This window comes from Deltaproteobacteria bacterium (assembly GCA_029860075.1).
Taxonomy (GTDB): domain Bacteria; phylum Desulfobacterota; class JADFVX01; order JADFVX01; family JADFVX01; genus JAOUBX01.
Genome location: JAOUBX010000019.1, coordinates 1 through 57,671 on the forward strand (window position 1 = coordinate 1; position 57,671 = coordinate 57,671).

52 protein-coding genes (1 of these 52 running past the window's edge) are annotated in these 57,671 nt (G+C 47.1%); all 52 read right to left on the bottom strand.

The genetic code is table 11. The annotated features are described in order from the left end of the window. The coding region (locus OEV42_07690; protein ID MDH3974146.1) for a hypothetical protein at positions 1–1,503 on the bottom strand (1,503 nt) is incomplete at its 3' end. Positions 1,504–1,528: 25 nt separating this feature from the next. Further along, on the bottom strand, positions 1,529–4,576 hold the full coding sequence (locus OEV42_07695) for a DUF1508 domain-containing protein (GenBank protein ID MDH3974147.1): 3,048 nt from the start codon (positions 4,574–4,576) through the stop codon (positions 1,529–1,531). Further along, on the bottom strand, positions 4,569–8,084 hold the full coding sequence (locus tag OEV42_07700) for a baseplate J/gp47 family protein (GenBank protein MDH3974148.1): 3,516 nt from the start codon (positions 8,082–8,084) through the stop codon (positions 4,569–4,571). Before OEV42_07700 ends, OEV42_07695 begins: the two co-directional genes overlap by 8 nt. Further along, entirely contained in the window at positions 8,081–8,494 is a 414-nt protein-coding gene (locus tag OEV42_07705) for a GPW/gp25 family protein (protein MDH3974149.1), read from the bottom strand. The genes OEV42_07700 and OEV42_07705 overlap by 4 nt, the downstream gene beginning before the upstream one ends. A gap of 5 nt (positions 8,495–8,499) precedes the next feature. Further along, on the bottom strand, positions 8,500–8,796 hold the full coding sequence (locus tag OEV42_07710) for a PAAR domain-containing protein (GenBank protein ID MDH3974150.1): 297 nt from the start codon (positions 8,794–8,796) through the stop codon (positions 8,500–8,502). A 54-nt stretch (positions 8,797–8,850) separates the two neighbouring features. Next, the gene (gene vgrG, locus OEV42_07715) at positions 8,851–10,599 is read right to left on the bottom strand and encodes a type VI secretion system tip protein VgrG (GenBank protein ID MDH3974151.1); all 1,749 of its coding nucleotides are present in this window, start codon (positions 10,597–10,599) and stop codon (positions 8,851–8,853) included. An 11-nt stretch (positions 10,600–10,610) separates the two neighbouring features. Then, a complete protein-coding gene (locus tag OEV42_07720; protein MDH3974152.1) occupies positions 10,611–11,285 on the bottom strand; it encodes a LysM peptidoglycan-binding domain-containing protein in 675 nt (224 codons plus the stop codon). 41 nt (positions 11,286–11,326) lie between these two features. Continuing rightward, complete coding sequence (locus OEV42_07725; protein ID MDH3974153.1) at positions 11,327–11,494, bottom strand: DUF5908 family protein; 168 nt, start codon at positions 11,492–11,494, stop codon at positions 11,327–11,329. Between the two features lie 15 nt (positions 11,495–11,509). Next, positions 11,510–11,959: a phage tail protein gene (locus OEV42_07730; GenBank protein ID MDH3974154.1), complete on the bottom strand. Its 450-nt coding sequence runs from the start codon at positions 11,957–11,959 to the stop codon at positions 11,510–11,512. Between the two features lie 4 nt (positions 11,960–11,963). After that, complete coding sequence (locus tag OEV42_07735) at positions 11,964–12,404, bottom strand: phage tail protein (protein MDH3974155.1); 441 nt, start codon at positions 12,402–12,404, stop codon at positions 11,964–11,966. Positions 12,405–12,458: 54 nt separating this feature from the next. After that, positions 12,459–14,429 (bottom strand): phage tail sheath subtilisin-like domain-containing protein, encoded by a 1,971-nt coding sequence (locus OEV42_07740; GenBank protein MDH3974156.1) that lies wholly within the window; start codon positions 14,427–14,429, stop codon positions 12,459–12,461. Positions 14,430–14,453: 24 nt separating this feature from the next. Next, positions 14,454–15,560, bottom strand: coding sequence for a hypothetical protein (locus OEV42_07745; GenBank protein MDH3974157.1), 1,107 nt, complete (start codon positions 15,558–15,560; stop codon positions 14,454–14,456). Between the two features lie 6 nt (positions 15,561–15,566). Further along, complete coding sequence (locus tag OEV42_07750) at positions 15,567–16,145, bottom strand: DUF4255 domain-containing protein (GenBank protein ID MDH3974158.1); 579 nt, start codon at positions 16,143–16,145, stop codon at positions 15,567–15,569. 3 nt (positions 16,146–16,148) lie between these two features. After that, complete coding sequence (locus OEV42_07755; GenBank protein MDH3974159.1) at positions 16,149–16,379, bottom strand: hypothetical protein; 231 nt, start codon at positions 16,377–16,379, stop codon at positions 16,149–16,151. Positions 16,380–16,770: 391 nt separating this feature from the next. Continuing rightward, complete coding sequence (locus tag OEV42_07760) at positions 16,771–18,909, bottom strand: DUF4157 domain-containing protein (protein ID MDH3974160.1); 2,139 nt, start codon at positions 18,907–18,909, stop codon at positions 16,771–16,773. Then, positions 18,910–19,197 (bottom strand): hypothetical protein, encoded by a 288-nt coding sequence (locus tag OEV42_07765; protein ID MDH3974161.1) that lies wholly within the window; start codon positions 19,195–19,197, stop codon positions 18,910–18,912. It abuts the gene before it with no gap. A 19-nt stretch (positions 19,198–19,216) separates the two neighbouring features. Next, the gene (locus OEV42_07770) at positions 19,217–19,339 is read right to left on the bottom strand and encodes a hypothetical protein (protein MDH3974162.1); all 123 of its coding nucleotides are present in this window, start codon (positions 19,337–19,339) and stop codon (positions 19,217–19,219) included. Between the two features lie 44 nt (positions 19,340–19,383). Then, positions 19,384–20,343 (bottom strand): DUF4157 domain-containing protein, encoded by a 960-nt coding sequence (locus tag OEV42_07775; protein ID MDH3974163.1) that lies wholly within the window; start codon positions 20,341–20,343, stop codon positions 19,384–19,386. Continuing rightward, a complete protein-coding gene (locus tag OEV42_07780) occupies positions 20,344–20,631 on the bottom strand; it encodes a hypothetical protein (protein MDH3974164.1) in 288 nt (95 codons plus the stop codon). A 272-nt stretch (positions 20,632–20,903) separates the two neighbouring features. Then, positions 20,904–22,280, bottom strand: a complete 1,377-nt coding sequence (locus tag OEV42_07785; GenBank protein ID MDH3974165.1) for a DUF4157 domain-containing protein — start codon at positions 22,278–22,280, stop codon at positions 20,904–20,906. Further along, on the bottom strand, positions 22,281–22,568 hold the full coding sequence (locus tag OEV42_07790; GenBank protein ID MDH3974166.1) for a hypothetical protein: 288 nt from the start codon (positions 22,566–22,568) through the stop codon (positions 22,281–22,283). After that, a complete protein-coding gene (locus OEV42_07795; GenBank protein ID MDH3974167.1) occupies positions 22,565–22,807 on the bottom strand; it encodes a hypothetical protein in 243 nt (80 codons plus the stop codon). Before OEV42_07795 ends, OEV42_07790 begins: the two co-directional genes overlap by 4 nt. Further along, a complete protein-coding gene (locus OEV42_07800; protein MDH3974168.1) occupies positions 22,800–23,474 on the bottom strand; it encodes a YkgJ family cysteine cluster protein in 675 nt (224 codons plus the stop codon). The genes OEV42_07795 and OEV42_07800 overlap by 8 nt, the downstream gene beginning before the upstream one ends. Position 23,475: 1 nt before the next feature. Further along, positions 23,476–24,069, bottom strand: coding sequence for a hypothetical protein (locus tag OEV42_07805; GenBank protein ID MDH3974169.1), 594 nt, complete (start codon positions 24,067–24,069; stop codon positions 23,476–23,478). Between the two features lie 79 nt (positions 24,070–24,148). Then, a complete protein-coding gene (locus OEV42_07810; GenBank protein ID MDH3974170.1) occupies positions 24,149–26,215 on the bottom strand; it encodes a DUF4157 domain-containing protein in 2,067 nt (688 codons plus the stop codon). Positions 26,216–26,247: 32 nt separating this feature from the next. After that, the gene (locus OEV42_07815; protein MDH3974171.1) at positions 26,248–26,451 is read right to left on the bottom strand and encodes a hypothetical protein; all 204 of its coding nucleotides are present in this window, start codon (positions 26,449–26,451) and stop codon (positions 26,248–26,250) included. Between the two features lie 313 nt (positions 26,452–26,764). Further along, positions 26,765–27,760 carry a hypothetical protein gene (locus OEV42_07820; GenBank protein ID MDH3974172.1) on the bottom strand — a complete coding sequence of 332 codons (996 nt, stop codon included), beginning with the start codon at positions 27,758–27,760 and terminating at the stop codon, positions 26,765–26,767. Between the two features lie 75 nt (positions 27,761–27,835). Continuing rightward, on the bottom strand, positions 27,836–29,722 hold the full coding sequence (locus OEV42_07825) for a DUF4157 domain-containing protein (protein ID MDH3974173.1): 1,887 nt from the start codon (positions 29,720–29,722) through the stop codon (positions 27,836–27,838). Continuing rightward, positions 29,723–29,992: a hypothetical protein gene (locus tag OEV42_07830; protein ID MDH3974174.1), complete on the bottom strand. Its 270-nt coding sequence runs from the start codon at positions 29,990–29,992 to the stop codon at positions 29,723–29,725. 31 nt (positions 29,993–30,023) lie between these two features. Further along, the gene (locus OEV42_07835) at positions 30,024–30,974 is read right to left on the bottom strand and encodes a hypothetical protein (GenBank protein ID MDH3974175.1); all 951 of its coding nucleotides are present in this window, start codon (positions 30,972–30,974) and stop codon (positions 30,024–30,026) included. A 64-nt stretch (positions 30,975–31,038) separates the two neighbouring features. Continuing rightward, positions 31,039–33,582 carry a hypothetical protein gene (locus OEV42_07840; protein MDH3974176.1) on the bottom strand — a complete coding sequence of 848 codons (2,544 nt, stop codon included), beginning with the start codon at positions 33,580–33,582 and terminating at the stop codon, positions 31,039–31,041. 64 nt (positions 33,583–33,646) lie between these two features. Next, positions 33,647–35,926 (bottom strand): hypothetical protein, encoded by a 2,280-nt coding sequence (locus OEV42_07845; GenBank protein MDH3974177.1) that lies wholly within the window; start codon positions 35,924–35,926, stop codon positions 33,647–33,649. A 15-nt stretch (positions 35,927–35,941) separates the two neighbouring features. After that, entirely contained in the window at positions 35,942–36,466 is a 525-nt protein-coding gene (locus OEV42_07850; protein MDH3974178.1) for a hypothetical protein, read from the bottom strand. Between the two features lie 26 nt (positions 36,467–36,492). Beyond that, a complete protein-coding gene (locus tag OEV42_07855) occupies positions 36,493–38,829 on the bottom strand; it encodes a phage tail protein (protein MDH3974179.1) in 2,337 nt (778 codons plus the stop codon). A 2-nt stretch (positions 38,830–38,831) separates the two neighbouring features. Continuing rightward, positions 38,832–40,421, bottom strand: coding sequence for a baseplate J/gp47 family protein (locus OEV42_07860; GenBank protein ID MDH3974180.1), 1,590 nt, complete (start codon positions 40,419–40,421; stop codon positions 38,832–38,834). A 9-nt stretch (positions 40,422–40,430) separates the two neighbouring features. After that, positions 40,431–40,796, bottom strand: a complete 366-nt coding sequence (locus OEV42_07865; protein MDH3974181.1) for a GPW/gp25 family protein — start codon at positions 40,794–40,796, stop codon at positions 40,431–40,433. Positions 40,797–40,830: 34 nt separating this feature from the next. Further along, positions 40,831–41,310 carry a hypothetical protein gene (locus OEV42_07870; protein MDH3974182.1) on the bottom strand — a complete coding sequence of 160 codons (480 nt, stop codon included), beginning with the start codon at positions 41,308–41,310 and terminating at the stop codon, positions 40,831–40,833. A 13-nt stretch (positions 41,311–41,323) separates the two neighbouring features. Then, a complete protein-coding gene (locus OEV42_07875; GenBank protein MDH3974183.1) occupies positions 41,324–41,980 on the bottom strand; it encodes a phage baseplate assembly protein V in 657 nt (218 codons plus the stop codon). A 6-nt stretch (positions 41,981–41,986) separates the two neighbouring features. Continuing rightward, on the bottom strand, positions 41,987–43,093 hold the full coding sequence (locus OEV42_07880) for a contractile injection system protein, VgrG/Pvc8 family (GenBank protein ID MDH3974184.1): 1,107 nt from the start codon (positions 43,091–43,093) through the stop codon (positions 41,987–41,989). A 3-nt stretch (positions 43,094–43,096) separates the two neighbouring features. Beyond that, on the bottom strand, positions 43,097–43,894 hold the full coding sequence (locus tag OEV42_07885) for a hypothetical protein (GenBank protein ID MDH3974185.1): 798 nt from the start codon (positions 43,892–43,894) through the stop codon (positions 43,097–43,099). 5 nt (positions 43,895–43,899) lie between these two features. After that, positions 43,900–44,691, bottom strand: a complete 792-nt coding sequence (locus tag OEV42_07890; GenBank protein ID MDH3974186.1) for a hypothetical protein — start codon at positions 44,689–44,691, stop codon at positions 43,900–43,902. Between the two features lie 370 nt (positions 44,692–45,061). Further along, positions 45,062–46,921 carry a DUF4157 domain-containing protein gene (locus tag OEV42_07895; protein MDH3974187.1) on the bottom strand — a complete coding sequence of 620 codons (1,860 nt, stop codon included), beginning with the start codon at positions 46,919–46,921 and terminating at the stop codon, positions 45,062–45,064. A gap of 95 nt (positions 46,922–47,016) precedes the next feature. Then, positions 47,017–49,242, bottom strand: coding sequence for an AAA family ATPase (locus OEV42_07900; protein ID MDH3974188.1), 2,226 nt, complete (start codon positions 49,240–49,242; stop codon positions 47,017–47,019). After that, positions 49,239–50,075 carry a DUF4255 domain-containing protein gene (locus OEV42_07905; protein ID MDH3974189.1) on the bottom strand — a complete coding sequence of 279 codons (837 nt, stop codon included), beginning with the start codon at positions 50,073–50,075 and terminating at the stop codon, positions 49,239–49,241. Before OEV42_07905 ends, OEV42_07900 begins: the two co-directional genes overlap by 4 nt. Positions 50,076–50,088: 13 nt before the next feature. Next, the gene (locus OEV42_07910) at positions 50,089–51,315 is read right to left on the bottom strand and encodes a hypothetical protein (GenBank protein ID MDH3974190.1); all 1,227 of its coding nucleotides are present in this window, start codon (positions 51,313–51,315) and stop codon (positions 50,089–50,091) included. Then, the gene (locus tag OEV42_07915) at positions 51,302–52,207 is read right to left on the bottom strand and encodes a hypothetical protein (GenBank protein ID MDH3974191.1); all 906 of its coding nucleotides are present in this window, start codon (positions 52,205–52,207) and stop codon (positions 51,302–51,304) included. The genes OEV42_07910 and OEV42_07915 overlap by 14 nt, the downstream gene beginning before the upstream one ends. Before the next feature lie 11 nt (positions 52,208–52,218). Then, positions 52,219–52,722, bottom strand: a complete 504-nt coding sequence (locus OEV42_07920) for a phage tail protein (GenBank protein MDH3974192.1) — start codon at positions 52,720–52,722, stop codon at positions 52,219–52,221. A 26-nt stretch (positions 52,723–52,748) separates the two neighbouring features. Next, positions 52,749–54,788 (bottom strand): phage tail sheath subtilisin-like domain-containing protein, encoded by a 2,040-nt coding sequence (locus tag OEV42_07925; GenBank protein ID MDH3974193.1) that lies wholly within the window; start codon positions 54,786–54,788, stop codon positions 52,749–52,751. Positions 54,789–54,829: 41 nt separating this feature from the next. Beyond that, on the bottom strand, positions 54,830–55,108 hold the full coding sequence (locus tag OEV42_07930; protein MDH3974194.1) for a hypothetical protein: 279 nt from the start codon (positions 55,106–55,108) through the stop codon (positions 54,830–54,832). Positions 55,109–55,177: 69 nt separating this feature from the next. Then, entirely contained in the window at positions 55,178–55,408 is a 231-nt protein-coding gene (locus OEV42_07935; GenBank protein MDH3974195.1) for a hypothetical protein, read from the bottom strand. A 276-nt stretch (positions 55,409–55,684) separates the two neighbouring features. Then, positions 55,685–56,746 (bottom strand): sigma-54 dependent transcriptional regulator, encoded by a 1,062-nt coding sequence (locus OEV42_07940; protein MDH3974196.1) that lies wholly within the window; start codon positions 56,744–56,746, stop codon positions 55,685–55,687. Positions 56,747–56,991: 245 nt separating this feature from the next. Then, positions 56,992–57,671: the 3' portion of a response regulator gene (locus tag OEV42_07945; protein MDH3974197.1), read on the bottom strand. The gene runs 88 nt beyond the window's last position; the window shows 680 of its 768 coding nt (coding positions 89–768); its start codon lies beyond the right edge, outside the window — the gene reads right to left on this strand; the stop codon is at positions 56,992–56,994.

Consider the following 57,671-nt stretch of genomic DNA (forward strand, 5'->3'; position numbering starts at 1 on the left):
CACACTTCTTAGCTCCAGATAGTCGGCCTGCAGATCATGCCACATGCAGATATGAGGCATACCGCTTGTAAATGCGTCATTGCCGAGAGTCAATACGATCACGTCAAAGGAAAGGTTCTTCGTCTTTATTATTTCATTAATTTTTCCCAAAGCCGCCCCGCAGTCCTGCCTGAGCGGCCCTTCTACCCTGTAGGAAGAATATCGGTCATGGTTAAAATCGAGCGGCCTGGCAATAAAGTTATCACGATCACTGTTATACTGGTCCTCGTTGTAGGACAGCTGATATGCCGACTTGCCCCTGAACCTTAAGTCCGGGTTCCAGAAAGCAGATAGCTCGGCCGTATTGCTGTAATAATAGGGAATGGACATGTCGCTTAATCTGCCGGAAGAGGTAGGCGTAACTCTGATATCTTCAACTGCCGCTTTTAAGGCAACGTCAAAACCCTCAGCTATGCCGAGGATGCGTTCAAAAAGCCATTTTGCTTTCAAAATCTTTTCGTCCCCTCCGGGAACAAGGGGCGCGGGAATAAAAACGTTCCGGTACTTTTCCTCCTCTGTCCCGCCGGCACAGGAAAGCCTGCCCAGCATAAGGTGCCTGGGGAATTCCGGCACGGCCGGAAGGCATTCACGCTTCAACTCATAGGCGGCGGCCCTGAATTCATTATAGGCCAGGACAAGGTCCTTGAGAAAATCATAGGCATACTGAACCCTATCGGAGCTGAAGTTTTTCTTCTTCAGATCATTGATAACCTTAAGATCGTAACAGTTAAGCCCTAATAAATCCGAATAAATGCCGTGGGCTTCAATAAGGGCGTCGGATATTTTCTTTTTATAATCGTTGACGATGGGGAGGTATCCTTTATTTGCCAAATCATCGTAACTGCCGATATCCTTCAGGTTTATTTCTGCGCTTAACCGTTTAATGGTAATCTCTTCAAGCTTTTCATCTCTGCTGATAATGCTTTCCAGCGCCATCTCATGGAGGTTGTCCTTATCGATCAATAAGGGGCGAACGGTAAAAACACGTCTCTTCCCCTTGTTATCGCAGGTATTCCCAACACAGGATTTGAGTTCCTCATCCCTGAATTCGAGGAAAAGCACAAGCGCCTTTCCTTTCACATCAAGGCCGGAAAGGGATTGTGCGCCTTCATAAGCCGTATCACCGGGGAGGATTTCAAGGAGGCTGATCTGCGTTTCATTTTTCAGCCAGGGGGCGTAGGCCGGATCTCCGGGGTCTTTGTATTCCCTGTATTTTGCATATATTGTGGTTTCAGGAACTTCGATAAGGTATCCGTCGGTCGTAAGACCGTAGCCATAGCTGACGGTAATCGTTTTAGTCGAACTCTTGTATTGCGCCTTAAGACCACATGCAGCGCCCACACCGAACAGCCTTATCCGGGTCAGCCTGTTTTCCTCATCAAGATAATTCCTGAGATTATTCAGGTGAGTGCTGGTAAGAATCTGGTTTGGCTCGAAATTCGGATAAAAGTTTGATCTTTCCATTTTAATCCCCTTTGTTTTAATCCCTTTACATTATTCCCAGCGAAGTGTAATCCAGAACAATCTGGGGATCTTCGCTGCTGCCGCCCTCTTTGCAATCGTGAAGTTTTGCCAGTGGATAAACATTTTTCAGATTGAAAAGTATCGCTATAAGCCCGTTTGCCGCCGCTGAAAGCTCGTTCTCCGCCGCCTCAGGGTCGGCAAGCTCATCCCCGTAAATATTCCGGATCTTGCTTAACCAGTTTGAATAGGCCTCTTCCAGTTCCTTCATCTGCTTCAGATCAATCCAGCATATTCGGGGAAAGATATGGGCAGGCGTCTCCATGCGGATCGTCTTTTCCACAAACCTTCTAAAGTTCAGGTCCCGGAATTTCTCGGACCATGAAGGGAGTAAAACTGAAATTCTGAAGGAGTAAGGGTCTTCACCATGGCGGCAGGAAGGCTCTTCATAGTGAGCAACTTCAACACCCGTGCATGACGTATAAAATCCGTATTTTTCAGCGAGCCTGACAAGGCTGGAGTCGGTAAGCTCTTCTGAGGTAATTGTGTCGCTGTAGGGCATAGAAGCCTTCATTCGGTCAATCTCTTCCAATATTTCTGTCCTGGTGACACAAAAGTTGCTGGTGCCGATGATCTCGTTATTATCGGCAAGGATATTGAAATAGAAGGTATTATCTTTTGCCTTGAGCACCTTGAAATCCTCATCGGCATCACAAACATTTTTCCTGACCGAAGCGATGCCCTTGATGCAGCTGTCCAGCCGCTTATATCCCTCGCTTTTCAAAACAATATTCCCGTCGGGGTCTCTCAGCCTGAACCGCCATTCAAACTTCCTGCCCGGCGCTTTCGGACTGTCTTTAAAGACCTCAAAGCGGTGCGCCGCCACTTCCGCCTTTACCTTCTTCTCCCGCTTTTCTGCGGCAACAGGCAAAAGCCTGTAATCCCTGTTTCTGGGCCTGAGCAGAATATGCTCTATAATGTGAAAGCCTTCGACATCGCACCACTGCCTGAAATATTCAACAACCCGGTTAAAATCATTATTTCTTTCATCAACCGTCGCATAGGCCTTGCTTTCAGCGATGACGTCATTGCAATGATTGATCAGTTTAAAACCGCTTTCATCGGACAGATCATAATGGTCCTTATTGTCGCCATAAGCGAGTATGTACTGGAGCATGCTCTCGGCATATTCCATGTAGGTATATTCTGCGGAAGCGGTGAGCAAAACATTGGCGGCATCGTCGGGATCGAACAATTTGATCATATATTTGGCCGGATCGTTATCCGATGCGACGATCTTTAAATGTTCAGAGGCAAAGGTCCGGCGTTCATAGTCGCCAAAACCGAGCAGCCTGTAGATGCGCTTTTTCATGCCCGCAACATTGTCCGTTTCCCACAGGGGGTCTGCATCGGTATAATCAAAGGCCTTTCCCCGCTCAGAACTTATACAGGGATAGTCTTTCAGGAAGTCGATCTTGTCGCCTATTAATTTTTCGTATGAACTTTTACCCATGAGGGAATAAAGCAGTTGGCCATATTCCTCGATATTTTCGCAAAACCGCCCCATCAGGTGATCGAGAAACCTGTTCCTCCGTTCTTCAAAAAGCGCCTTGTCTTCAACAAGCCCGTAGAGATTGTTTTTATAGTCATTGTAATCAATATAGAGCGCTTCAATGCCCTTAATGGAAGAGAGTTCCTGCGTGAAATAGGTCTGGCTCACACTCTCATCAATGGAAAAGAGGTCCTTTACATGGGCAAGCTGCGCCAAATAGTCGGCAAAAAGCTGCTCGAAAAAAAGGAGGTATGCCTTTAATTGCTTTGACTGGGCCTTCCGCTCCGCTGTAGCGGAATCAGGGAGACCGCTAATGCCGATACCGTAACAGAGAGGAAAATCATGTTGAACAGGGTAAAACCTTTCGAGATATTTAAACTCCCCTTCGGGCATGGCGATATCTTTCTCATGGCCTTTCAGTTTATATTTTTTCCCGGCCCCGCTGAGTTCTTTAAGTTTTTTATCAACTTGCCCGGCGTTTGCAATATAAGGCATGGCGTCTTTGTAAAAAATAAACTTTGATCTTTCGACTTCAAGTTTCGGCGCCCGGTCATGGCCACTCAACTGAAGGATCCAGTTTTGATTGATCTGCGCCGGTTCTCCATCGACATAGCTCGTTAATAAAATATTTTTTACGGCAACGACCCCCTCTATATCCATGATAAAATTGATAATATCCGATACGCGCAGTTCACGGCGAAGACCGGCCTTTTCCAGTTCACTGCCGTCAATAAAACCGTGTTCGAGGAGAGGTCCCTCAAAAATTTCATCAATAGTCTTTCCTTTGTTCAACAATTCTTCAATGGTGTAAAAATTGATCTGAGGTGAAAAATATTGCGACACCCCGTGGTATATTTCCGCCAGAACAGCCTCGATATCGGCGTCACGGGCAACTTCGATATCGGCGCACAGGGCAATCTCCTCATATTCCACCGGCCTTACAGGCGGTAAAAAATCTTCACAAAGATTCCTGCTTTTATGAATCTGCTTTTCTACGGCATGGACAATCCCCTTCCGTTCATGCTCAGTCACCTCTTCTTCAAATTCAAGGAGAACCGTATAAAGCCCTTTCAGTATCACCTCCTTATCACCTTCCGCCTCTTCGAAGGTAAGTATGCTCTCTTCGTAATTGATCCAGACCGGCATGGGGGAAGCTTCCGCTATTTCGATCCAGGCATTTTTAACGCCCCTCACATCAACAAGGACCTTTCTCAGATCGGTAACGGTGACGGGGCTGCAAGGCAATATTTGGGCAGCCGTAAAAAATGAATCCGCCGGCGCCATGGGATCGTCAGAGCGGGCCGTCAGAATATCCTTGATATCATAAGAAGTCCTGTAGCTCAGTTCCGTAATGGCGTAACAGAGCAGTTCGAGAATGGTGACGCCGGGGTCATGGCTGTTGTAATCGGTCCACAACTTTGCGGCGAGCTTTTCCAGGAGCTCTATGCCGGTTTTTCTAAGAAAAGCATGGTCTTCAGCGGGCAGAAGCTCTCTGAATTTTGCTATGGCGTAAGTTTCAGTCATTTAAACTCTCTATATCGATGTCATGCTCATTGGAGGAAACGAGAATTGTCCTTGAAGAGGTGGCCAGCGCTTCCTCCACACTGATCTTCGGCCCTTCTTCATTAACAAGGTGAAACAGTTCAAAATCCGTTAAATAATCAACATAGGAACGCTCTTCGATAAAATTGATAATATAGGAACCATGTATCTTGCCCCCGAAAGTAATATCAGCCCCTTCATCGTAAGCCCAGGGTGAAAGAAATTTCCTGATATCTTCATTGAGCACATTTTGATAATTGCCCTTGTCGACACCGGCGTGAAATTTGACCTTGAACCTGGCATAGACCTGTTCATAAGAAGGGTTGGTCACTTCGAGCGCTACAAATTGGGAAATATGCTTTTTCAGGTACTCCCTGATTTCATACAGTGTATTTGTGCTTGCTTTCGGTCTCAGCATGTCAACGGCATTCTGGTTTCTAAGATTTGCAATGGGAACGATGGTCACGGAGCCCGGAGCGATCTCCGAGCATGAAGCGGTATGGTTGAGGCACTTCACCTTGTACAGGGAGGGGAACTTTTCCAGCACCATCCGCTCGTAATCCCAGATATTCAGGGCCCTGTTTTTATGTCTCAACCGTTCGCTGACACGCCTGTAAAAGGCTTCTGCCTCTTCCTTGACCTTGCCGTTAAAAGAAGCATAGGGCTGTTCAAGGGATTTGATGCCGGCCGCCTTGTTTTTCAATTGTGAAATCGTCTTTTCCGGCAGGGGATTTTTCAGATGACCGGGATCGTTCTTTATATTGATAAAGCCCGCCGTAACGGCCTGGGTCTTGAGAGCAATGAACTGGCTCACAGCGGCTGAATCGGCGGCGGCACTTGCAGCGAGCCAGTAATAAGGGGAGGGAAGAACACCGTTTGTATTTGTTGCATCATGAGGGACATCGAATTCGATAATGCCTGTCGTCAACAGGCCGTTGGTCGTATCCGAAAGGAGCTTTGCCTTATCGAGCTTTTTCCACTCGTTATTGCAGAGATAACTCCAGTTGATTTCAGGCGCTTCGAAATCGGGGTCGCCGCTCCCCTCGGCAACCTTGAAGAGGACAGCCACATTTTGGGGAGGAACAAGGCCCGTCAGCCCTATGTAGAGGAACCCTTCCTGCTCCTTCTTATCTGCCGTAAACTGCGGCAGCAGAACATCAGTATCGACAATGAGCAGATCATTCTCATTATTTTTATCTTCTTTTGCGGCAGCAGCAGCCCCCACAGGCAACGTTTCCATGTCTCCAAAGGGAGAGATATGAAAAAACTGCTCCCTCCCGGCCTCAAAGGTCTGGCTCGATTCATAATCGATGACGAGAGACTTGATGACCGGCGTATAGGGTTCCCTGGGCACCGTCGCCGTCCCGCCGGCGGCAATGGTTGCAACGGCGGCAGAAAGCAGGCCGGGATAACTTTTATGTTTAAAGTCGGACCCGCAAAGTTCCATTTTCATGAAACCTCTTTTTGTATTATTTGTTAGTTCACTAAATTTTTCAGGCCTTTCACTTCTTTCCGTTAACAATCCGGGTTTATCAATACTTATCCCGGGGTCAGTGGTAATATTGTCGCTGAAAAGCCTGTCCTCAACCGTATTTTCCGACCATTTCTTTCCGCTCAGCACATTAATAACAGCTTTAAAACTGCTGTTGGCAGGCGCTGGAGTATAACCGGCATAATGGGAAGCAAATTCCTCAGCAGGCAGACCATGCCATTCCATGTTAAGCGTCAGCTTGTCAATTTTTTTATTAAACACCTCTTCATTGCCAATATAAAAAGACGAACCTATGGCAGGCAGGGGACTGAAGGGCTGGAAGGGTTTGTTTGGGTCCAGCTTTCCGTAGTCGCTCTGAAGAATCAGGTTTTTAACTTTATCGATATTGAGATCGATGGCAATACGGCTAAGCTTTAGTTTTTTCAGATATTCATAAGGGGTGTTGCCGGGGTTCAGGATTACCTTCAGAACGGGATGTGACGTGTTTAGCGTCCCTCCGAGAACTTTTTTATCATAGGCAATAATGGCCGGTTTTTCCTCACTCACGGTGAGTGTAAACTTCATTGCCTTATTTTCAAAATGGACCGCCGCATCATCGGGCTCAATCCATTCCTTTTCTCCACTGAAATAAAATTTAAAACTCTCTTTTGAAACCTTGCTGTTAAGAAGGGCAGGTAAATAGTCTTCCCAATCATTAAAGTTAAAGACAATGGTAATCACCCTTTTCCCTTCATTCAGGATCAGCTGGGGTGAAGCGAGAGCGAAACCGACAGTGGCCTTTTCCATCGTCTCTTCACCGGCGGCTTTTGAACTCTGGCTTTCACCAAAGGGCTTCCATTTGGGCTCTGCCGTATCAAAAGCCGTCCCGAGGCCGTCCTTTGAATCGGCATAAGGCGCAGAATAAATATTGGTTATAATCTTGTCTTCCCCTTCTCCTTTCCTCTCGATAAAAACCGTCTTAAGGCTCTCTACCTGCGCCTTATTGACAACGATCTCTTTTTCTGTGCCGTAAAAAAGCTCTGCGCCGCTATTATCTTTCCCCGCCTTTAAAAGCGTCCCTTTTTCAAGGGTATGAGAAGAAACATTTTTAGCCAGCTTGAAAATCAGGTGGACCTGGTCCGGGACTTCCGGTTTTTCTTCCAGTCGCAAAACCTCTTTATAATAAAAATCGAGGTGACGGCCCGTCATTTCATTGAGGTGGTCCCGGGCATATTGAAAGAGCTTGAGAAAGGCCAAAAAAAGCGCCATATGGGGCTGGTGTTGAGGGTACTTTTCCAGCGCCTCTTCCATGTAGGCCGGCGCTGAATCGACAATCTTTCCTATGGCGCCGTAGAAAGACTCAAAGAGGGTATTCAGGTAGTCCAGGCCGGAGAGAATTTTTTCCCCATCCGTGCCGCCCGTGTAGATGCTATTATCGGCGTCAATATCTGCGGCGGTTCCCGATGTCCGCCAGAGGCTGCTCAATTTATCATAAGCTGCCACCGGCGACGTCCACCCGCCCAGAACCTGGGCGCCTTTATCATAAGCGATAAGTTTATTCAGCCCATCGGAAAGGGAAGACTGTATGAGAATGCCAAGATCACCGTTCAGGCTCAGTTCTTTGATGGACTTCACATACCAGCCGTCGATTCGATAAGCAAGGTCGAAAATAAATTGGAAGAGCGCCTCATAATTTTCATTATCAGGCGCCGCTTCCACTTCAATCGCTAAGGCTTCATAGGTCTCTTTTAAAGCGGAAATATCCGTTTTGGCAATGTCGGCAATGAGAACGGCAATACAATTTTCAAAAAAGCAGGTCCATGATTCTATTGAACTTTCATCGACACTGAGACTGTAATGCCTTACCAGACCGGCATATTTGCCGGCAAAGAGAAGCAGATCTTCAAGGCTGCGTTCATCAACGAGAACATAAGAAGGATCGAGCATAGGGGAAAAGCGCTGCAACTGGCTCGTGCCGTCACGGCTGAGAGGGCTCTTCTTGTGACAGACTTCATTCATAGACTGATATTCGTTCCTTCCGTCTTATAGAAGGGATAAACAAAGTTATAGCGGGAATTTGTCGTTCTGATCGTATATTCGAGGGTAATTTCGATGAGTCCCTCATGAGGCTTGTCTTCCAGCGCGACCTTATCCAGCTTGATTCTCGGTTCATGGTATAAAATGGCCCTTTTAATAAGAACTTTTACATAGGTCTTGAGCGACGTGTCGAGAGGCTCGAAAAGGAGTTTCTTTAAATCGCACCCGTAGGTGGGCTGCATGATCCGCTCTCCAGGGCTCGTCGATAGCAGTATTTCCAGGCTGCTCCGGATATCTTCCTCATGAGAGATCATGGTCACCGATTTTTTGGACTTCTCGAATGTGGGAGGAAATCCCCAGCCCCTGCCTAAAAATGGAAAATTCTCTGACATTTCACTTACCCTATCAATACCGTCGCGCAGCCCATGGCAATCGAATTGGGCGGCCCCACTTCGACAACCATATCTCCCTGCCGCGCAGCGGGAAGACCGTTAATAAGCACGGTAGCGCTTCCCATGGCAATAACGCCCCCCACATGAGGCACAAGGGCCGTTAAAAGAGGGCATGCATGAAAATCCGAACCGGCCCTCCAGGCAGGCATTCCCCCGATAAGCACATCAGGGCTTCCCGGGCCGGGGCTAAGTGGTGTTCCATGACTGGTTGGATCGGCTACTCTCGCTGCAGGCTGTCCCATATTGCGATTACTCCTTCCCTATAGTGATGTAATATTCCGGATTTTAGCTGTCACTCAGTTAATCTGTACCAAAGACCCTTTCACAGTGGCCGTAGCGCTGCTGGTCATTTCAGCGCCTGACGAACCTTCCGCCTTAAACTGCGAACTGGCGGCAATGTTTGTGTTCGTCCCTTCTATGTTAACGTCGCCGCTTGCCGTAACGTTAATATCGGAGGCGCTTTCCAGGGTTATACCATCGGAATTCATCTCAATCTTGTTGCCGTTTTCATCTTCCAGCAGGATGGAACCGGCGTCATCACTCAAGACGATCTTGTTGCCGTTTGGCGTCTCTATGGTCAGGCTTATTTCATCGTCGTTGAAAATAACCTTCATTTCGCTGCGGCTCACAAAACCCTTTTCATGATTGTCGTCACTGGCAGTGATCGGCGCAGGCCTGGCGCTGCTGTTGAGCATGCCCAGAACCACGGGATCTCTGGGGTCGTCATTTAAAAATCCCAGGACGACTTCATCGTCAATTTCAGGCCGGAAAAAGGCCCCCCGCTTTTCACCTGCATCCAGGCCGGCAACACGGGCCCATATGCCATCATTTTCGGGATCGATAACGGGCATTTTAACGAGAACCCTGTCCTCGCCATCAGGGTCATCCTGGAGCTGGCTCACAACGCCGATCTGCAAACCCTGCACGGCAGGCAACAGGCCCGATGCGGGCCGGTCCATGATGCTTTCCGTCCGGGAAAACCATTTTGGAGAGAGTCCGAACTGGATATCGGTTTCCCAATTTTTCAATGTAATCTGCTGTCTCACTTCCGTTACAAAAGCCAGGCCGTTAAAGCGGTCTCCCACGCCGGCAAGGCTAAGCATATGCCCCGGTTTAATTTGCGCAAAACCCTGGCATTTGACTCTCCCTATAATTTTGGAGAGACGGCTCTTTAATATACCCGCATTGGCCCAGGCCTTTAATTCATGGTCCGCCACATGGCCCGTATGCCGGAACGGACAGGCGTCAAGGCCAATCACATCAGCCAGCGATGAAGCCGTCACATTACCCTGCTCTTCCAGTCCGGGGTCTTCGCTTTCCTCTTCTATCATTTCCTGACTTGCATAGTCCCAGGAACTGCTTTTGATTCCGCCAAGCTGGTTCCTGGCGTCCATCTCTGCTTCAAACTCCATCATTGTCGAACCATAGACCAGGGCCAGTGACGGCTCCTGCCCCGTATCGGGCGCTTTTACAAAAACCTTCCCGTCATCAACGATAACCGGTTTACCGTTCACTTCGGCCCTCGATACGATGAAATCCCAATCGGCCGAATAATATTTAACCATTTCCTTATGGGTCGCTTCCGTAGATTCCACCTCTTTATCCAGTCCGTATTCGGAAAGAATCTCTTCAATAATTTCACTGTCCTTTTTATCATGGTAATAGGCATTCTGCCGTCCCACGGTCATCTTGACTGCGCTGTCTCTGCATTCAACAACCAGCAAGGAGGGCTTGTTCGCGCGCGACTTAATGCCATGGCCCGTGATAATCCCCTTGAAGACGGTACTTTCGTCGGAATGGTAACCGGCGAGCAGTTCTATCTCTGCCCCCGGCACAAAATCACCGGAGTTGCTGATTTCAAAATCTTCCTTCGCCGCGTCGCCGTCGAGCAGCCTGATCTCGGCAAAGGGGATCCTGTTTATCGCTTTTGTCACTGCAACAGAGAGCACATGGTACTCACTGCTCACCTCACTTCCGTCACATATGATCCTGAAGCTTGGAAGGTCCGATGATGCCGGTGTGGGGACAACTCTTTCATCACTCATAATGTCATCAGTTATTTATTTGTTCCCTGCTGGTTAATAGGCGGAAATTGCAGCGTCATCCCAACCTCCAGTTCCCTGAAATTGGCCAGCTTATTCACCCGTGCCACATCCCGGTAATAAGAAAGATCACCGTAAATGCGGTAGGTCATCAAGGGCAGAGTGTCCCCCTCTTTAACGACACGATAATGGGTCAGGTCCGGTGAATTTTTGCCCTCTTCAGCCGTTCGGAGCGTATCATCAATATTTTCCGAAAAGACGGCTTTGACCTTGGCCCTTAAGGGAAAGCCATCGGGTTTAAACAGGTTATAGGTAACCTCGGCCGACTTAAGGACGCAGTCGGAAAGCAGATGCCCCCATCTGATTCTTAAATAGAGGGGCCTGTGGGTCTCGCTGTTTATCTTACCGCATGTTTCCAAAAACCACTCTATTTCATCAGCCACGTCGACTTCTTCCGAAGAAGCGCCTGTCCCGTCGAAAACGAACTCGAAGCTGTATTCCTGCGGTTTTATCTTGCCAAGTTTCTGAGTGCTTCCCGTCGTTCCCTGGCCCTGCTCGGCCTTATACTCCACTTCATATTTCTGGCTGTAGGTGGACGGATTAAACATAACGACAAATTCGTCCACCTGGGTATCATAGGTAATCTCCTTGTAGGCTTCGATCTTTAACTTTTTCAACTCACCTGTCATCTGCTCCCCTTGTTTTTCACACCTTTACTCCCCGCAGCCCGCTACCTTTCCGACTGTTTGCGAAGGATTTCCATTACCTGCTCGACACAATCGGCAATAATCTCTTCCCTGTCAGAGGCGCCCGACTCCGAAGAGTCAACGCTCTGCTGCTCTGATGCCGACTCTGTAACAGACGCCTTTATAACGAGTTCCCTGATTTCTACGGGCATCTTTAAGCGCTCCTCTTATAACTTTATGCGGGTAAAATAGTTGTACGCCAGTTCCAGTGTTTCAACGACAATCGCATTTTCCTGGGCCTTAAAATCGGAAACAGCCCACTTTACAGGCCAGGCTTTAATGAAACTCATTGTATCAGCAAGCGGTTCATGCTTTTCATTCAAAAGCGTTACGTTGACGGTGGACGTTTTAAATTCAAAGTTTTCAACAGCGTCCTTGCACCAGTCAATAAGCTTTGAATCGGTGAGGAGACCTCTTTTCAGGACCAGGTTCGAATATTTTGCCCGCCCCGGAAGGCGATGAGAGAACCTGTTCTCACCGCCTTCAACCACTTCCTCAACGGCAAGCTCGGCAGAAAACCCCGATACTTCCTGAAAACGGGTATCATTTTCACCGGCATCAAGGTCCATAAATTCCACCTTAAAGTGAAATCCTGCCGGTGGGTAATAGCCGGCCATTTAATTACCCGTTCTCTATGGTCAGGCCTTCATGGGCAACTTCAATCGATTCTATGGCAACTTCGTTGCCCGTCGATTTCAGACCCGGCCCCTCAACCTTCACAGGAAAGGCATTGACCGCCTTCCATGTCGCTACGGGCTCGTGGTTTTCATTGAGAAGGCTTATGGTAAGGTTTCGCCTTTCCGGTTTATTCATCTTTGTGGAACTGAGCCAGGTAAAAAAGTCGTTATCTTTTGCGACAAGCCCCCTCTTCATAGTAACGTTGCTATACTTCGGTATGCCCGGCATCTTTACCGCCGAATACTCTTTGCTTGCGCCGTCACGATACTCGATTACCTGATGTTCAATAGTCAGACCGGACACTTCCGAAAAACCGACTTCAGTCCCTTTGGAACCGCCCCAATCAACCTGGTAATGAAATACCGGTAATGGATATTCAGCCATGATATTCCTCCTTATTCAATTTAGTTACTTTTACTTAGCCCCTGTCTAAAGAGATCACGATTCCTGCATCTTGTGAGAGAACTTGAGAATAATGAACTCTGCAGGTCTGACGACAGCCATGCCGATCTCCACATTCATGCGGCCTTCAAGAATATCCTGGGCCGTCATCGTCGCCCCCAGCCCTACCTTGACAAAGAAGGCCTCGTCAGGCTTGGAACCGGCCAGGGCGCCTTCCCGCCATTTCTGGGTGAGGTAGTTTTCGATCATCGATTTTACCTTGATCCATGTATTGGCGTCATTCGGTTCGAAAACGGCCCAGTACGTCGATTTTTTGATCGACTCTTCCACCATATTAAAGAAGCGCCTCACCGGCACATATCGCCACTCATTGTCATTTCCGGCCAATGTGCGCGCACCCCAGACAAGGGTGCCCTTACCGGTAAAGGCGCGAATTGCGTTAATTGATTTTCCGGCGACGACATCCACATTAAGGTCTTCCTGCTCATTGCTGTCAATGGTTTCGGTCACGCCGACAACACCGCTCAGACTTACGTTGGCAGGCGCCTTCCAGACACCGCGATTACTGTCGACCATTGCATAGATACCGGCAATAGCTCCGCTTGGGGGAAGGGTCGTAAGGGAGTTGCTTAATTTTGTGATCATACTTTTATAAACGGTATGTGAATCGTAGAGGCTGCTCTCAAAAGTGCTTTCATAATTAGCGGCCGAACTGACAATTTGTGCAACGGCAGCATTAACCTGGTCAAATATCTGGCTAATGGAGGGCTCGGCGCTTTTCATCTTTGCCGTATTATCGGCGCCCGTAAATATGGACGTGTCGGCTGCCGGATTGTCGGCATGGGTCTTATCAAAGATATTGTCCCACTGGGAAGCTTCTACGGGGTGATAGGTTTCATAAAGATTATAAGACCCCGTAAGTTCAGAGTCGGCCCCTTTGTCATAACCGATAAGTGTTGACATTGAAGCCTTAAGGGAATTGGTAATCAGGTTTCCAATATCCGTTTTCAGATCTGCGCCTGTAACGGGAGCCGACGTCCCCCCCCACTCATCCACTTCATTAACAATGTCATAAATGAAATTAAAAAGGGCCTTGAATGAAGCTGCGGCAGGCGTACTTTTAAAAGCATCCAGAAGCGTTATATACTTCGCTTTTAAAGTGCTTTCCGTTCCATTAAGGGTATCCAGGTCACCGTCTATCTTGCCAACATCGGCAATAGCATTATCCAGATTGGTAACAATGGTTTTAACATCATTATCATCGGTCAATACACCTAAGGTGACGACATTTCCTCCCCTGAATATTTTGCCTTTAACATCGCGGTAACTGATATTCATCCCCAGGTTCGACTTGAGCCACGGCGTGTAGGCCGCTCCGTACTTCAGGTAATTTATACCGATATTGTTTCTAAAACCATTAACGCCATCTTCCCAGTCAAAAGTGGCGTCTGCCGCTTTTGATTCGAGCAGGTCAAAAACCCCGAAGCGGTCCTGCAACTCATTGCACTGCTTTAAAGCCTGCTGCTGCAAGTCGTAGAGATCATTGCTCTCAAACAAGACAGCATCGGGAAACAAAATGATTGTCGGTTCATCCACCTTTTTAAGCTTCGACAAACCGCCCGTAGTATCGTCAAAGTGGGACTTTGTCAAGGTATCACTGTACGAGCCGACGGAAATGATATAGCATTTTCCCCCGCCATTTTTAAAAAAGAGCCGCAAACTGTCATACATGTAAAAGTTTGAACTGAGCTTCGACGAACTGACCACATTATTTTCATCAAGGATAATTTCCGTCACCGTCATGGGCGGCGCCCCTCCAAATAACTCCTCGTACTCCAATAAAGAAGTTACTTTAGTCGGGACATTCTCAAGATCTCCGGGACCAAACTCATCTGCTTTTTCCGTGTAACCAATGAATGCCGGCACTGCCGTTTCCACTTCCGCCACTGACGGCGGAAAGAGGGAAATTTCTTCTACATAGACATCGGGTGTTTTGTATGTAGCCATTGTAACGCCTCCTTTTCTATTTTTTTAAACGTATATATATATTTCCGAATAAATATTACTGCCTGACTCATCGGGCTTTACTATCTGATTAACCGATGGGGCCGGCAAATTTTTTTTCAGTTCAATTACGTTCCCATGTCCCCCTCCCTGTCCGCTTTTTTTTAGTTTCAGGTCAATCCCTTTTACCGGTTCCTCTGTAAATGCCAGTTCCTTATCGGAAATGAATATCTCCACAGGGACAACATCATCTCCGTCAAATACGCCCTGTGAATCAAATTTTACAGAGGGATCAGGATGACTGATTGAAAGATTTTCCGCCTTGAAATGCTCGTCTCGCTCATAGTATTTAAAAGCGACACAATACTTCCAATAGGTCTGCCGCCTTTTTATCTTCACCATGTATTTTTTCGGCGCCACACTCTCTCCATCGATGAAGCGGTATGCTTCCGGAACATCATCATTACTGAAAATATCGATAATGCCGAAGACGCTTTCCCCTGTCAGTTCATGAGAGGCATAAAAGACCAATTCAATTTGACCGTCAATTTTCAGCGTAAACCTCCCCGGCCTGCGGCCACGCAAGTCAACGGGATAATTAAGGACGCCTTCAACAAGGGATACATTCTCACTGATTACCGAATCTCCCCGTTCATCGATAATCTCAATCTGTGCCGACGGGTTTTCCGAATGAAAACCGTACTGGAAAAGTTGCGGTTTTAACGTTATGCGATCATCCAGGGAAAGATGATTTTTATCTGTAGCGGAGGAAAGCAGGAGGTCGCCACTTTGCTGATTATCATTAACATTGTGCAGACAATAAATATGGTGAAATTTACTGTCCAGGGGGAGATCGGAATAGTTAAGAAGATAGGGGTTCCTCGACTTGAGCATAAAGGATAACCTGACCTTTCCGTCTATCGCTCTAAGGGGTTCCTTGCCGCCCAAACCATCGTCAGTCAATTCGTAAAGGACAACAAAGCCCCGGGATATTTTTTTGAACAGGAGTCCGTAATTTTTCAGCTCTTTTTGACATAATGCCGTCGGCTCAACTTCGAAATCTTCACCCTTTTCAGCCCTATAGTAATTGTGGTAAAAATTCACTTCCAACAGTTTGTCAAACTCGATTTTCATAGGCGGTCAAATACCTTTTCCCGAAGATTCGATAATCCTGACGGGAGGCTCCTCATCTGCCTTATGGCCTTCCTGGATAGCTATCAATTTGACCTTATACATGACTGACGGCAGGTATTTGGCTCCCAATGCCCCCCATAAGTGGTTCTGTTGCTCAAAACCCAATGAATGGAGTTCAACAATTAATTTTTCGATTTGCCCATCCAGATCGGGCGTATTCTGATGGGTAAAAACATTCTTGCTTTGAAAAAAACGTATGGCTCCCGTCAGATATTTCAATCCTTTTTTATAATCATTAAAATTTGCCGCAATAAGAACAAAGAGGTTAAGCTTCAATTCGGGATTCACATGGGAAACAATCCCCTCATCAGAAACAACTGTCGCTTTCATCGATTTCAATGTGCGCTCTTCCTCTATATTAATGAGTGACATCCCCAATGAATCAGGGTCGATGGCAACACTTCCGTTATCCTTAACTATATGCGTAAGAGAAATAACGTCTTCCGTCGTCACACCGAGATCAGGAAGATGCTCAAGATAGGAATGTATGGAATCGGTTAAAACTTCAAGGGCTCTGTCTATCATCTCTTATTTCACAGGATTAATGCGGTAAACGGTTCTTTCCCCGCTAGAGGAATGTCTTTCAATTTTTCCTTTGCTGACCATCTCATCGAGTACGCCTCCGATAAGATCAACGGTATTATCGATAGTCTCTGCTATCATCCACCATTGGGCAATGCCTTCGAGCGTATCGCCGGCTTCCGGGTTTTTAAGCAGATAACTGAGTATCTTTTCACGAATTTCAACAGAATCTGTCATTTATCGAAAATACGGACCTGGCTTAAAACAGTAAAATAGAGAGCAAGTCTCGGTCCAAACAAGGTAACCTATTGAATTTAAAGCCATTTTTAATCTTACAGACCAACAGAAAGACAGTCCTGCGTCATAAAATAATGACTGCCACAAAAAAGAACCCTTTAATCAGGCAAAATGTGCGCAGATTTGTTTTATGACGCCTGCGTCATAAAACAATGACGAATCAGACAGTCCGGGCTATGGGATATGAAATTTATTTCGGGAAAGATTTTTAATCACTGTGAAACCGTCCGGGAAACAGAGGGTCTTTCCATTTCGAAACAACTCCCCCCTGCCCTTTAACGTAAAGTCTGAACATTACACGCTCTATTTCATGTTTCAAATTTCATTTTCATTAGGGTTGTGTAGCGAATTCCGTAATTGTCTCCAGACCTCTCAGGACGATGAAAAAAGCGGTTGCGTAGCGGCTGCCGTCAGGCGCGTCGAAGAGTCTTTGATAATCCGCCAGTCCACCAACCTCCCTCAAGACGATGCTCTGGATCTGACTCGCTGTGGAACCGGCGGGGATTATGCCGACAGGGGTTTCCACGGCCCCTTGTCGGACCAGGTATGCTCTGCCGCCACGCAATTCCACGAGGTACCTGATTGCAGGGTAAAAGCCTAACTGGCCACTTGCGGTATACGCCCCTTCCAGTGTACTGCGCACATCCTGCCGCGCCCTTTCCTGTGCCACGGGATCGGCGGTGCGTATGGTTTCAAACTGATGGACGAAGGTCACGTTGATGTTGCGCGGCGGTGGATGGCCGGCGGCCTCCAGCAGGATTTTCATATAATTGTCGACTCGACGCGCCTGGATCTCTTTTTGCAATTCCTGTTCGCGGCTGTGTTCAACAGGTAAACGCCTGGATCTGAGCAGTTGCTCGGCAGTGCGGTCCTGGATCGCGTGGAGATACTCGTGCACAAATGAAGCCGCTACGCCGGCAAGTTCCTGATTATTGGTAAAGCGGCTGACCCTTACCAGATTATCGTTTGGGTTATAGCTGGCCCCTGTGCCGCCCAGGATAGCCATGGGCATATTAAAGCGGATCACCAGCCGGTTTTGCCGCAAATCAGCAATGATATCGTCAACGAGACGCATGACTTCACGGATATTTTCATTGTCCGCCATGGGCAGTGTATAAACAACGCCGCTTTCCGTGTATTGAATGGGGTTCCCTGCCGTAATCAGCGCCTGAATATCGGTACGCGCCGTAACAAAAAAATCACGTAGCTGTGTATACCTGTCTGCATCGTCCGTATCGGGGGTGTCACGTTCCGGCCCCGTCTCCACACCGAGGGGACGGACCGCGTCGATGAGTCCTTCCCAGACCATGCGCCGCTGATCGATTTCCACACGGCGGTTGCGTGCTGCCGCAAGCCAATCGACGTCGTCATTGGGGTAGGCCGGCTGAGTTTCACCCAGCCCCTGCACGTTCCAGATTTGCACCTGAGGTACGCTACGGCCGGTAAGGTAGTTTTCAACCGCATTCGCTCGTTCTTCCGACAGCCGTTGGTTATATCTGCTGCCGCCGTGACTATCCGTATGACCTGTGATGTCGGCAACAATATTGTGGTGATCGATCATCTGGGTAGATATCTGATCGAGGAGGACATGATGACGTGGCGGCACACCTTTTTCATCATAGGTAATATGGTCAATGATGTGATGATTATGATGGACCAACCTGGGTAGCCTTAAATGGACCCGGGGCAGCCGGACCGTTGGAATCGGCAAGGAGGGTTGCGCCATGGCAGAGGGGTCAAGAAGGATACAGGTAGTCGGTATTGTCCGGCATATTGCGCGGTGCATGGCGTCCTCTTCTTCGGGGCTGAGCTCGGGCTGGAACATGCTTATATCAGGCAATTCTCCGACCTGAGGCCCGAGAAACTCCCGTGCCAACTCCAGTCCGTTGAGAATATCCCTTGGGCTCGGCAGTGAAAAACCACCGATCCTTACGCCCGAATTGAGCGGATCCAGCAAATCGAAGGTCACTGCATTGGGGGGCTGCTCCAATTCGGGTAAAGGATCGGGCATTTCCTCCGGCCCTGGCGAACCTTCCTCGTCTTCCTCCCGTTGAATTTGATATTGCGCAGGTGTGTGCCCCCTCTGCTGTACGACATGAGTCAACTCATGGGCAAGCAGTCTCTTTCCGGCATTAGATTCCGGTGAGTATTGTCCGGATCCGAAAACGATATCACTCCCTATTGTATAAGCTTTGGCATTAATGGCTCGAGCACTTTGATCGGATCCGGACCCTTTATGTATGCGTACATTGCTGAAATCCTGGCCGAGTCTTGCTTCGAAGAAGGCGCGGCTCGATTCTGACAGGGGTTGGCCTCTGCCTTGCAGAGACGAAATGCCCGATACAACACCGGGCATAATCTCCGGCGCTACGGCGCTATCCTTGCGCTGGATCAAAGGCGTGATCTGATCTGATAACGGTTTTAGCCTTATTTCCTCTTCGTCCCCGGACCGGGAACAGCCATCCTTCATTCAGCCAGGTTTTCGCTGAACCTGCGGATCGGGCATCGTCATCACCCCGTCGGCAATGCTGTCGGCCTCACCTTCGTATTTGTCGTTTGGGGCGCCGATCTTGAGTTTGGCCTGTAGTTGTTCCGACTCATACATCTGTTGCAGGGCGGCGTTACCGAATTGACGCTGGATCTGTAAATGCGGAGCCTGCCGTGAAAAAAAGGGCGCTGCCGCAGCTTTTGCCAAAGATGCAGATTTTACGCTGCTTTTGGAATCAATTTTTTTTGATTCACATGTTCTTTGATTCATAGAATATTTGACCCTCTTTTCATTTCCCCGCCTTCTCCATCAACAGACACATTAACAGCCATTGGAAGGCGCCGGCACGGACGATGAGAATCCTGGCCCTTTCAGTTTTTTTGCTGGCGACGGCATGCTCTTTACTTTTCATTAGTGGCAGGCAAAACTCACCCTGCGGAACATATTTTCTTCCCTTTACAATTGATCCAATAGGAATAGTATCGCATCAGATACAGGTAATATAGTCGACGAAGTTCCAAGTTCTCTGTCAGTTTGTTCCAACATTGTAGGATGGTCACGGCTTAACCCGGAACCTACGGCCCTGGCTATCGTTTTGTTTGTCCAAAAGGCTGCGCTATCATTATTTAATCCTAAAACCCGGCCAAAAAACTGGTAATTAGTCTGCCAAACGGGAACAATATCACCTGCCAATCTTTCATCTAACGTTACCCCTCTAAAGATCAATTCATTTCGAATGGACAACCAGTCTATTTGGTTCATACCCAGGTTTGAGAATGAACCAAAAAATGGGTTTAATAAGGCGCTTTGACCAGGTTCTGGAGCAATGGCAGGGGGTGTTGCGGTTTGTGGAGATGCCGGCGTATTGGTCAGTTGTCTTAACCAGCGAAGTCTTTGAATCTCTCTTTGTATATCCGGATCCAGTCGAAGCGCAGGCAAACCAAAACCTAAACCAGAGGTTCCCTCTTCAGAAACAGTGGATTGAGGTGTTTGGCACTGAATCACCGGACCGGATTCCCATCGCAAACCTTGCTGTACCACATGGGTTAACTCATGCGCCATCAGCCGTTTACCTTCGCCACTGTATGGCTTATATTGTTCGGCGCCAAACACAATATTCCGACCCAAAGTAAAGGCTCTGGCATTGATACTTTTGGACAATTTTGCGGCACTATTATCAGCATGCACTCTGACACCGCTGAAATCAGTCCCAAAGCGCGGCTCGAAAAAAGAGCGTTCACCTTGACTCATCGGCCGTCCGCCGCCTTGCAGAGACGAAACACCCGAAGCAACGCCGGCCGTGATCCCCGGCGCGGCGGCGGAATCCTTACGCTGAATCAAAGGCGTGATCTGATCTGATAAGGGTTTCAGCCTTATTTCCTCTTCGTCCCCGGACCGGGAACAGCTATCCTTCATTCAGCCAGGTTTGGGCTGAATCTCCGGGGCAGGCATTCTCATCACCCCGTCGGCAATGCTGTCGGCCTCACGTTCGTATTTATCGTTAGGCGCGCCGATCTTGAGTTTGGGCTGCAGTTGCCCGGACTCATACATCTGCTGCAGGGCGGCGTTGCCGAGTTGACGCTGGATTTGCAACAGCGGATCCTGCCGTAAAAAAGAGGGCGCTGCCGCAGCCTGCGGCGAAGGTACAGGCTTTACGCTGCTTTTGGAGTCAGTTATTTTTGGTAGAGATGTTCTTTGATTCATGGATTGTTTGTCCCTCTTTGTATTTTCTCCTTGGCCATGACGAGCCGGAAATGATGCTGTCCGTCTACTCCTTTGTATAGCTGGAACTTTGTTTTTTTCATTTTTTCCTCCTTCAACCCTTGTGAGGCAGTTCGATAAAGGTCTATTGCTTAAGGCAGCCGGGTTATCTTCGCTGAACTTTATTGCGTTAGATGATTCCTTTTTTTCCACTGGCGACGGCATGCTGCTTACTTTTTATTAGTGGTGGGCAAAACCCACCCTGCGGGACTTTTTCAGCAAGTGTACCTGCTAATATATGGAGCCAGTAAACGCCGCATAGTTGCCCGAAGTTCATCTTGACCTGAAAGTGAGATGCCTTGACGTGTGTTGTTGGCTTGTCTTATATATCTGCGATATGCTGCACGCACCTCATCTCCATGACGTCGTAGAAACTCGGGATCATTGACAGCAACTAAACGAGCCATAGTTGGACCAAAGCATGATGGATTTATTCTCTCATTCCACTGGCCATTGATATAGGCCCGGGAACTAAATGTCACGTTGGGACTAGCATAAACACGTTTGTAAAATTCCATGCCTGCTTCGTTAGCTGCCAAATCTCCTCGTGAGAATACGCCTGTAGTACTTAATCCGAATACGCCTTCCCAAAAAGGCCGATTAAAGGCCAACCGTTCAAAACCCGGCCAGTCTTGATCATCCATATGTTCAATCCAACCGGCTATAGCCGAATTAGCAGGCATTCTACCTTCCAGCCATTCGCCAAAACCGCGAGCATAATCATCACCCCTGCCAAGAGTGACAGAAATATAGAAGTAATCCCTTCCTTGTTGAAAAAAGTGTCCCAGCTTGTCGCTTCCAATGCATAAATGACCAAATTTGAGCAAAGTACCAAGTGTTCGTTCACCTTTTAATATCCATGGGTTAACTGTACCTGACCCTGTACGACGGCCGGAGGGGGAGCCTGATATCAATAAAAAGGGGTTTTCATTATCCCTGTACCGCGTTGCATTGATGGCGACACGATGTTGATGAGTCGTTGGTAAATGTTCTGCCCACTCCTCAATTGGACTATAAGGAGAACCACTGCCGAGTTGTTGATAAACTGCATCGACACGTGCTGCACCATCTTGAATGCTTGATACCGAAGAGAGCACCTGATTTATGTGCGCATCAAGCATAGATGTTAAATCCTGCAAATTACGACAGAATTGAGGATTGTCATCGATTTCCGCCTTCTGAATAACTGAGTTACCTGTTGTGTTCTGTTGAACCACATGGGTCAACTCATGCGCCATCAGCCGTTTACCTTCGCCACTGTATGGCTTATATTGCCCGGCGCCAAACACAATATTCCGACCCAAAGTAAAGGCCCTGGCATTGATACTTTTGGACAATTTGGCGGCACTATTATCAGCATGCACTCTGACACCGCTGAAATCAGTCCCGAAGCGCGGCTCGAAAAAAGAGCGTTCATCTTGACTCATCGGCCGTCCGCCACCGTGCAGAGACGAAACACCCGAAGCAACTCCGGCCGTGATCCCCGGCGCGGCGGCGGAATCCTTGCGCTGAATCAAAGGCGTGATCTGTTCTGATAAGGGTTTTAGCCTTATTTCCTCTTCGTCCCCGGACCGGGAACAGCTATCCTTCATTCAGCCAGGTTTCGGGCGTATCTCCGGAGCAGGCATTCTCATCACCCCGTCGGCAATGCTGTCGGCCTCACGTTCATATTTGTCGTTTGGGGCGCCGATCTTGAGTTTGGCCTGCAGTTGTCCGGACTCATACATCTGTTGCAGGGCGGTGTTGCCGAGTTGACGCTGGATATGTAACAACGGATCCTGCGGTAAAAAGGAGGGCGCTGCCGCAGCCCGCGGCGAAGGTACAGGCTTTACGCTGCTTTTGGAGTCAGTTATTTTTGATAGAGATGTTCTTTGATTCATGGATTGTTTGTCCCTCTTTTCATTTCCCCCTTTGCGTCATCAACCAGCACATTAAAATCCATTGAATGGCGCTGAACCGGACGATCAACGCAAAGCAGCCAAAGATTTAATCTATCTAAAGCTTTCAGGGCCTTACACAAATATTTAGAAATTTTAATCAGTTTTTTTTGTGCATTTGATTGCATACCAAATAACAAAATCAATCTAGGCGGTCCCTTTAATTTTGGTTCACTAGTCAATTTTAGACTTATAGGTGACCTTATCTTCAGGAATCATATAAACTGCTTCAAGTTGAATCTTTCTCTCCTTCAAGTTTTCCTCAACCCATTCGTAGTTAAATTCCATTTTTTCAAAATCCTTCCAAATTCTTTTATCATTGGCACAACTATATTTAAAACAGACTTTAGGACGGTCAGCATATATTGAGCAGCAATGTTTCTCCAGATCCAGGTGGTAACAATATCCATTTGTGTTTTGTCTAATGAAATAAGGTTGACCCAAGTCCCATTTAATTTTTCCTGATTCGATTTCATCTATCGATAATGCAAAATTCAATTTGCAACATATCCCTTTGCAAATACCTAAACGCTCTTCACAATTTACAGGATCAAAATCATGAGACGCTTCTCCATTGTTATCCTCGCTGATAGCGATGCAGGCATGAAAATGCTCCTTTTTTTGGAGCGTTTCATCTCTTACTTTTTTTACCGTTTCTTCAAATCTTTTTTTATCAAGTAAGTCTTGTGCAATTAGAGTATCGAGCAATCCGTATAAAAAGGATTCTATTTCGTTAATCCTTTCTGCTTGATTACTTAAAGAGCTATGCGTAAAAAAACCGGAGCGCTCTAATTGTCTTTCAAGCTCAGATAAAGTCTTGTCATTGTTATTTATTTTCGGTTCCGGCATTTTATTCCTTTTTCAGCAAACCTTTCAAACGCTCTATTTCTTTATCTCTGGCCTTAAAGTCTTGATAAAACCTGATTGGGATATCCTTTATTTTGGATATGTAAAAGGCCGCAAAGTCTTTGATTCTGTATTGGTAGGCATTGCCAATGGTTGCTTCTTGACTTCCTTCATATAGTATCCTGCTGGCCCTATCATCCAGTAATTTTGTTAAAGGGGAAATTGCAGCAATATCAAATTTAATAAATTGCTTACCCAAGTATCCGGTATCATTTTCATCATATAAAAGGCCCCATAAATTACCATTAAGCTGAGCTGAATTCCCCCTGTCTGCACTGGTGTGCTCTAAAGCATGAGCATAAGCGTCTGCCAAGGTTTTATAACTTTTGATATCCAATTCAACATCAAAGTATCTTAATACTTCAGCAGCCAAAAATTTTGCATGAGAAGGGCTTGAGTCAGAAAAAATGATGCCTTTGAGTTGTTCAACATTTTCTCCATTTTCCCAAATACTATCGGCCAGGCTCTGTTCTCCATACATAAAAAGCCCAGGATAGCCTATTTCTATCAATCTGCTTTCAAGGTCATTTTTCTTCATTTTGCATTTGATTCGTTAAAACCGAGAAGCAAACAGCCTTGCTTAAACCTATAGACAGGGTGAATCACCAGCTTTAAAGCTATGATCTTTCATCTATAAAGTCAGCCCCTCTCATCCAGCCCGTTAAACCAATCAGGGCACCATCTACTACTTCAATTTTTGCTTTCCCGGCTAACGGATTCGTTCCTGGAACATCATATAAGTGCGTCCCGTCTGTCACTTTAACTCTTGTGTTTTCGGGTATTCTGTCCTCTATTAAATTATTTATGTCTATCCAGCCAGTTAAGCCTCTACTGTTGCCGTATACTACTTCTATTTTTGCTTTTCCGGCCAATGGATTCATACCTGGAACATCATACAAATGCGTCCTGTCAGTAACTACAACTCTTGTGTTCTCAGGAATATGGGGCCCTATAACACCGTTATCATAATAAATAGACGAACCTCCTGGTTTTACTAATGCAATATTATTATCATAATCAATGTTTGCCCCTCCGGGTTTTATTAATTTTACATTAACTAGAGGTAAATTTACAGTATCTGCTCCAGTAGAGGTTTTTGAGGCATTCCAAATTTCAGCGGCTTTCATAAAGGTAGATGAAGGAACACCTTGAGAAACTACCTGAAGAGGAATTTTAGTGAAATTACTTGTTGAATCAGTTCGCCATCCCCATCTTACTGAACCATAATAAGTACCAGCTTGAGTACCTTTTGTCGCCAAAGCCGTTGTTTCAAATATATGTCTGGAATCTTTTGCTGCTCCGCTTCTTGTCGGTTTATCTATCAATGTGGCATCCTTATGTTTAGAACCAGACTTATCAGTATAATGATATCCAAGACTTCCCCAATTAGCAGAGATATTAGTGTCATCTAAAGAAGCACTAGGTTTTGTTTTTACCGGATAAATAGGATTATTATAAGTAGCAGCTCTATCTATCGCAGTCCCTTCATCAGTTTCACCTGCACCAGTATTGATGTTAATAGCATCTGCTGCTCCAATATTTCTGAGGGCAGCGCCAGGAGTTAAACTTATCTTTTTATTAACGATCCCCTGTACAGATTGTGTCAGTCCAATTAGTTCTGCATCAACATTATTCCCAGGCGTAAATTTTAATTTAATGTCAACTCCGCGAACCCCCGTTGCAGGTGGATATACGGTTCCCCTAGAATCTTTATCTTTCCTTAAATCGTACTGGTCGGTATCCCAGGTGCCACCAGAAGTAGTTACTGCACGTTGAATAACACTATTTTTTGCCTGGACCGTCCTCAAAGAATTTCTAATTCCCAGACTGGGAGACAGGTATTTTGATATTTTTTCTCCTCTTACGGTTTTCTCCCCAAAATTATCTGCTTTCGCTTCCAGACCTTTATTTTCACTGACGGCAAACCCTTTTCTCACGACACTAGCAGGTCTAACTACGCCACTTCCCTGCTGAACCGTGTGAGTCAACTCATGCGCAAGCAGGCGCTTACCACCAGCACTATCTGGTGAATACTGGCCTGAACCAAAGACAATGTCCCGCCCTACGGTAAAGGCCCTTGCATTAATCCTTCCGGCCAAATGGTTTGCATTTGAATCATTATGAACTCTCACACCACTAAAATCAGCGCCAAAGCGGGGTTCCATAAATAAACGGGTAGATTCAGTCAGCCGTTGACCTCTACCACGCATGGACTGAATACCCGATGCAACATCAGCAGTCACGGCAGACGTTGCACCCGGCTGTTCCTTTGCCTGCATAAGATTATTTTGTTCTTCATCGGTTTGGCGCTGGAGTCCATCTTCACATGTCGAGCATATACGTTGGACAGTATTATTATCAGCAACACTGCCAGTGACTGAAGGGGGCGAGTTGCTTGTCAGTTCGGAAAACTGTGAATTCAAATCCGGCATTCTCATAACATGGTCCGCCACCCGGTTGGCTTCCCGTTCGTATTTATCGTTGGGAACAGCGATTTTTAGCTTGGCCTGCAATTCTCCCGGCTCATGCATCTGCTGCACGGCGGCATTGCCAAGTTGGCGCTGGACCAGTAAAAGTGGGGCTTGCGGTGAAAAGGAGTGTTGCACCGCAGCCTTCGGCGAGGAAGCAGGCGTGGCGCTGCTTTTGGAGTCGCCCTTTTTTGATGTAAATGTTCTTTGATTCATGGATTGTCTGTCCCTCTTTTCATTTTCCCCTTTCATTCATCAGCCGGCACATCAATAGCCACTGAAAGGCGCTGAACCAGGCAATAACCAGCGCCGTCAGGAAGCAGTCGATAAACCACCAATATTGAAACAATCCTGGCCGGTAAAGAGCAACCAGGGCAAAGGCTGTCAAGTGGCCGAAGCAATAGCCGCAGCAGAGCATTTTCCCTTAAAAGGCGTTCTTCCCCTTTATCCACTCCCGCAACGGCAAAAAAAGTTTCATTTCGGCAACGGTAAAGGGGATAGACGCCGTGACAAGGGAAAGATAAATGACCGCTTTCATCCCGGCTGCGCTAACAGCCGCCGCTGCAATGCGCCACAGGGCGCAGCATATATTTCTTTGTCCATTTGTTCATGTTGTAGTCCTTTCATTCTATAAAACGGTCGCTGTTCCTCTTTGCCGATATGAGGTAGCCTTTGCTGGAATGTTACCTTGATTCCAAATGTTTGAGAAAAACCCTGTAAACTTCCCTTTTATTGTTAGAAACCATGCACTTTCCTGGTCTGTGTTCATGGGCTGGCCGTTAAATTTCCCCGAGAGTCTACGCCCACTGAAATTGATATCGTCTTGGTATCAACAACTTGATTGGTCCCTCCATCGAGTATTTCAATAGTTTGTGTAACATCTTGAACGAATCCCTGAGGACTATTGCCTCCCGTTATCGCAATGTCCCCTGGTCCATCTACCCAGACTAGTGTTTTGTCGCATGCTCCAATAGGGTTTATTCGTGCTGCCTTGGTCCAGGCGTTCCCCTGGAGCGGGGTAACTGGCCGATGGACTGTGCGTCGTGGGGCTTGCCCATCTCGTGTAACAGTAATGACTTCAGATTGGCGTAAAATGCAGGGATTTCGAGAAGTTTCGCATATTTCCCAGTCTGCGAAAAAGAGAAAATGCCCTGCAGTAAACATTCCAGCCGGTATTCCGGGAGCAGCCATGTTGCTGTATTTGAATGGTCCCGTTGATGCGCGGCGGGGCGCTGAAAGATTTGCCTGCCGGCGTAAGCTATTTCTATTCAGGAAATTGTTACCATGACGCTCCATATCGGCATAAGGTGTACCAACTTGATGGCTATCCAGTGAAGCGATGGGAACGCGGTACCTAGTTCCGCTAGAACAAACCTGACATCCCGAACAACCTGGGGTACTCGGATTCACAGCCGGACTTTGGGCTACTTCTTCCGGGTTCAGTTCCAGCCTTCCTATGGAACTTTCTGAGGCTGAGTTCGAAATTTGTGATTTTAAATTTTCAGCCCCGGACTCTCTTGTCCACGTCACCGGGTCATCCTTTTGCTCGTATTTGTCGTTGGGAGCACCTCTTTTCAATTTGGCCTTCAGTTGCCCGGACTCATACATATGCTGCAAGGTGGCATTACCGAGTTGGCGTTGGAGTTGCAACAGTGGGTCCTGCCGTGAAAAGGAGGGCCCAGTCGCAGTCTTTCGAGAGAAAGCAGGCATAACGCTGTTTTTGGAGTCAGCCTTTTTTGATAAAGATCTTCTTTGATTCATGGCTTGTGTGTCCCTTTATCCCGATTCGGGGGAAATGCACCGGCAGTGATTCAATTAAAATCATTTAGCGCATCATCAGGCATTATGATAGATCCGGTTGCACTGAGCATCACTTAAGGTTACCGTTGCGCGGGGACGGCCGTGCATAATTCCGGGTAGCGTATGCCGTTCCAGAGAATCCCGGTCAATCAATTGATGACCCAGTTCATGGGCTAACGTATCCAGGCTGCCGCTATTATTAACCACCGATTTTCGACGGTTTAAAGCGTGGGTGCCGGCGCGGGTGGAGCAAGAGAATCCACCACCGGCAATGCCCGTAACTGTCGCGACAAAGTAAGCGCTGATTTTACCGGTTCCCATTCCATACTCCGCCCTTCCGCCCCGATACATTCGGCGTTCCTCCGCCGTAACCGAGCCGCAACTGCTGCCTGAACGCAAATCAGTATCGCCACCCAGCCAGGTTGTCGTAAAGGGCGCCGCCGCCCGGCTGTCATCGGCATTAACGCCATGCTGAATACGTACATTGCATTGGGAAAATATGGAATTGGCAACCGCAATTTGAGTCGACGGATTATGGGTCGAGCCGACCAGTTTCAGCGTATCGACAACAACCGTCTTTTCGGCACGTGTCCGCCGTGCACCCGGCGGCGCCTGCGCGGCTACGCCGGCGACCAGACCCAGCATCAGGTTAGCTCGCCTTAGATTTGATTGTTGTTCGGCGCTCAGCGTGGCGGGCGCCGCCGCCAGGGCCGTTCGTATTTCCGCTAATATGGCGGCACCATCGCGTTGCGCGGCTAATAATGAAATGCCCCGGTTGACCATCCAGTTCATAAATGAAAGCGCCACGTCAAATCTGCCCGCGCCCAGTTGACGAAAGGTTTCTCGAATGAACGGCAGCGCAGCTATTGCGTTGGTTTTAGCCTGAGCAGTTAAATGTATCCCCCGTCCGCCGGCGTCGGTTTCTCTGGCCAGGAATGCCCGCACATCAGCCGTTAATGTCGCCGGCGCCACCGCCGCAGTAGCGGTAGCAGGCGTATCCAATAGGGGCAACCACGCCGCCTCAAATCCGGTCGATAAAGTCCGAATAATGCCGGGATGTAATGTGGCTACGCCCGTTACTTCATCTATCAGCACGGGCAAGGGAAATCTAAGGCCTGCTTGCCACCGGTTCATATTGGGCAAGCGAAGATAATAACGATTATAAGCCATTAATCCTTTGGCCAGAATCTCCTCATCAATGATATCCAGGGGCACAGGGGCCGTTGCGCCCGGTGCGGTAAAGGGCGTCGCTGTTGTCCATAAGGGCAATAATAATCTGGCCATCATCCTGAACGTAAGGTTTGCCCCGATAATGATATTCAGACGGCCGGCACGCGGATAACGCAATCCTCCCGCAATGGTAACCGGTCCTACTCTGGTGTCCGTCACGTTAGTGGGGTAAAATTGAAGTCCCGTCCCCGGCGTTATTCCCAGGGCCATGGTTCGGCCGACTGCGCCGGGGTCGGCGCGATAAATGGTATTTTTATCCGCTTTCGTTTTAATATAATGATCGCGCAAGGCAGGCCCGGCATGTCCCTGTTGCGCAACATGCGCCAATTCATGTGCCATCAAAGACTTGCCTTCCCTGCTGTGCGGCTCATATTGACCGGTGCCAAAGACAACATCCCGCCCCAGGGTAAATGCCCTTGCATTAACACTTTGCGCCAAATAGGCGGCACTCGAACCTTCGTGAATACGAACACCACTAAAGTCAGCCCCGAAGCGGGGCTCAAAAAAGGCCCGGGAAGATTCGGAGAGAGGTCTTCCGCCGCCTTGAAGCGAAGAAATACCCGAAACGGTGTCGGGCGTAACTCCCGACGCTGCAGCCATATCCTTACGCTGGATGACAGGCGTAATCTGCTCTGAAATCGGTTTTAGCCTTATTTCCTCTTCGTCCCCGGACCGGGAACAGTTATCCTTCATTCAGCCGGGTTTTCGCTGAATCTGCGGATCGGGCATCCGCATCACCCCGTCGGCAATGCTGTCGGCCTCACGCTCGTATTTGTCGTTGGGAGCGCCTATTTTCAGCCTGGCCTGGATAAGGTTTTGCATTCCCTCGTTGCCCAGGCTGCGTTGAAGCAGCTTTAATGGTGACTGCACCGCTGAATTGGTTTCCGGCGCAGACCGGGGTTTGCCCGCCGGACCCATTTCGGCAGAAGTCTTTTGATTAAACTGAATATTTTTTTGCTTCACAGAAAACCTTCCTCCTATAGCAAGATCCAGGTCAAAGGTTCATTATCTCTCCCAGCGTCATATCCTTTAGCCGTTCGTCATCGAGGGCGACCTGGAGGACCGAAAGTTCGTCCTGGAATATCTCCGCCTCTCTGGCCGAAACATCAGGTGAGGCAACAGCCCGGGAAATATCTTCAGGGGCAGAAGCAAGTATATCGCTTATGCTGCGGCCGCCCAGGGCGGCAAAGGGGGCCAGGGCGGCTTTCATCCCCATTACCATTCTTGCCTTTGCCCGAAACTCCCGGAGTTTTACCGTCGGAACAGCTGATTCGGGAACCAAAGGGTCAGCCAGCGCCATGTCTCCCATTGTATTTATCCCGTCACCTTTCAGGGCCGCTGCATATTCCTCCCCCACACCATCAATGTTAATCACAGGAAGGTCCGAACCCAGGCCGGTCAGTTCCTCTCTGGAAACGGCCCCGCCCCGGAAATTCAGTCTCAACCGGCGGACAAGCTTCATCCCCGGCGAAAGGTCGATACGGGGATGGGTAACATGGTTTATCATGATTCCGCTGTTAGCCCTCTCCGTTGCATTTCCTCCGAAAAGGCCGAACTCCCTGATTGTAAGAGGGCCGGAAGATGAAAGATCTTCATGGGCGATCTCAACAGTCGCCTCCAGCGTGCCCGTCGGCTTTTTTGCGGGCCTGCCGCGACCATCAAGATAGACTATCCCCTCTTCAGTAATAGCCTTTCGAAAAACCTCCCTCACTAACGCAACATCGGTCAGCAGCGGCACGGGACGTTTTGAGTCCCAACCTTCCTCCCCCCTGCCAAAGGCAAGGAAGAGCCCCCCCCGGGCCACGCTCTCCCCTTTCACCAGCATGGAAAGAAGGAGGCTGCAGCTGTCTACAACAAGGTTGGAGCGCCAGCGGCTATTTAAAAGTGCCTGGCCCTGACCATCTGCGACAACATCCCGATAATAACCTTTAATAAGTTGAGACATAGCTAAATTTATGTAAATAATTTATTTTTTCCTGTGGGTTTCATTATCTCAAAACGGCGGTATTCTATCGCCTGATATTCCCTTCCATATCGATACCTATGAACTCTGTTGCATGACTGTCATAGATGATGTAGCGCGCATGACCCCACGGGCGAGCCGCCGTTGAGATTACATTGCCATTATGAATAATGTCTTCCTGATAATAAGTGTAGATATGCAACCCTGTAAGTGCCAACCATGATTGGATCGAATGAGGTATGTGATATGTTGCATCTCCTCCGGGAATGGTACGAGTCGGTACTTCAGGTGCGGGGGTTTCGATAACTGAAAGATCATAAAGTCCTTCGATTACACTGTATGCACCATACATGGCATTTACAGCTAGGCTCAACTCCTTTGCCCCTTCTGGTACAATAATGGATTTATGTCTGCCAACTAAAAAACTTGTCTCGAAGCCATCAAAGGAACCTATGATCGCACCTGCATATTGATTGGGTGCATAATATCCTTCAGTTAATAAGTAACGATTGTTTGATTGTGCAATGGCTGTAATGTTGCCAATAGATAATTGTGTTCTATTAAAAAACAGCGGCGAACTAGCTTTTGTTTTCAGCCTTGCTGGACTAGGTGTTACTTGTTGAGTAAAGCCTGCCGCTGATGTCGGTGGCAGTGGACCATCCTTACCATCAATATCGACACCGCCAGTCGCAATTACCGTCACCACTGTATTTCGCTTGACAGGAATATCAATTTTATTGGGGCCGCCGTCAACCGCAGCTTTCAGCTTGTATTTTTTCGTGATGTAAGGCAATGGTTGACCAATAAATTTGAGTTTAAGCAATTTGCTATCACCTTTCTCAAGAGGTATTTCATACCACCCTTCTTTGCCTTCAACCTTCTTAATACCGACTTCATCTGCATTTTCCAATTCCCAGCGCGGCGAACCAATATCTGGCGCCATGTTGGGTTCCGTTTTGAAGCATGCAAGATAGAGCGCAATCAAAATAAGCAGAACACCCAGCACAGCAATAATCTTAGGCAATATGCCGGAAGTATTACTAAATTTGATATAAACAATGGCAATTATCAGAAGCACCACTCCAATTATCAAGAGTATCATTGCTATCGATGAAAACTTGCAATTGAGTCCGGATTGTTTGGCATTTACGGTCAAGCCGAAACTTGCTGTCGCCGTCTTAATAACAGGATGCTCATTATGCATAACAGTCTGCATATACACTTTTTTGATCTTGCCTGTTTTAAGGTTTGGTAGTGCATTTCCGTATAGCTTTAGTGTGTGCCGTGCCTCTGATGTAGTGAAATAATTTAAATTCCTGGATATATAATTAGAAGAAGTGCTAAGATCATCGTCAAGGTTAAAATTCTCCAAATAGGCGTGGGCACAAACAAACGTTGCATCTTCCCGGTTAAACTCGTCAGCCATAGCATCAAAATCAAACTGAAATGTTTCCGTATGCGTTTGATTATAGTTTATGGGGGTAGCAGTAACATCCTTGGTCTGGAAAGTATACTCTTCTAATAAGGGTCCACCAGCATGATACGGCATGAGCCCGAGTTTTACAGTGCCTGGATTAGAAATCGGGGCCGCTATTTCCTCAGGCCCGTCAAAATAATAAGTTAATCGAAAAGTATTTATCTCATTCTTCTTTACCAGTTCCGCTTCTGCTTCATAGTCTACATTATTAATCTGCCATGGTACTTCCGCCATTGAAAAATTCATGTCAAAACAAACATCTTCGAGTACTATGTTTACCAGATCGTTTGCTATTGGTGCGATGAGTGCGAGATTTGAATCCCATTGACTAATACTTGGTGTCACGCCTGTAGCATCACTATGCAGCCCGGCTGGCCAGACACGCACCTGACTTATAATTGTATCCGGCTCATTTGAACCTACTGATGCAAATACATAAGCACCTACAGCAAAATATGGATCAGCTGTATTTAGTTGAAAGGGAGGACCAGCATTAATTGGGATATCAAACTCAAGATTCCAGATTTTATCTTCTGGATCAGGCGCAGTATAATCATAAGCATAGCGCGCGGTTACACTAGCCGCTGCCGCCTCGTTAGGTTGCCAGTTATCACCGCTTCGCTCGTAATACTCAATTGTTTCGGCATTAACATTGCAGGCTTCATTACTTGTAAGAATAGTGTCATCATTTTTCATCCTTATGAGTAATGCAAAATCCTGGTTGTCCCAGGCACCACCACTGTTATTTGCATCGAAAAATAACAACACGGTATCAAACTGTGATATATCTTCATCTTCTGCCGTATCGATACCTATTCTAATCCTGTTCGGTCCAGTAAGTTGAGCAATATAGATATGCGACTCTATACTAGTGGCTACGGGATCAAATGCACCCGGACCAACAGAGGACCATATTGTGTCTGCCATACAAGTACCGGAAGCTCCAGGCGCAACAACACCATCCACAGTAGGCGGGGAGGAAAAATCCCTCACACAGAGGTTATCCGCCAGCACCACATCTGAAAACAGCAATGAGCAGAATACCATAGCTGCTACAAGCAGATCCTTTCTGACTTGACTCATGCATTTATTCAAACTTTGAGATACCTTCATTCTCTCCTCCTGATCCTAATATTATTATTGTCTTCAATTTCTTGTTTTTATCCCGTCAGTACGGCTATTCCACTGTAATAATAGAAATCACTGCTTCTCCTAAAATATTGCTGGTTCCACTTTCTGTAGCTGTTAAAGTAAAATCAAACGTAATCCCATTTCCTGCGGGGCGTATAAAATCAAATCCGAATTCAATATTATTTTCAGCTGGGATTGTTACGTTACTCAAACTAGACGGCGCTGGAGCAAATATTGTCCAGCCAGATGGTGCAGGTGTATAACTTACATTTACCTCAACAGGCGTCATCGTATTATTTGCAAATCTTATACTAAAGCTTGCAGCCCCTCCAGCCACAGCTGGTGGGAATTGATATACGCCATCAATGGAAACAAGATTGCTTGTTAACGGGAAAATCACGAATCCTTCTTCTGAAGGCGGCACGTTGTCCCCAATCGTCAATATTTTCTGGGTTGAATTACGTCCCAATCCCACTTCGTTTGAACGGGCATAGGCGCGAAGACTAAATGTTGTTGTAGCAGCATCAACATCTGGTGCAGTCACAGAAACAAGGAATTCAACTTCATCTTCACCAGGTCCCATTCTTATATCTAGCGGTATGCTGCTGTCTAGATTTCTCAATTCTGTTGACCATTGCGGATCGATAAATACTTCAACGTCGATTACATCTTCCGGTGTAACATTGCCGGATACTCGATAGCGCAAATCAAAATTACCATTACGCATCACTGTGGGTGTAAGCGAACCCAGATATATTATTTGTATAAATCCTGTTGAACGATCCAGTTCTTGCCCAAATTCGTAAATGATCCGCTGCTGAGTACGAACAGCTTCATAAAGGTTGCCTCTTGCCAATGCATCAGAAAGAGAGGTGAAGCTTCCTGGGGCAGGTCCTGAGACAAGTCCTCCTATCCTGTCAATCATTGTGGTAAAGGCTGACAAATAAATGGTGCCTTCACCCGGTTTGTTGAGTGGCAGTACCGATTCCTGCCAACGCTGTACAAATCGCTCTTCCGCCATTCGTAACTGTTCGAAGAGAGAAAGTGCTCCTTTAGTGCTTAAGCTATTGGCGTTCATCAGCGCGACTCCCTGCTCGGCGACAACAGCTATTGCGCTCAACGCATCAATACCCATCACTTCCGCAGCTAGATACTCACTGTCCGGCGCAATAAATTTTGTGGTCAGGTGAAAAATAAAGTCGCGCACCGTGTCCCTGGTATTGGATAACAATACATAGAATTTGTCTGTATCAACAAGCATGGTATTATCATGATCGCGAAACGCCACTTCGCGTAGGAAAGAAACCTCTGTTTCCCTTAAATCAGTAATACTTTCTCCATCTATGGCGTCAACACCGGTAGAGCGCTGCACCAATGCCAGTGGATAATAGGTATGCCCCGCAGGGCGGGCATTAAATAGCGCAAAGTAGTCATCCTCCAGCACAACGCGAACAACCCATTCCCGACGCAGACGAATTGTGGTTTCAATGCCAATATGGACATCAACCAGGTTTTCATCTTCTTTACTGTCGATTTCCCGGTCCCAAATATCCAGAAAAATCAGATAGGCATCACTCGAACCTGGAGTCGTCAATGGCGCAACAGGATCAACATCCCATTCAGCGGCAAGCTGGCTATTATCATACAAGGGCTGTTCGCTATACATTATGTCACTGTCGTTGACAACCATTTTACCTTCAATGAGGAGTTTGCCGGTATCACCCTTGTCATTCGCTCCCTTGATAATAAAGTCATTACCCGCCCCTGGACTGGCCGTTGCCGTCACCAGCGCCGTATTGATTACCGCGCTGACTTCTGCCGCTGTTGCAATGGAAATATCGGCAAAATCCCCGCCAGCAAATGTGATGCTCACAGGTGGAGCGCCATTTATTGATATTTCCAGTGAATCACCGTCTGATAGCGGGAATGGCTCACTTCGCATTCCCGTTAGTCTGGCTGGCGAAGAACCGGAACGTGTGACTGAAAAATTCTGTTCATTGAAGCCGAGTATGGTTGCAGCGGTAGAAGTGGCAAGATCAACAATGACCGATGACAAGCCATAAGCATCCATGATATCTGCTCTGATTACTATAGTGTTAACTCCTCCATTATCAAGCGGTACAATCCAGAAACCAATGCTGCCGACAGGCGCACCGTTGCCAATCACAGCTGAATTTGATATTTCAAGCTCATATCTTCTTATATCATCCATAGTGTTCCAGTCTGCGTCCAGGATCGGAACGCCCTGCTGCATACGAACCCCTACGTAATGCTTGGCAACGGAATCGGCCAACCTCGCTTTAGGGTCCCTCGAATAATCACCCATTCACTGCACCTCCTTTCAAAATATCAGGTTAATTGTCCTGTCCAACGTATCGGCATCCTCTTTGTGGATAACCGGATGGCGGACGTAGTCTATCATGTACTCTTCCGGCCCGAACATCCCGAAAAGGCCAAATTCCCGCAAGGGATAGCTTGTTTCCCCGCCGGCAATGGGCAAATCCCCCGGTCCGATAGTGACGGACACTTTCAGCCGATGCGTTGGACCCGGGACAGGACTGCCTGCAGCATCAAGAAACTCCATTTGGCCACCGCTTATCGGCATATCAACGGGACCGGGATCACTGAGATGCTCAATTGTTCTAACCGGTGGACCGGGTGGATCGCTGTCCCAGCTTTCTTGCCCTTTTCCAAGCTTCAACAGATGGATGCCACTTGATGACTCTCCTTTCATAAATGCGGCAAGCAGGTATCGGCATCGGTCAACAATGATATTGGAGCGCCAGCCGAAATCTGCAATTCCCCCCTTTGAACTGATCAATTGATCATGGTAGAGTCCCTTTGGCAATATTATATTTGATGACATCTATATCACTCCTCCTGATCAAGTTATTAAATAATGCCTTCTCCGGGACCCGGCAGGGCTTCTTCTGCCAGCGAAGTCAATACATCTTTATGAGACTCGCTGATAAACCTTGACTTATCCATTAAAGGCAAACCATAGGTGTAAACATATTCTGTATGCAGGTCTTGTCTGGGTATAAAAACCGCCCTGTCCGTTATAGGCATAAACCCGGCAAGGACTTTTTCAAGCCGATCAATGCCTGCTTTAATCTTGCCCTTGTCCATAGTGTCATTGTTCAGATAAAGACCGATGGTATCCCGCGAATACCAGTCAGTTTCCTTTTTCCCGGTATCATAGGTATAAGTCTGAAAGTCTTCAAACTTCCCTCGCAGGGCAATCTTCTCGGCATCCCGAATATGAACCGTTGTAGAACCGGCATAGCGAAAATCGACGGTTTTTGTCGCACCGTAAACATCGCTGGCATATGAAATACTTTCGTTGGAACGATAAATGAGAAACAGGGTATCATCAACAGATAATGGGAAGGGCGCCCGCCGGGAATATGGCGTGTCTGTTATCTCTTCCTCAGTCCCCCAGCTATTTGCCGCCACATCCAATGTACGCTGCCGGATGGACCAGCTGCCATTGCGATTAGAACTCCAGAAAAGCTCAATATCCCCGTCTGCATTGACGAAGACCGCCGGTTCTTTATCATGATATTGAGGCGGCAAAGCGGAAAGGGATTGCACTCCACTCCAACCGGTGTCATCAGGATTGGTATTTTCCTTGACCCGGTATACCAGAGTCCATCGTGTCTGGTCCGACTCTCCCGCAGCTTCCTGCCGTGCCCAGAATACCCAGAAACGCCTTGCAGGCCCCTCGGCCGGATGGAATAGAATAAAGGGCTCCCCTTCTACCCGTGGATCTTGACCTCCATCGAGGGGAAAAGAAATTTCCGCCCCCCAGGCGCTGCCGTCATAGCGGCTGTACTTCATCTCCCACAAGCTCCCTTGTCTCTCCAGCCAGTAGAGCCAAAACCCTCCTGTATCATCTTCTACGGCAAAAGGCTTTTTCCGGTTGATTCCATCATCACCAAAAGGCAGGGTATCGATAGGAGTCCACAAGCCGCCATTTCGGACGAGACCCTTCATACTCCAGGCGCTGTTACTTTCGTCATAGGATGACCAGAAAAGCCGAATGCCACTATCATAAACCAGGGCTGAGGGGTACTTGTTGATTCCCGTTCCCTTCGTCAGAAACCGCCCGGGAGTCCAGTCGTAAATACGTACCTGGCCAGCCTCTTTTTTGATGGTATATGTATGCTTTTCATCGCCATCAATGATAAGCCAGGTACTTGCCTGCTTTTTAATCCTGCTATTTTGGGAAAGCGAAAAACCTTCGTCCTTAAATGCCTTTATTAAAGCCGGCGAAATAGCGCCGCTATCGAGCTCATCTTCAAAGCCGGGATCGATAATGGACATGTATTTTTTATACCCTATATGCCAGTTGCCATTCCTGAGCGTATGATAGAAAAGCCAGATAACACCCTCTCCGTCATGAATTGCTGTCGGTCTGCCTTCGTATGCAAAATCGAGTGATAAAGGTTCAGCCGGCGCCGTCCATTCTCCGGCGCTGCTTCGTTGATGCAAGCAAATATTTAATCGCTCGGGCCTGTTGGAAAGAAAAACATTATGAACAAACTCTTTGGTACGGCTCTCCCATCCGCTCATACGTTTAACAGTAGCTTCAACAGTGGGGATAATGCCGATTCGCTTATATAAGGCAGGGGCATTTTTTATTTCATTGCGCTGAGTTTCAATCTCCAGGTTGTAGTCCGTTTTCCAGCCGATCCATTGCGCCAGAAGCGGTAAAAGTGATCCATCCAGTTTATCAAGGTTATGCAAGTCAAGACCTGCACGGGCAAAACTATGGAATTGATCAAGGTGGTTTCCGGCAATATCGAGTAAGCGGCGCAACTGCCCTTTTTGCCGGTCCTCTTCCGATACTTCATCGGGATCAGGTAAAACCGTATCGTAGCGGTGATAGATTGGAGGGAGAAGATCATACATCTGTCCCGCTATATTAAAAGGTGAAGTGGCCATGGCAGATACCCGGTTTTGGCGATCAAACTGATATTCCGCCGGGTCGCCCTTATAGGGAAAGAGCGTATAGTAATAAACCGTTTCACCCTTAAGGTTTTTGTCTGCGGCAAAACTCAGCCCCTCATCTTCCGCGACCAGAACGCCATCATCGGGTGAAGCAGGGTGCCTGCCTTCACGTCGCACGACACGCACACCGCGTACTTCAGAGTCGCTAATATCCCATATCAGGTCTATGCAGTTGCCGCCGGGATGCGGCATTGCGGTAATATTTTCCAGCAGCATATCTAAAGGCCTCCCTCCAGGCTGACAATATAGATGCCATTGGCATAGTTTTGATCATCGTCAGGGTCATCGGCTATCCGGGGGATTTCGTTAACGCCTAACGCAATTATTCCGTCTTTTTCAATTTCATTTATTTCTTCATAATTGCGCGTAAACTGTTTAATCGTCACATACTCGACGCCGTCTATTTTCTCTATGGCTTCATAAAACTTGCTCAGATAAACGCTGATCCCAAAGTCTACTTTATTAAAGGACAGGAGACCGCTTACGGCCCGGCAAACCTTCTCTTTTATCTGCTCTTTTGAATAATAGCCCTCAACACCGACTTCAGCGCTGATGTAAATCTTCACATAATCAGCGTCTTTAACCTCGATGAGGGTAGATAATGGGCGCTTGTCCTCAAAATAAGCCAGGAGGTTGGCCCTGAGAATATCACTGGCAGTTCCTCCTCCTTCGGGCGCAACAAAGAGACTGACAGTGTTCCAATTGGCTTTCTCGGCACGCACTTTCCCCACACCGTTAAAGTTAAGGGCCAGGTTCTTATAATCATCTGCCGTCACCGAACGCTTTAAAGAACGGAAGACATTGGGGGAATGCATTACAGCGTGATCAATGCCTTCGCGCTCAGCGCCCCCTGAAGCAGAATTGGGGTTTGTGACCTTAACACCTAAAAGTGACAATTGAGGCGCATCAATAATCGTCTCTATGCTATTTTTTGGTACATTCCCCTTTAAGCCGCCACCTACCCGGTAAGTAGCCTCAATGACAGCACCCTTTGGCGGGATGGCCCCGAAGCCGCCATCTCCGAAAATAAGCGTTACCCTGTCTTCCTCGTCAATTTCAATAACAAAGTCCTTCTGCCCTTCCCGGCTGAAAGCCAGACTATCGAGCAGTGTCCACTTATCCGGAGTCTCACCAAGCCTGGTGATGAGAATAATGTCCTCATTAATCCCCTGCCCCAAAGATCTGAGAATCAAACCTGAATGCGCCAGGGGAAACCTTTGATTTGGTGTACCGTCAGAAATACCAAGTATCTCATCTTTCACCAATCGTCCCTCTTCGACAGGAACGCCTTCCGTACCGAGAAGATCATCTTCTTTAAAATATTTTTTATTGCTTACGGGATCAACGGCAAGGGAGCCGCAATCAATAACAAGCGGATCTTCACGATTATATTCAAAACGTACACTCGCTTTATCCTTCTGGCTTTTTGTGGCAAATGAATCACCACGGCGAATAGTAACCACTTCATCGCAGGAAGCAGGGAAGGCTAATTGAAGCGCTGTGGAGGCAGGAGAAGCCGTCGACAGCCGGTAACCGATCAACCTCAGATGGTCGATTATGCTCCGGCGGGTTGTGGCTGTCGTGAGGAAACTTTCATTGGCAACACGGTCCTGATAATAGCTGAGAATATCCCCCATATGAGCAAAGAGCTCAAGCAGGACGTTACCAAAGTCAGCCTCTGACTCGTAATCTTTCCACTCGGGAAGTTTATTGGGAACCATGTCCCGTAAAGACTTAAGGATGCTGTCATAGTCGCGGGCCATGTAATCAACCCTGTTTTGCCCGTTTATTTTTTTAATTTCAGCCATTTTTTCCCCTTACCTGAAATGTATTCGAACCGCCTGTTTTGAAAGGTCTTCCCGCTTGGTATAAGCAATCTCAATTGTAATGGTTTCTTCCCCGGACTTTACATCAATCCCGTCCAGGAGAATAATATCTCCAAGCCATCTGCTCAGGGCCTGACCCACTGTAAATTCCGTTGCAGCGCCGAGCACTGAATCATTTGGCTCGAATACCAGGTTAAAAAGCCCGCAGCCAAATTCAGGCTGATTTACACGCTCGCCGGGAGCCGTAAAAAGCACCTGGGTAATTTTCCCGCGAATAGCTTCATCACCGCCGGTGGCATTGATGCGGCCTGCTTCGTTGATCGAAAATGGGAATCCGAATGTGGTAATTTCTGTCATTTACTCACCTATTCACTGTTTAGAACCTGAATCATTACTCTGAACAGGATACGAAATCCTGATTTTCTGCTGTTACTGTTGAATTTTCCGTACTACCCTTTCCGTCACATGTATCTATGCTATCGCTATCCAGTAAGGTGGCATCACCACCTACTTTCACAAAACTGCTGCCTGAACCAGAACTGGGAGTACCTGTTCCGATTGGCGTGTCATCAATAGAAGCTACAAGTGCTGGCGTAACAGTTGTTGGATTTACTTGAGTAATGTTTTGAGCAGATATAGGTAGATGCTCTCCCGGATCCAAACTACTTTTACTTGTAACAAGCACCACTGCTTTGCCATCGATGCTCACAAAATCACTTAGGTCATCCGTCATAGAACCTTTATAATCAAAATCAGCTATGCCAGTGAAAGAGCCCACTGAATTTGTTGCTGAATCTGGGCCAGTGCCACTAACATTATGTTTATCCGTTCCTTCCACCTTATCCCCTTCCACAACTATAAGTGTTCCCATATTTTACTCACTCTTAAGATGCCTTGGTAAAGTCCACTGTATCTGCCTTGATCTCCACTGCCTGCCCTGAAGCATCTATGGTAAATGCGACTTTCGAAGTAATATTAAAGGCATCTTCCTTCATTTCAATACAATTATCTGTTGAATCAGTTATTTTAATTCCATCTTTATTCATCGTAATCACGTTATGTTTCGACTCATCGATATTCTGAATAATGGTCACCATCTCATCGCCATCGGCATCTTCAAACTGGATCGTATGCCCCTTTTTCGTTTTAATGATCTTTCTCGTTGGTGGATCCTGAACGCTGTCCTGCTCCGCTCCGTCAGCATCATTGGGCTTCGGCAATTCACTTTCTCCATCAGGCTTGCTCCAGAATGTTCCAACCCAGATAGGAAATTCCAGGTCCCCTTCTTCAAACTCCACCCACAGACCGGCGTCAACCTCGGGGATGCAAAGAAAACCCTGGCCTGCGTCGCCGCCGTATGGAGTGCAGGGCATGGCCCAGCCGGTAACGACATCGTTGCCCAACACACTGGGAACTTTCACTTTAAGTCTGCCCAACTGTTCCGGATCGGCATTATCTACAACAAAGCCGCGATATTTGCCGTAAAACCGGCGCTCCACCTTTTGAACTAAATTGGCGACAACCTTTTCTATACTATCCATAGTTCTCTAAAAAAGTCCTGAAGAGGCTGAAAACTCCTCCGAGCCTGTGGGCATGATTGCATTCCTTTTCACTTTAAAAGACTGCGTGTATCCCTCTGAGGTAAAACAATGCGTCACATGGGCAACGTAATAGACACCGCTATGCGTCTCTCCCGCACCTTTGATAGTTACCGTGCCTCTCGGCCTCAGAACGTGTTCATAATAATTACCGGCAATTTCCCCTTCGGCGGTGACAAACCACTCTCCCTTGTGGTAAAGTCCCTGGCAGAGGGCGCTCATCTCGGCATTCCCGGTGGCATTGTTCATACCGATGTAAACCTGTCCGGGGTTCATCCCGGCTGCAAGCAGGCCTGAAGCATCGGTGTCGCCCAGGGCCGTTTGTTGACTGCTCTCGGCTGAAGCATCGAGCGTCTCCTTGTTTGCCCGGTCAACCTGGAACATGGCCACATTTACAGGTGTGAGGGCATTCAGATCAATAGAAAAACTGTTAACATTTGTCTCTCCTCCGAAGAGAACTGCCAAAACAGGCTGAGGATCGGCATCCACCTGGGGTGAGCTAAAAAAACCCGTCGAACCTTCCACATAACATTCGAAACCGTTTCTCAGGGCAAGCCGCCTGAGAAACTGCATATCTGTCTCCCGCTGGATAATGGTAGAAATCGCCTCGTCATGGATTACCTCCGTGTCTTCCACCTGGGGCGAAAAACCATAGGCATTAAATATCTCGGAAGCAATGTCACTATCTTTTTTATTGGGCCAGTCTTTCAACTTCTCCTCACGATCCATCAATACACTTCCATCCATCCCCCATACTTCCAAAGTACACTGAGAAGGATCAGGAGCAAAAACCGGTTTGACATGAGTAATGTACCCTGAAATAATCTCATCAGCGCCACTCTCAAAACCCGCGGTAACTGTTACCTGCTTCCAAACCATAAATCTCTCATCATCCAGGTAGGTCCAGGTTCCATCGGTTTGTTGCATGATAGCGATTTGCATTCTGAAAAAGCTTGCCATCTCTTCATCCAGTTCCACCTCCAGGCTGCTCAAGTCCTGGTAAAGATCACTTACCTCTTCGCCCTCGATTTCTATTGTGAAGTTTTCATGTTCCATTTTTTAAACCACTATATTCCGTGGAATAACAATCTTCTTCCCGATTCTGCCGACATTCTCCGGCTCTCCGACACTAAAGCCGAGAGTGGCTATCCCGCCGGCAATAGTTTCAACGGTCATATTCATTACGTTGTGTATAACTTTTACTGCCCATGTGTAATGAGTTATGCTCTCATAAACATTAAGCAAGGCCTCTTCAAGCTTAAATGTGTAAACCTGCTTGCTGCTCCGGTCCGTAATCCGCCAGGTCTTATCATCAACATAGGAAAACCTGCCTCCCGCTGAAAAGGTAATGCCATTTACCTGAAGCGCATGAGTAAGGTCAGGGGCAAGTTCCTGCGTCCTTATACCTGTATTCAAGTCTGCTTTCAGGCCTGCATCGATATCGAAAAGAATAGCGCCGTCAACTATTTGTTCATCCGGCAAAGGACTCAAATGTGTGCCCATAACAACAGACTCGATACCGACTTCTTTAGATAAGGCATCCAATATGTTAAACCAAAGCGGCAAAGGGCCAACCCATTCGACGGGGTAGAGGTTTGTCTCCATCAATCCCTTTCCCAACAGCGCCTGAGGTGACATAAACTCGGCGTTGGCATCACAAATCCGCCACCACTTTCTTGGCTGCTTGTAATACTTATAGGCCAGGTGGTCGAGCCGGTCCCCTTCCTCCACGGTATGCAGGAAATCACCGGAGACCTCAGGCAACAGCCGCAGGGTTCTGGACTCTAATGAGCGGCCGCCGGCATCGGTTGTCACTGTATCCGGCAATTTTCGATATCTCGATTTTTTTGAAAACATATTTTCTACCCCGGTATCACTACATCGGCAATGTCTGTAATATTAGCCAGATTAAGTACTGACATGACCTCTTTCATGGCTTTTGAATAGGTGTAAGGTATGTTCTTGCCTTCAATAACGGTTAGGCTGACCGATGCAGTAGCCCTTATGGGATTCAGGTCAGTGCTGAACTCCGTTTCCGTTATATTCAAGCTATTTATATTTACAGGCAGCACCTTTTTACGCCCCCAGATAAAGAGGATCATGGGAGGTTTAGCAGCGCCTGTAAAACTGAACCCGCCGGGAGATCCAAGTAAGGAATCGAGGGCCGCGCCAAGCAGGCTTTCACTTTTAGGATGCACCATCAATTCAAGTGTAGAGAGTTGAGGCGCAATACCAAACTGTTCCGTTATAATGTCTCCTTCGTTTAACTTGTCCGTGGCATCGAGACGGATTTCAAAGCTAATGGATTCTTCCTGGACAGTAACCTGTTGTTGGTCCCGAATAGCGATAAGATCATCTATATTATTGCCATCTGCATCCTTGAAGTCCCTGTGATGAAATTCACGCAAAGAAGTCTGGCCTGAGGCCATGCTTCGCTGTATTGCCTGCAATATTGCATTCCCTCCTCCACCTTCCGCAGATCCGGAAGGCGGCGGTGATGGCGCTGCTCTCGGAATATTGAAATTAAGACTGCGGTTACGGCTTAGTTCCACCGGATTAAATTGGAACACAACGAAAAGCGGTGGAATACTTAACCCATATTCCACAAAAGCGCCGCGTAAAATTTTGGGTTTGTTTTTAAATCCTCCCGGCATTATTTTCTCCTGGTTACCTTTGACTTCTAATTGTTTTGGCTTTCTATTTTTTAAATCACTTGTTAATTATCAAGAGATGATGTTTCCTTTTAGCAGGGAAGAAAAGGATCTTTCAGGATTAATGACGATATAAAGTAAAGTAATCCTTCTGCCGCTCTCTCCCGACTAAAAAAGTTTAATAAGTCTATCTCTCATTTAGCAACATGCCCTTTGGGGAACCTTTTTGCATTCCCGGACAGCCTCTGCAGGCCCAAGCCTTTTATCCCTGAAGGATTACTTTCTTCATCTCCCCTTTTTCGATACAAGGTTTGCTAAAACTATCCATGAATATTTCTCAATTTATGCCGCCAATATTTACACTCACTATAGACTAAGGCGTTTCTACATCTCTGGATTCAGAATAGGGCCCGCGCGGGCTCCCCAATGCAGGCACAACTGAATTGATTTCAGTATATTCATTCCATAAGCCCCCGACATAATCACAAATATCAGGTGGTGAGCCGGGATTATGCCAGAGGTCTTGATAAAACTGAAATCCCCTGCGGTTAGCCTGTAAATCGGCCCGTGATAACACTCCCGTCGTGGACGCGCCATAGACACCTTCATGATAATAGAAGGGTATAAAAGAGTGACCATGTATCCAGCGCTCATCCTCCGTAGTAAGCGTATTATTGAAGCCTTCCAGCCACCGGCCAAATTGCATAACAAATGCCGAAGCTGCAAGTTCCACAATTGCTGCCGGGGTAACTTCAAAACGCCCCAAGCCGAAAGGTTCCTCTTCTCTTTCAAAATCAATGGGGAGATCGGGCAGAGGGATCGGCGGTCCTGCAATGCGCCGGTAAAAGGCACGCTGTTCATCCTCCGGCATAGCCTGGATTCTCGCCTCTACACTGCGGTACAGGCGATAATATTCATAGCCTTGCTGAAAAAAATGACCCACCTTATCCGTGCCTACACAAGTCCCGCAGAGATTGATGACGGGTGCAACAAAAATTTTACCGGCAGCCCACAATGCAGATCGCGTAAAAGGATCTACAGGCCACATCAATGTGCCGGCATAACGTGATCTGCTGTAATCGATATGATTTACATGGGTCGAAGGCAATGAACCCAAGCGACGCTCTACTGCACTTATAGACCCGCCTGACGCTAATTCCTGGTACACAGCATTTACCATATGAATTCCATCTCTGCGTGATCGCACCCTCGCAGCGCCTATCCAGCTGTTAATCGTCGATGCGCTATCTTGTAACGGGGTACCGTCCGTCGGGAAACAATGCTGAGGATTATCATCAGTCTCTGCGCGTTGAATCCGCTCACTTCCTTCTGATTGCTGCAGCGTATGTGTTAACTCATGAGCAAGTAATTTTCTGCCTGCCGACGTACCCGGTGCGTACTCGCCGGCGCCAAAGGCGACATGATGCCCAAAGGTAAGAGCGCGAGCACTAATTGATTTTGCTGCATTAGCTGCCCCTTTATTGTTATGTATACGTACCCTGGAAAAATCCGCCCCAAAGCGAGGCTCAAAAAAGGAACGCTCAGACTCAGACAGAGGCTTTCCTGAACCCCTTCTCAAGTGGTTTATATTCCTTTGCGCGTCCCCGGCAACTCCCCGAGTCCGGCCGGTTGCCTCTTTAGGCTGGAGGACATCTCCCTTTTCTTTAAGCTGTCTCTGAACTAATGTGGCAGTCCCGCCAAAAACCGGCCTGCCTTGAATTTGTTCTCCTTCTTTATTTTCATTGTATGATGAGCATGCTTTGCGTTGTATCCGTGACTCGGGCATCCGCATAACCTGCTCTGCCACTCTGTCCGCTTCCTGCTCATAAACATCATTAGCGGGACCAATTTTTAGTTTCCTTTGTATTCCTTTAAATTCCTCGCCACCGGAACAAGCTGAGCAGGAACCGCCGCATGAACATTTTCTCTGGATCTTCGGCCCACTGCCCCTTGTAACTGTTTGCAAATTCCCGGCAACGGATTGCATGTAACTGTTGCCCAGGTTCCGCTGAGAGAAAGTCGTTGCACAAGCTTTTTGCATGTTAATCCCCTCATCTCCGGCATTATTTACACCCAAAACCGGTGCAGCGGTCATAGAGTGAATTCCCGTCATTTCATGACAGGAGTTATAAGCTCCACGCGAGTTGTGGCTGACGCCGGAGGCATTATTGTGATTTTTCAGATATTTTATGTTGCCCTTATGCTTCTTTTCTTTTTTTATTCCTGTCATCATAGCCCCCTCCCTCATCCTGCTTTAGAGAGCGCATTACAGATATCTGAAAACTGAATTACCATCCCGTCAACAGTCCTGTTTTTTCTGTCTCAAACCTAATTAGGCTTATAAGCATTTTGATCACACCAAAGCTTTCCAATCTTTTCAAACTCTCTCTTCAAACCGTACATGATATGGTCCATGTTGATTACCCCGCCGTTTTCCGCTGCCAGAAAGGCTGAGTTAAGGACGACGTTTTTAATGTTCCCGCCGGCAATCTGGAACTGTTTTGATAAAAACTCGTAATCTATGCCATCACTTAAGGGCGCTTCTTCCGGAAAATGCGTCTCCCATATCAGCTGCCGGCTTGACGCATCGGGGAAAGGAAACTCCAGGATAAACCTGATACGCCTCGTAAAGGCATCATCCATATTTTCGCGAAGATTACTGGCAAGGATGACGATGCCCTCATATTCCTCCATCTTCTGCAAGAGGTAGCTCGTCTCAATATTGGCATACCTGTCATGAGCGTCGGATACTTCCGTGCGTTTACCAAAAAGCGCGTCCGCTTCATCAAAAAATAGAATGGCATTGCTCGTCTCTGCCTCAAAAAATATCTTCTCCAGGTTTTTTTCCGTCTCTCCAATATATTTACTGACCACACTTGAGAGATCGACTTTGTAGAGATCCAATTTCAGGTCACGGGCAATGACCTCAGCGGCCATTGTCTTGCCCGTGCCCGAAGGACCGGAAAAAAGGACGCTCAACCCTTTCCCGTATGAAAGCTTTTTCTCAAATCCCCATTCACCAAATACGCAGTATCGATGTTTAATCTGGCTGCATATCTCTTTCAGTTGTTCAATCTTGTCATGAGGAAGCACAATGTCATCCCAACCACTATGAGGTTCGATTTTTTTAGCCACTTCTCCCAGTTTTTGATTGGATTGACTGCGGCAAGCGGCATAAAGGTCAGAGAGTGTGATTCCCGCCTCACTGTTACTCATGGAATACCGATTAGCTGCGAACTCCGCTGCATCCCGTATCTGTCCCTGCGTCAGACGAAACTGGCTGCCCAGTTGTCGGGCAAACTTGAGGCCGTCATTTACGGGGAGATTTTGCAACGCTTCTTTCCACATCAATTCACGTGCAGGCACATCCGTAACGGGGAGTTTTACATCATGAAAGACCGCCTCTTTAAATATCCCTTTTGGGTTCCAGGGCTTCTCACCGGACATTAAAAGCAGCCATCCGTACTCTTCAATCATTCTCTCCATTTTTTTTAAAAAGACTTTTGCCTTACCTTCTTCTTTTAGCAAGGCATCCATATTTTTTATATAAAGGGCCGCCTGGAGAAGCAGGCATTCGCGTAATGTCAATCTCAGGACAGATTCTGCTTCCACGGTATGATTCAGGATTAACTCTGCGTCCAGGCATAAAAGGGGACAACCAAGATTTCCGCAGACTGTCAGCGCAAGCTCCTCTTTTCCAACGCCGTAAGGACCATGAAGATAGATGATCATCTTTTTTCTTTTGATATTTTGCCCTGAAAAATGGCCTTTTGTTAAGTTATGCAGTTTTGTCTTTACTTCACTATTGATATAAGAAAACGCTGTTGACCGCCCGGGAAATGATAATTTCACTAAACTGCTTAATTGCCCGTTTATGCTGTTATCCCCCAATAAATAGTTCAGAATCCGCGCATCGAGCTTTAAAAAAGACGCCAGATCACTGGAGCCGGAAGGACTCTGGGGATCATCGCATTTATGTAAAATCTCCGATTTGAATAAAAGCGCGCTCTCTGAAAAATAAGCGCGTGCCTTCCACCGGTCTGCCTCAGTTTTGCAAAGCAGGTCCAACACCAGGTCAATACTCGGTTTTTTTCTCGTAATATCATCCTGCAAATAGGCATAGAGTTTGTCATATTTACGCTGCAGTTCCGGGGCCAGACAAATGATGATTGTCTGAATTTCAAAAGATGACAATGCAAAAAAGTGCCCCAATTGAGGCAGCGTGAGAAAAAGTCCCTCTTCCCTGCTTTTGGCCACCCTGTCGCTTATCTCGCATTGAAGAAGCGCAATCTGATCATCTATCTTTTGGAGTTCAGAATGACCGCCTTCAAAAGCGCCGCTTTGATTGAGCATCCAGTCCACTTCCTGGGGAGAGATATACATCTGCCTGTCACCACAGGCCTCCTGCATAGCTTGTAAATCAAGCCGAAGCGCCCCTACCCGGCGTTTAATCATAAGATCCAGCTTACGCAGTTCATCCGACAAATGATCACTCATGTTTTCATAAGCCCCATGTTCTATCTTTTTGGCGCCCCCTTTTTTAATACTCATCATGTAACCTCGAAAAAAAAGGTTTTCCTGCTCAGATGCGATATATCTATTCGCACCTCGTAAAAACCGGGTAATAAATCAGCGGGAATAGTCACTTCGAAAGAATCACTGCCAAGATCTTCACCATCCACTATCGTTCTGTTCATAATCGACACATAAGCTTTCCAGCCGGACAAATTTTTGCCCCGACACGTAATGATTGAACCGGCAGGCCCTTGAGCGGGCGCTATCTTTTCCACTTCCGGCGGCTGGTAAGGCAATCCAACAGCAGGCACACCAATTTGTCTTGCACGTGTGGCCATTGCACGCTCGCTTTCGGACAGCATATCAAGCTGGACGACAGAAACTTCATATGCCACTGAAAGGCGAAATGGCACTGAAAAGGTACCCCATACGTTACTCAACTCTTCCAGATCGAGGGAATTAAGCATTATTTTGACCTGCTCCCTGGCGCCTTTTAATCCATCGGCAAGATAATCCTCATGAATAACGGGATTTTCGTAGAAGACACGCATGGCATCACCCAAAATTTCATGGGCCGTTGAACTTCCTGTTTGCTGGTCACTTTTTGCATAGGCCGTCATCAGGTAAAAGAGATTAAGTGACAAGGGAGGAGGAACCAGCCGCGTTGTGTCATCTCGCTTTACCTGCCAATCCATATTTTTTAACGTTTGATTTTCCTGCACTTTGTACAAAAAAAGGTTGATTCTTTTTTCCTTTCCCTTTTCATCGGGAGCAAGGATCGTCACATCAGGCGTTGATGTGACTACCATCTTTCCGGAAAGCAGGTTTCTAAGGGATTCACTAACCATCCCTATTGCTGTTGATGCGCTCATCTCTTTTTAATCCTCATCGTAGCGTCATTCGATTAAAGCGGCCCAGGTAACTCCTTTCCCAAAAAGCGCGAGGCGCCCTGCTCCTTCCCGATGGCTGCCTGACAACGACAACCTGCTCAACCACCTGACGGGACGGAACCCTTTCACTTTCATATTGCTCTCTTTCCTTATCAGCCGTTGCCTGCCTTGAGGAAACCTTGTATGCCAGATCATGTGCAGCATGGCGAAGCCGGTCAATTTTTTCAGTAGAATTTCCGCCTGAACCAACAAGCCTGTCCATCCCGGCATATTGAGAAGACCGGGGTTTTACCTTTCTGCTCAAGCCGTCATTTTCCCCTTTCACTTCAGTTGGTAAATGGCCCATTTGCTGCGCTAAATTTTGCCTGCTTGTCTTTCCTGCAATATTTCGGATTGCAATCGGACTTTCTCCATAGCTATTTTCTTTTACTCTTGCCCATTGTTTTTTTGTATCTATTTCCCCGGTTGCCCCTTCTTTTTGCAGCTTCTTTTGCATCAAGGAAGACGTTGGCCGGGCAGATGCTATTTTTTCTTTATCTTCTTCTCCAAAGACATTTTTATCAGAACCGGTTTTTACTTTCTCCAGGGGGGGAGGCGCCTCATTGCGCCTCTTCACATTTTTTTCTGATAGAATCGGCGCTTTTTCAAAAGGCTTTATTTGAGAAAAAGCTTGCCCCTTTTCTGAAAAGCCCGGAACATCGATATTAGTTCCCTCAAGAACGGCGCCTGCCTTTCCGGACTTTTTATCAGCATTGACAAAAGCCTCTTCCCGATCTGCCTCCGGAACATCATTGCGCTGCAAGATCTTATTCTTTTTATAACTTTTACGTTGACTGCCTTTATTCACACTTGAATCAGAGGGCCTTGTCTCAGGAAAGGCGGAATCACTGCCATTCTTTTTTTTTAACGGCCCGGGCAGATTAACTCTCTCCTGAAATCCGGCTATTGAGTCTTTGAATTCGGCTGCATTCTCATTAGAAAGCGCCCAATGCATTCCTTCCGCCATTTGATAAGGCGCAGAACAAAGATCATCTCTAAATGGATGATTCATATAGGTAAAGGCCGGAGGAATCGAAGTCGCTCTTAAAGCAGGGTTAACGCCGCTGCTGTCGGGAATGCCAAGTAAAGACCGTACACGCCCCCTGTAAAGAAAAGGCCTGGCGCCGTCGAGCAGGGCCGTTCTAAAATAGTTATTTGAAATTTGTCCTTTATCCGACTGCATTATTCAACCTCTCCATTTCATCAGCCAGTATCTCGATATATCCGCGCCGTTTAGCTCTTGGCATTTCCAAAATTTCACCTTCACTCCAATGATAATGGTAAGCGAGATAATGGACTTCACGATAAAGAAGGTCGCGGCTTGTCCTCAACTCGCCAAAAAAGAATTCCTGCAGATCAAACGGCGCGTCAAAATCGCGGCCGCATTCGGGGCAATTTGCCTCCATCTTTAATTCAACCCCGGGCGCAACTTCTTCCATCCGCTTTTCAATCTCCATTCTTTCCCGGGGAGAGAGCTTTTCCACCAAATCATCTCCCGGCCCCTCTACGGCGCCGATACTGCTGATACAACGTTTCAGCAATTCCGTTAAGGCTTTGCCCTCATTTTCGTAAAGGTAGGGGGAAACCTCCTCCTGATCTCCGCCATTGGGGAGACGAAACGTAATCTCCCTGCATCCATCCTCATTGTCTCCTGCAAAATCAGCCGCCCGAGAAAGGGTCATCTTGTAAAGCGGGCCCTTGTCACGAGACTCCCGGAAAGGAATGTCAGCTGTTGAAAAGTCAATGTCAACCTTTTTACCGCAATCAGGCCAGGGGCAGCGGATGGTAGCCTGGACCCTGTCTCCAAAAGTCGCCTCCCTTAACTTAAGCATGATATATTGTCTATCCGCTATAAGCAGGTCTCGCGCTACTTCAGGCGGCACGGGACTGATCTTGCCGATACGGCTCACACAACGGCTGATGATGGTGGAAACAAGCCTTGCGCTGATCATCTCTTTATTATCGGCAAGGAGTTCCTCCTCCCTGCCGCTTAAGTGACACAACGCTATCTCTCGATGGACCAAACCGCTATCGTCAATATATCCACCCGGTAAAATAAACCTTCTTTTATCCATGGGACCTTTGGCTATGACTCAGTCGGCTCGGTCACGGCAGCATCACGATCCCACCCTTCATTTTCCAGTTTGATCGTCTGGATCATTACAGCATTCCCGCTGGCATCAAGCTCAGGGAGGGCTTGATATTCTGAAACCCAGCAGCGATAAACGTTATAAGACAAAACCTTGCTTCCCTGCAGGTTAAAGACATCAATGGTAATGTCTTTACGAAAGTCTTTTAAAGACATGCCGGGATCGCCATCAGCAAAGTTATTGACCTTATTTGCCCACTCTTCAAAAGTTGTGTCATGAGTGACCCCTGCTTCCAGGGTTATGCCCTCAAAGGATGTCTTTCCCGGAAGCTTGCGGCTGGTGCTCGGATCACCGCCTTCCCGCCAGTCGGTGCTTTCCGTCGTCTTTTTTAAAGCGCTGCATTTGCTCAACCCCGCCACATATTGCCCGTCCCATTTGATTTTAAACTTGAAATTTCGATAGGGATCGAACCTGTAAGTATTTACACTAAATTGTGTCATATCAATTCTCCTTTACATCAAATATCTTATGAAGATTGTCCCGCCTTCTGGCTGATCTTGACCACAACAAACTCAGCCGGCTTCAAAGGCGCAAAACCTATCAATACGTTAACGATCCCAAGATTTATATCGTCTTGAGTCGTGGTTTCACTGTCACACTTAACAAAGAATGCCTGGGAAGGCGTTGCTCCCTGGAAAGCGCCCTGACGGAAGAGGGTCATCATAAAAGAGCCGATATTCAATCGAAGCTGGGACCATAGTTCCTCATCATTCGGCTCGAAAACGGCCCATTGAATACCGTTGTAAATGCTTACACGCAGCATAATGGCCGTACGGCGGACAGGCACATATCGCCATTCCGGATCCGTTGTCTGAGTGCGCGCCCCCCAGATAACACGGCCCGATGCGGCAAATTGCCTGATGACGTTAATATCATGTGGGGATGGATTTAATAAACCGTGCTCTACATCTGTCAGGTTAACGACAAGCCCTGTTGCTCCCGCCAGGCCTGCGCCAGTCCCGGCAGGCGCTTTCCAAACGCCGCGTTTTGCATCAGTCTTGGCATACATGCCCACCACATAACCCGAAGGCGGCACCGATATGGGTTCTGCAGAAACACCTGTTGGATCAAGCGCCAGCAACCAGGGCATATAGACGGCTCCATAACTGTTTTTAGGAGATAGATTGCTGACAAAATTCCGCGCTTCCTCCACCGTATCATCGCTCTGCGCCATATCACCGATAAAGAAGCAATCACTGAGTGAGCGATTCTCGCAATAATTCATGCCGGCGCTGACAACTGTTGACAAGCCGATTCCCGGCACGGCAATTAAACTGACATCATCAATATTATCAAGGCGCGGAAAAGCGTTAATATAATCGCTATCAGTGACAGAATCACCATCAAAACCGTCCTGAACAGAGACAACAGGGGCAACCGAATCATCATGGTCACCCACCAGATAACGCGGAATGGGGTCCGGGCCAGTGTCCGTATTTGCAAGGGGGCGTGTTACCGCGCCACCCAGTATCTCGGTTCCACCTTGCAACTTGCCTAACCTGAGGAAGCCTGTAGCATCATTACTCGAATTTGATGCCGGGGCCACATTAACTGATGAGCCGGGAATAGTTGTTCCCGAGGACAACTGCAGAACGTCCGTAGGAGTCCCATCAATATCTACAGTAACTACTGCCGCAGCAAATGAACTGAATGCTGCCGCAGCGGTGGAGTTTTTAATCTTCGTCAAACCGGGAAGACTTCCACCGTTTCCCCTGACTGCAAGATGAATTGCAGCTGCAATTTTGTTTGTCGTATCTAATGCATCAACAGTTACATCAGTAGGAGTGCCTTTAATACTAATGTTGACAACAGGGTCCGGGGCAAGATCCAGCACATCCGTTAAATTGATTTCCTGATAGCCATCTCCATCGATGTTGATACGAAATCGCCTTTGGACTCCTACCGGCTCAACAGGGGCATCTGCACCGATACTAAGTCCATTTGTGGCATGCGTATTGGCGTTGTTGACGGCAACCCTGACATAATTCGATCCGCCGGTAATATTTTCTACAAAATTTGAGATATCCGGCACCATACTCAAATTCTCGAACCGTTCGCGAGGGGCTATTTCATCACCCATATAAACTTCCATATTGAATTCATTACCTGGATCTATCGTGCCATTGGTAATCCTGATTTCAATATTATTCCCCCAGAAGCCGGGGCTGACAGCTTCTATCGTTAAACTTGCTTCTGCGGCAACGGCCCGATCATTGATGACAATGTTTGCAACCCTTGTATTTGCGCCGGAGACTCTTACGATATAACACTGACTGCCGCCGTTATTAAAAAACTGATAGACAGAATGCGCCAGATAGGAACCGGGAATAAAATCTCCATATAGATTTTGGAACTGTGTAAAATTAAATACTCTTACAGCCTCCGTAAGACTGCCTTTTTGCGCCTGCCCTATAAAAGCAGCAGTCGAGGTGCTTGCCGCAGCGATAGGCCGCACGCCGCTCGATACTTCTTCAACATAAACGCCCGGATAAGATACAACAGCCATTATAGTGTTCTCCTTTCAAAGATTAGAATCTGAGTTTTTCTTCATTCCTTAACAGGTTTCGCTTTTCCTCCCTTTGGGGGCTTTGTTTTTCCTCCCCCCTCAGGTTCCCCTTTAACTTCTTTTACAGGCGGCACCTTTTTCTTTCCCTCGGCAAGGTCAATGACGCGCCGCTTTCGCAGTTTTTCCACTTTTGCGTTACTTTTCACCTCCACATCGGGAATATCCGCCGAAATAACTCTCGGCGCAAGATGCAAGGACTGGCCGCTGTTTAAGCGTATCAGCACCGGCCTGTTAGTGAGATTCTTCAATTTTACGGGCATGGAACACCTCCTCATCATTAAAATTAGCATTACAAAAGTTTAACGAGGGACCTTTTGAGGGCTCAACGTCTAGACACTTTTTAAGGCTTTATAGATAAAAAAGCCTCTGTCACCTTTAACCCTCTTCAACTTCCCCTGTTTGATTAACTCTTCCAAAGCATGGGCCACCTTATCAACGGCACAGTCCACTCTTTCAAACTCCAGCCACCAGTTGGTAATATCTTCCAGAGCACCCCCCGTATCCTGGTTTTTTAGAAGATAAGCCAAAACTTGCTCTCCAATATCTTTTGTATTCGTCATGGAAATAACCTTTGTGTGGATTGAGGAGCTATACAGCAAATTGCAGGCCAAGGCGACACAACACTGCAACTGCCTGTTTTATTTATATATTTTGACTTTCAGCAACAATAAGCCCGAGGAGATAGTCACCGAATAATGACTCTCGGGTGAGAGCAAACCGACTATTACCGCTATCTTTAAGAAGGAATTATTATGTGACTCTTCCGTCACTACTTGGTGACGGTGGCGATTAGTACTTGAGCCGGGAGAAAAAAATACTCACGGGAAAGATTTCTATCAGCGAAACTGTTTTGGGGAGAGGTTGTGTTTCTTTAAAAGATTCCAAAGGGCTGTTCGATTTTTACCCGTGCCTTTAGCCGCATTGGCTACATCTCCTCCATGTTCTGTGAGAAGGTTGACGAGATAATCTTTTTCAAAGGCTTCAATCGCTTTTTTCTTGGCTTCATTAAAATTCCTCAGATCACACTCTGATCGCGCAGGATTGTTTAAAGGAAGCTGAACATTACTTTCAGATATTTCAGGTGAAGTTAAAGTGACAACCAGTTGCTGGACCTTATTCTCAAGCTCTCTTACGTTTCCGGGCCAGGAATAGGAACAAAAAGCATTCATTGCGCCTTTTGTCACACTTTGGGGCGCCTTGCCATATTCTCTGGCGTATTTTGCAAGAAAATGGTCAACAAGAATGGGAATGTCCCCTTTCCTTTCCCTCAAGGGAGGGATATGAAGAGTAACAATATTTAACCTGTAATAGAGGTCATCCCTGAACAGGCAATCCTTAACAAGTGACAGGAGTTCTCTGTTGGTAGCCGTAACAATTCTGATGTCTGCCCTGCAAGGTTTCGGCTCCCCCAAAGGCTTGTACTCCCTGTCCTGCAAAAGTCGGAGAAGCTTTACCTGGCTAAAAGGGCTTATCGTTCCGATCTCATCAAGGAAGAGGGTGCCGCCTTCCGCCTCGGCAACCAAACCTTTTCTCCTGAAACTTGCGTCTGTAAAAGCGCCTTTAACATGGCCAAACAATTCATTCTCAAAAATACTTTCAGGAATTGCACCGCAGTTGACCGGAACAAAGGGCTTGCCGCCCCTTGGGCTCGAATAGTGAATGGCCCTGGCAACCAATTCTTTGCCTACGCCACTTTCACCTGTAATCAGCACATTAACATCACATGACGCCACCTGGGCAATTTTTTCGAGCAGGGTCATTATCGCCCTGCTTTTGCCAAGGATCTTCTTTAAAGCAAACTTTTTCTTGAGGGACGCCTTGGCCGCCTCATGCTCTAAAAATAAATCACTCTTGACAAAATGTTTTCTGTCATTATGATCATCATTTTTATAAGCCATTTTAACCTGTCAATTATATTTTTATTCCGGGGATATAATCTTCTCAGCTGAATTAAGGAAAAGTCAAAGGAACCACTGGGACGAAGCAGCATACAAAAAACCCGCTCATCATGTCTACAGGATTTCCATGACCTTTACTGCACATGAATGACCTTTAATGGACTGCACTGCTCTTTATTAGATAATTGTGACCCTGGAAGGGATTTTTCTTATTTCAGGATAGACGAGTAATGAACATCAGGGTTTCAGGGCCATGACGATAAAGAAAGTGACTGCTTCCTGAACTCCCTGGGCGTTAATCCTGTATGACGTTTGAAAAACCTTGAAAAATAGGCCGTATCCCGTATTCCTACGGCATGAGCGATGTCTTTAATTTTCATGTCATACCTTGTGGAAAGATACTCCCTGCTTTTTTCAATCTTTGATCGATGAATATACTCCTGCAACTCTACGCCGCACTCCCTCCGAAAAAGGCGGCTCAAATAATCAGGGTTAAGGTTGAGGTATTTTGCCAGACTTTCCCTGTATAGTTCTCTATCATTATTTTCATTAATATAATCAATGGCCCTCCGGGCCGGAATACTGATCAAATCAAGCTTTTTATGGTAATTCATACCCCACAGTTCCTGTAAAACAGGATAATGACGAATGCCAAGAATCTCTTTAATTTTTGCGGTGAGCCGGCCCGCATCAAAAGGTTTTTCCAAATAGCCCTGCACGTTCAGATCAGCGCATTGCTTGGCCCAATCATGTGTGCTCTTGCCCGTCATCATGATTATCTTCACATACTTGTCTGTACTTCTTATTTTTTGAAGCACTTCCAGGCCATTCATGACCGGTATGTCAATATCAAGAAGAACCAATGAAACAGAAACGGTATTAAAAAGAGAGAATCCTTCTCTGCCGTTTGATGCAGTCAAAACAT

What these genes read in the sequence shown, in the direction of transcription:
- OEV42_07895 (MDH3974187.1), bottom strand. Translation starts at nt 46,921, where the DNA reads ATGATGACAGGAATAAAAAAAGAAAAGAAGCATAAGGGCAACATAAAA.
- OEV42_07910 (MDH3974190.1), bottom strand. Translation starts at nt 51,315, where the DNA reads ATGCAGTCGGATAAAGGACAAATTTCAAATAACTATTTTAGAACGGCC.
- OEV42_07860 (MDH3974180.1), bottom strand. Translation starts at nt 40,421, where the DNA reads ATGGCTGAAATTAAAAAAATAAACGGGCAAAACAGGGTTGATTACATG.
- OEV42_07855 (MDH3974179.1), bottom strand. Translation starts at nt 38,829, where the DNA reads ATGCTGCTGGAAAATATTACCGCAATGCCGCATCCCGGCGGCAACTGC.
- OEV42_07720 (MDH3974152.1), bottom strand. Translation starts at nt 11,285, where the DNA reads ATGACAGGTGAGTTGAAAAAGTTAAAGATCGAAGCCTACAAGGAGATT.
- OEV42_07870 (MDH3974182.1), bottom strand. Translation starts at nt 41,310, where the DNA reads ATGGGAACACTTATAGTTGTGGAAGGGGATAAGGTGGAAGGAACGGAT.
- OEV42_07865 (MDH3974181.1), bottom strand. Translation starts at nt 40,796, where the DNA reads ATGACAGAAATTACCACATTCGGATTCCCATTTTCGATCAACGAAGCA.
- OEV42_07700 (MDH3974148.1), bottom strand. Translation starts at nt 8,084, where the DNA reads ATGAATGAAGTCTGTCACAAGAAGAGCCCTCTCAGCCGTGACGGCACG.
- OEV42_07825 (MDH3974173.1), bottom strand. Translation starts at nt 29,722, where the DNA reads ATGAAGGATAACTGTTCCCGGTCCGGGGACGAAGAGGAAATAAGGCTA.
- OEV42_07940 (MDH3974196.1), bottom strand. Translation starts at nt 56,746, where the DNA reads ATGGCTTATAAAAATGATGATCATAATGACAGAAAACATTTTGTCAAG.
- OEV42_07900 (MDH3974188.1), bottom strand. Translation starts at nt 49,242, where the DNA reads ATGATGAGTATTAAAAAAGGGGGCGCCAAAAAGATAGAACATGGGGCT.
- OEV42_07935 (MDH3974195.1), bottom strand. Translation starts at nt 55,408, where the DNA reads ATGACGAATACAAAAGATATTGGAGAGCAAGTTTTGGCTTATCTTCTA.
- OEV42_07760 (MDH3974160.1), bottom strand. Translation starts at nt 18,909, where the DNA reads ATGAAGGATGGCTGTTCCCGGTCCGGGGACGAAGAGGAAATAAGGCTA.
- OEV42_07790 (MDH3974166.1), bottom strand. Translation starts at nt 22,568, where the DNA reads ATGAATCAAAGAACATCTCTATCAAAAATAACTGACTCCAAAAGCAGC.
- OEV42_07850 (MDH3974178.1), bottom strand. Translation starts at nt 36,466, where the DNA reads ATGTCATCAAATATAATATTGCCAAAGGGACTCTACCATGATCAATTG.
- OEV42_07890 (MDH3974186.1), bottom strand. Translation starts at nt 44,691, where the DNA reads ATGCCGGGAGGATTTAAAAACAAACCCAAAATTTTACGCGGCGCTTTT.
- OEV42_07785 (MDH3974165.1), bottom strand. Translation starts at nt 22,280, where the DNA reads ATGAAGGATAGCTGTTCCCGGTCCGGGGACGAAGAGGAAATAAGGCTA.
- OEV42_07750 (MDH3974158.1), bottom strand. Translation starts at nt 16,145, where the DNA reads ATGATAGACAGAGCCCTTGAAGTTTTAACCGATTCCATACATTCCTAT.
- OEV42_07845 (MDH3974177.1), bottom strand. Translation starts at nt 35,926, where the DNA reads ATGGGTGATTATTCGAGGGACCCTAAAGCGAGGTTGGCCGATTCCGTT.
- OEV42_07710 (MDH3974150.1), bottom strand. Translation starts at nt 8,796, where the DNA reads ATGGGACAGCCTGCAGCGAGAGTAGCCGATCCAACCAGTCATGGAACA.
- OEV42_07730 (MDH3974154.1), bottom strand. Translation starts at nt 11,959, where the DNA reads ATGGCCGGCTATTACCCACCGGCAGGATTTCACTTTAAGGTGGAATTT.
- OEV42_07695 (MDH3974147.1), bottom strand. Translation starts at nt 4,576, where the DNA reads ATGACTGAAACTTACGCCATAGCAAAATTCAGAGAGCTTCTGCCCGCT.
- OEV42_07810 (MDH3974170.1), bottom strand. Translation starts at nt 26,215, where the DNA reads ATGAATCAAAGAACATTTACATCAAAAAAGGGCGACTCCAAAAGCAGC.
- OEV42_07805 (MDH3974169.1), bottom strand. Translation starts at nt 24,069, where the DNA reads ATGAAGAAAAATGACCTTGAAAGCAGATTGATAGAAATAGGCTATCCT.
- vgrG (MDH3974151.1), bottom strand. Translation starts at nt 10,599, where the DNA reads ATGAGTGATGAAAGAGTTGTCCCCACACCGGCATCATCGGACCTTCCA.
- OEV42_07885 (MDH3974185.1), bottom strand. Translation starts at nt 43,894, where the DNA reads ATGTTTTCAAAAAAATCGAGATATCGAAAATTGCCGGATACAGTGACA.
- OEV42_07930 (MDH3974194.1), bottom strand. Translation starts at nt 55,108, where the DNA reads ATGCCCGTAAAATTGAAGAATCTCACTAACAGGCCGGTGCTGATACGC.
- OEV42_07705 (MDH3974149.1), bottom strand. Translation starts at nt 8,494, where the DNA reads ATGTCAGAGAATTTTCCATTTTTAGGCAGGGGCTGGGGATTTCCTCCC.
- OEV42_07925 (MDH3974193.1), bottom strand. Translation starts at nt 54,788, where the DNA reads ATGGCTGTTGTATCTTATCCGGGCGTTTATGTTGAAGAAGTATCGAGC.
- OEV42_07725 (MDH3974153.1), bottom strand. Translation starts at nt 11,494, where the DNA reads ATGCCCGTAGAAATCAGGGAACTCGTTATAAAGGCGTCTGTTACAGAG.
- OEV42_07835 (MDH3974175.1), bottom strand. Translation starts at nt 30,974, where the DNA reads ATGTCTCAACTTATTAAAGGTTATTATCGGGATGTTGTCGCAGATGGT.
- OEV42_07740 (MDH3974156.1), bottom strand. Translation starts at nt 14,429, where the DNA reads ATGGCTACATACAAAACACCCGATGTCTATGTAGAAGAAATTTCCCTC.
- OEV42_07800 (MDH3974168.1), bottom strand. Translation starts at nt 23,474, where the DNA reads ATGCCGGAACCGAAAATAAATAACAATGACAAGACTTTATCTGAGCTT.
- OEV42_07770 (MDH3974162.1), bottom strand. Translation starts at nt 19,339, where the DNA reads ATGAAAAGTAAAGAGCATGCCGTCGCCAGCAAAAAAACTGAAAGGGCC.
- OEV42_07915 (MDH3974191.1), bottom strand. Translation starts at nt 52,207, where the DNA reads ATGGATAAAAGAAGGTTTATTTTACCGGGTGGATATATTGACGATAGC.
- OEV42_07755 (MDH3974159.1), bottom strand. Translation starts at nt 16,379, where the DNA reads ATGACAGATTCTGTTGAAATTCGTGAAAAGATACTCAGTTATCTGCTT.
- OEV42_07880 (MDH3974184.1), bottom strand. Translation starts at nt 43,093, where the DNA reads ATGGAACATGAAAACTTCACAATAGAAATCGAGGGCGAAGAGGTAAGT.
- OEV42_07745 (MDH3974157.1), bottom strand. Translation starts at nt 15,560, where the DNA reads ATGAAAATCGAGTTTGACAAACTGTTGGAAGTGAATTTTTACCACAAT.
- OEV42_07775 (MDH3974163.1), bottom strand. Translation starts at nt 20,343, where the DNA reads ATGAAGGATAGCTGTTCCCGGTCCGGGGACGAAGAGGAAATAAGGCTG.
- OEV42_07735 (MDH3974155.1), bottom strand. Translation starts at nt 12,404, where the DNA reads ATGGCTGAATATCCATTACCGGTATTTCATTACCAGGTTGATTGGGGC.
- OEV42_07875 (MDH3974183.1), bottom strand. Translation starts at nt 41,980, where the DNA reads ATGGATAGTATAGAAAAGGTTGTCGCCAATTTAGTTCAAAAGGTGGAG.
- OEV42_07920 (MDH3974192.1), bottom strand. Translation starts at nt 52,722, where the DNA reads ATGACACAATTTAGTGTAAATACTTACAGGTTCGATCCCTATCGAAAT.
- OEV42_07780 (MDH3974164.1), bottom strand. Translation starts at nt 20,631, where the DNA reads ATGAATCAAAGAACATCTCTACCAAAAATAACTGACTCCAAAAGCAGC.
- OEV42_07820 (MDH3974172.1), bottom strand. Translation starts at nt 27,760, where the DNA reads ATGAATCAAAGAAGATCTTTATCAAAAAAGGCTGACTCCAAAAACAGC.
- OEV42_07905 (MDH3974189.1), bottom strand. Translation starts at nt 50,075, where the DNA reads ATGAGCGCATCAACAGCAATAGGGATGGTTAGTGAATCCCTTAGAAAC.
- OEV42_07765 (MDH3974161.1), bottom strand. Translation starts at nt 19,197, where the DNA reads ATGAATCAAAGAACATGTGAATCAAAAAAAATTGATTCCAAAAGCAGC.
- OEV42_07840 (MDH3974176.1), bottom strand. Translation starts at nt 33,582, where the DNA reads ATGAAGGTATCTCAAAGTTTGAATAAATGCATGAGTCAAGTCAGAAAG.